The 57,120-nt window shown below is 71.1% G+C and carries 53 protein-coding genes (1 of these 53 only partly in view); 16 read left to right on the top strand and 37 right to left on the bottom strand.

Annotated features, from left to right (window positions below):
* Window positions 1-1,223: the 5' portion of a hypothetical protein gene (locus tag ACFW1A_RS00820; RefSeq protein WP_380401762.1), read on the bottom strand. Its footprint begins 970 nt before the window's first position; 1,223 of the gene's 2,193 nt are visible here — the first part of the coding sequence; it begins with the start codon at window positions 1,221-1,223; its stop codon lies beyond the left edge, outside the window.
* A gap of 5 nt (window positions 1,224-1,228) precedes the next feature.
* Window positions 1,229-1,813 (bottom strand): DNA-binding protein, encoded by a 585-nt coding sequence (locus ACFW1A_RS00815; protein ID WP_380401759.1) that lies wholly within the window; start codon window positions 1,811-1,813, stop codon window positions 1,229-1,231.
* Window positions 1,814-2,036: 223 nt separating this feature from the next.
* Here ACFW1A_RS00815 and ACFW1A_RS00810 point away from each other — a divergent pair, with 223 nt between their 5' ends.
* The gene (locus ACFW1A_RS00810; protein ID WP_380401756.1) at window positions 2,037-3,335 is read left to right on the top strand and encodes a helix-turn-helix domain-containing protein; all 1,299 of its coding nucleotides are present in this window, start codon (window positions 2,037-2,039) and stop codon (window positions 3,333-3,335) included.
* Between the two features lie 217 nt (window positions 3,336-3,552).
* Here the strand turns inward: ACFW1A_RS00810 and ACFW1A_RS00805 are convergent, their stop codons facing one another.
* The 4 genes from ACFW1A_RS00805 to ACFW1A_RS00790 form a co-directional block, all read right to left on the bottom strand.
* Window positions 3,553-4,506: a hypothetical protein gene (locus ACFW1A_RS00805; RefSeq protein WP_380401753.1), complete on the bottom strand. Its 954-nt coding sequence runs from the start codon at window positions 4,504-4,506 to the stop codon at window positions 3,553-3,555.
* 502 nt (window positions 4,507-5,008) lie between these two features.
* On the bottom strand, window positions 5,009-6,676 hold the full coding sequence (locus ACFW1A_RS00800) for a hypothetical protein (RefSeq protein WP_380401750.1): 1,668 nt from the start codon (window positions 6,674-6,676) through the stop codon (window positions 5,009-5,011).
* Window positions 6,677-7,093: 417 nt separating this feature from the next.
* The gene (locus ACFW1A_RS00795) at window positions 7,094-7,831 is read right to left on the bottom strand and encodes a hypothetical protein (RefSeq protein WP_380401748.1); all 738 of its coding nucleotides are present in this window, start codon (window positions 7,829-7,831) and stop codon (window positions 7,094-7,096) included.
* Window positions 7,832-7,912: 81 nt separating this feature from the next.
* Window positions 7,913-8,512: a hypothetical protein gene (locus ACFW1A_RS00790; protein ID WP_380401745.1), complete on the bottom strand. Its 600-nt coding sequence runs from the start codon at window positions 8,510-8,512 to the stop codon at window positions 7,913-7,915.
* A gap of 386 nt (window positions 8,513-8,898) precedes the next feature.
* Between ACFW1A_RS00790 and ACFW1A_RS00785 the strand changes: the two genes are divergently transcribed.
* Window positions 8,899-9,474 (top strand): GNAT family N-acetyltransferase, encoded by a 576-nt coding sequence (locus ACFW1A_RS00785; RefSeq protein ID WP_380401743.1) that lies wholly within the window; start codon window positions 8,899-8,901, stop codon window positions 9,472-9,474.
* 171 nt (window positions 9,475-9,645) lie between these two features.
* Here the strand turns inward: ACFW1A_RS00785 and ACFW1A_RS00780 are convergent, their stop codons facing one another.
* The 4 genes from ACFW1A_RS00780 to ACFW1A_RS00765 form a co-directional block, all read right to left on the bottom strand.
* Window positions 9,646-10,194, bottom strand: a complete 549-nt coding sequence (locus tag ACFW1A_RS00780) for a hypothetical protein (RefSeq protein WP_380401740.1) — start codon at window positions 10,192-10,194, stop codon at window positions 9,646-9,648.
* A 364-nt stretch (window positions 10,195-10,558) separates the two neighbouring features.
* Window positions 10,559-11,269, bottom strand: a complete 711-nt coding sequence (locus ACFW1A_RS00775; RefSeq protein ID WP_380401737.1) for a hypothetical protein — start codon at window positions 11,267-11,269, stop codon at window positions 10,559-10,561.
* 659 nt (window positions 11,270-11,928) lie between these two features.
* Window positions 11,929-12,519, bottom strand: coding sequence for a hypothetical protein (locus ACFW1A_RS00770; RefSeq protein WP_380401734.1), 591 nt, complete (start codon window positions 12,517-12,519; stop codon window positions 11,929-11,931).
* Window positions 12,516-12,785, bottom strand: a complete 270-nt coding sequence (locus ACFW1A_RS00765) for a hypothetical protein (RefSeq protein WP_380401731.1) — start codon at window positions 12,783-12,785, stop codon at window positions 12,516-12,518. The genes ACFW1A_RS00770 and ACFW1A_RS00765 overlap by 4 nt, the downstream gene beginning before the upstream one ends.
* Window positions 12,786-13,053: 268 nt before the next feature.
* Between ACFW1A_RS00765 and ACFW1A_RS00760 the strand changes: the two genes are divergently transcribed.
* The gene (locus tag ACFW1A_RS00760) at window positions 13,054-13,746 is read left to right on the top strand and encodes an SMI1/KNR4 family protein (RefSeq protein ID WP_380401728.1); all 693 of its coding nucleotides are present in this window, start codon (window positions 13,054-13,056) and stop codon (window positions 13,744-13,746) included.
* A gap of 223 nt (window positions 13,747-13,969) precedes the next feature.
* Here the strand turns inward: ACFW1A_RS00760 and ACFW1A_RS00755 are convergent, their stop codons facing one another.
* From ACFW1A_RS00755 to ACFW1A_RS00705, 11 genes are all read right to left on the bottom strand, one after another.
* Entirely contained in the window at window positions 13,970-16,090 is a 2,121-nt protein-coding gene (locus tag ACFW1A_RS00755) for a chromosome segregation protein ParM (RefSeq protein ID WP_380401724.1), read from the bottom strand.
* An 84-nt stretch (window positions 16,091-16,174) separates the two neighbouring features.
* Complete coding sequence (locus ACFW1A_RS00750; protein WP_380401721.1) at window positions 16,175-16,684, bottom strand: conjugal transfer protein TraB; 510 nt, start codon at window positions 16,682-16,684, stop codon at window positions 16,175-16,177.
* Window positions 16,685-16,715: 31 nt separating this feature from the next.
* Complete coding sequence (locus ACFW1A_RS00745; protein WP_380401718.1) at window positions 16,716-19,076, bottom strand: hypothetical protein; 2,361 nt, start codon at window positions 19,074-19,076, stop codon at window positions 16,716-16,718.
* A 133-nt stretch (window positions 19,077-19,209) separates the two neighbouring features.
* Window positions 19,210-19,515 carry a hypothetical protein gene (locus tag ACFW1A_RS00740; protein ID WP_380401716.1) on the bottom strand — a complete coding sequence of 102 codons (306 nt, stop codon included), beginning with the start codon at window positions 19,513-19,515 and terminating at the stop codon, window positions 19,210-19,212.
* Window positions 19,512-19,997, bottom strand: a complete 486-nt coding sequence (locus ACFW1A_RS00735; RefSeq protein WP_380401713.1) for a hypothetical protein — start codon at window positions 19,995-19,997, stop codon at window positions 19,512-19,514. The genes ACFW1A_RS00740 and ACFW1A_RS00735 overlap by 4 nt, the downstream gene beginning before the upstream one ends.
* 191 nt (window positions 19,998-20,188) lie before the next feature.
* The gene (locus ACFW1A_RS00730) at window positions 20,189-21,964 is read right to left on the bottom strand and encodes a DUF2637 domain-containing protein (protein WP_380401711.1); all 1,776 of its coding nucleotides are present in this window, start codon (window positions 21,962-21,964) and stop codon (window positions 20,189-20,191) included.
* Window positions 21,961-22,329, bottom strand: a complete 369-nt coding sequence (locus tag ACFW1A_RS00725) for a hypothetical protein (RefSeq protein WP_380401708.1) — start codon at window positions 22,327-22,329, stop codon at window positions 21,961-21,963. The genes ACFW1A_RS00730 and ACFW1A_RS00725 overlap by 4 nt, the downstream gene beginning before the upstream one ends.
* Before the next feature lie 117 nt (window positions 22,330-22,446).
* Complete coding sequence (locus ACFW1A_RS00720) at window positions 22,447-23,022, bottom strand: hypothetical protein (protein ID WP_380401705.1); 576 nt, start codon at window positions 23,020-23,022, stop codon at window positions 22,447-22,449.
* Between the two features lie 32 nt (window positions 23,023-23,054).
* Window positions 23,055-23,306: a WhiB family transcriptional regulator gene (locus tag ACFW1A_RS00715; RefSeq protein WP_380401702.1), complete on the bottom strand. Its 252-nt coding sequence runs from the start codon at window positions 23,304-23,306 to the stop codon at window positions 23,055-23,057.
* Window positions 23,307-23,375: 69 nt separating this feature from the next.
* Complete coding sequence (locus tag ACFW1A_RS00710; protein ID WP_380401699.1) at window positions 23,376-23,663, bottom strand: hypothetical protein; 288 nt, start codon at window positions 23,661-23,663, stop codon at window positions 23,376-23,378.
* Between the two features lie 1,104 nt (window positions 23,664-24,767).
* Window positions 24,768-25,157: a hypothetical protein gene (locus ACFW1A_RS00705; RefSeq protein WP_380401696.1), complete on the bottom strand. Its 390-nt coding sequence runs from the start codon at window positions 25,155-25,157 to the stop codon at window positions 24,768-24,770.
* A gap of 331 nt (window positions 25,158-25,488) precedes the next feature.
* Here ACFW1A_RS00705 and ACFW1A_RS00700 point away from each other — a divergent pair, with 331 nt between their 5' ends.
* The 7 genes from ACFW1A_RS00700 to ACFW1A_RS00670 all read left to right on the top strand — a co-directional run bounded on the left by ACFW1A_RS00700 (window position 25,489) and on the right by ACFW1A_RS00670 (window position 33,939).
* On the top strand, window positions 25,489-26,250 hold the full coding sequence (locus ACFW1A_RS00700) for a GntR family transcriptional regulator (protein WP_380401693.1): 762 nt from the start codon (window positions 25,489-25,491) through the stop codon (window positions 26,248-26,250).
* A 195-nt stretch (window positions 26,251-26,445) separates the two neighbouring features.
* Entirely contained in the window at window positions 26,446-27,600 is a 1,155-nt protein-coding gene (locus ACFW1A_RS00695) for an XRE family transcriptional regulator (protein ID WP_380401690.1), read from the top strand.
* The gene (locus ACFW1A_RS00690) at window positions 27,597-28,178 is read left to right on the top strand and encodes an isochorismatase family cysteine hydrolase (RefSeq protein ID WP_380401687.1); all 582 of its coding nucleotides are present in this window, start codon (window positions 27,597-27,599) and stop codon (window positions 28,176-28,178) included. The genes ACFW1A_RS00695 and ACFW1A_RS00690 overlap by 4 nt, the downstream gene beginning before the upstream one ends.
* On the top strand, window positions 28,175-29,059 hold the full coding sequence (locus ACFW1A_RS00685) for an NAD(P)-binding protein (RefSeq protein WP_380401684.1): 885 nt from the start codon (window positions 28,175-28,177) through the stop codon (window positions 29,057-29,059). Before ACFW1A_RS00690 ends, ACFW1A_RS00685 begins: the two co-directional genes overlap by 4 nt.
* A gap of 912 nt (window positions 29,060-29,971) precedes the next feature.
* Window positions 29,972-32,572: a hypothetical protein gene (locus ACFW1A_RS00680; RefSeq protein ID WP_380401681.1), complete on the top strand. Its 2,601-nt coding sequence runs from the start codon at window positions 29,972-29,974 to the stop codon at window positions 32,570-32,572.
* 142 nt (window positions 32,573-32,714) lie between these two features.
* On the top strand, window positions 32,715-33,278 hold the full coding sequence (locus ACFW1A_RS00675) for a hypothetical protein (RefSeq protein ID WP_380401678.1): 564 nt from the start codon (window positions 32,715-32,717) through the stop codon (window positions 33,276-33,278).
* A 37-nt stretch (window positions 33,279-33,315) separates the two neighbouring features.
* Window positions 33,316-33,939 (top strand): hypothetical protein, encoded by a 624-nt coding sequence (locus ACFW1A_RS00670; protein ID WP_380401675.1) that lies wholly within the window; start codon window positions 33,316-33,318, stop codon window positions 33,937-33,939.
* Window positions 33,940-33,970: 31 nt separating this feature from the next.
* Here the strand turns inward: ACFW1A_RS00670 and ACFW1A_RS00665 are convergent, their stop codons facing one another.
* Entirely contained in the window at window positions 33,971-34,417 is a 447-nt protein-coding gene (locus tag ACFW1A_RS00665) for a hypothetical protein (protein WP_380401672.1), read from the bottom strand.
* A 202-nt stretch (window positions 34,418-34,619) separates the two neighbouring features.
* Between ACFW1A_RS00665 and ACFW1A_RS00660 the strand changes: the two genes are divergently transcribed.
* From ACFW1A_RS00660 to ACFW1A_RS00635, 6 genes are all read left to right on the top strand, one after another.
* Window positions 34,620-34,874: a hypothetical protein gene (locus tag ACFW1A_RS00660; protein ID WP_380401669.1), complete on the top strand. Its 255-nt coding sequence runs from the start codon at window positions 34,620-34,622 to the stop codon at window positions 34,872-34,874.
* Window positions 34,871-35,134 (top strand): hypothetical protein, encoded by a 264-nt coding sequence (locus ACFW1A_RS00655; protein ID WP_380401667.1) that lies wholly within the window; start codon window positions 34,871-34,873, stop codon window positions 35,132-35,134. The genes ACFW1A_RS00660 and ACFW1A_RS00655 overlap by 4 nt, the downstream gene beginning before the upstream one ends.
* Before the next feature lie 1,483 nt (window positions 35,135-36,617).
* A complete protein-coding gene (locus ACFW1A_RS00650; protein WP_380401664.1) occupies window positions 36,618-37,919 on the top strand; it encodes a hypothetical protein in 1,302 nt (433 codons plus the stop codon).
* 279 nt (window positions 37,920-38,198) lie between these two features.
* Complete coding sequence (locus ACFW1A_RS00645; RefSeq protein ID WP_380401660.1) at window positions 38,199-39,134, top strand: ParA family protein; 936 nt, start codon at window positions 38,199-38,201, stop codon at window positions 39,132-39,134.
* A gap of 3 nt (window positions 39,135-39,137) precedes the next feature.
* On the top strand, window positions 39,138-40,160 hold the full coding sequence (locus tag ACFW1A_RS00640; RefSeq protein ID WP_380401657.1) for a hypothetical protein: 1,023 nt from the start codon (window positions 39,138-39,140) through the stop codon (window positions 40,158-40,160).
* A 420-nt stretch (window positions 40,161-40,580) separates the two neighbouring features.
* Window positions 40,581-42,104, top strand: a complete 1,524-nt coding sequence (locus ACFW1A_RS00635; protein WP_380401653.1) for a DUF2637 domain-containing protein — start codon at window positions 40,581-40,583, stop codon at window positions 42,102-42,104.
* Window positions 42,105-42,168: 64 nt separating this feature from the next.
* Here the strand turns inward: ACFW1A_RS00635 and ACFW1A_RS00630 are convergent, their stop codons facing one another.
* The 15 genes from ACFW1A_RS00630 to ACFW1A_RS00560 all read right to left on the bottom strand — a co-directional run bounded on the left by ACFW1A_RS00630 (window position 42,169) and on the right by ACFW1A_RS00560 (window position 56,382).
* Window positions 42,169-42,396 (bottom strand): hypothetical protein, encoded by a 228-nt coding sequence (locus tag ACFW1A_RS00630; RefSeq protein WP_380401650.1) that lies wholly within the window; start codon window positions 42,394-42,396, stop codon window positions 42,169-42,171.
* 121 nt (window positions 42,397-42,517) lie between these two features.
* On the bottom strand, window positions 42,518-43,828 hold the full coding sequence (locus tag ACFW1A_RS00625; RefSeq protein ID WP_380401647.1) for a hypothetical protein: 1,311 nt from the start codon (window positions 43,826-43,828) through the stop codon (window positions 42,518-42,520).
* Window positions 43,829-44,181: 353 nt separating this feature from the next.
* Window positions 44,182-44,976 (bottom strand): prepilin peptidase, encoded by a 795-nt coding sequence (locus tag ACFW1A_RS00620; RefSeq protein ID WP_380401644.1) that lies wholly within the window; start codon window positions 44,974-44,976, stop codon window positions 44,182-44,184.
* Between the two features lie 76 nt (window positions 44,977-45,052).
* Window positions 45,053-48,439, bottom strand: a complete 3,387-nt coding sequence (locus ACFW1A_RS00615; protein WP_380401640.1) for a LysM peptidoglycan-binding domain-containing protein — start codon at window positions 48,437-48,439, stop codon at window positions 45,053-45,055.
* A gap of 36 nt (window positions 48,440-48,475) precedes the next feature.
* Complete coding sequence (locus tag ACFW1A_RS00610) at window positions 48,476-49,462, bottom strand: hypothetical protein (protein ID WP_380401637.1); 987 nt, start codon at window positions 49,460-49,462, stop codon at window positions 48,476-48,478.
* Complete coding sequence (locus ACFW1A_RS00605; RefSeq protein ID WP_380401634.1) at window positions 49,459-50,139, bottom strand: hypothetical protein; 681 nt, start codon at window positions 50,137-50,139, stop codon at window positions 49,459-49,461. The genes ACFW1A_RS00610 and ACFW1A_RS00605 overlap by 4 nt, the downstream gene beginning before the upstream one ends.
* A gap of 41 nt (window positions 50,140-50,180) precedes the next feature.
* Window positions 50,181-50,621 carry a TadE/TadG family type IV pilus assembly protein gene (locus tag ACFW1A_RS00600; protein WP_380401631.1) on the bottom strand — a complete coding sequence of 147 codons (441 nt, stop codon included), beginning with the start codon at window positions 50,619-50,621 and terminating at the stop codon, window positions 50,181-50,183.
* Complete coding sequence (locus ACFW1A_RS00595) at window positions 50,618-51,037, bottom strand: TadE/TadG family type IV pilus assembly protein (RefSeq protein WP_380401628.1); 420 nt, start codon at window positions 51,035-51,037, stop codon at window positions 50,618-50,620. Before ACFW1A_RS00595 ends, ACFW1A_RS00600 begins: the two co-directional genes overlap by 4 nt.
* Window positions 51,027-51,398 carry a TadE/TadG family type IV pilus assembly protein gene (locus tag ACFW1A_RS00590; RefSeq protein ID WP_380401626.1) on the bottom strand — a complete coding sequence of 124 codons (372 nt, stop codon included), beginning with the start codon at window positions 51,396-51,398 and terminating at the stop codon, window positions 51,027-51,029. The genes ACFW1A_RS00595 and ACFW1A_RS00590 overlap by 11 nt, the downstream gene beginning before the upstream one ends.
* A 106-nt stretch (window positions 51,399-51,504) precedes the next feature.
* A complete protein-coding gene (locus ACFW1A_RS00585; protein WP_380401623.1) occupies window positions 51,505-51,786 on the bottom strand; it encodes a hypothetical protein in 282 nt (93 codons plus the stop codon).
* A 49-nt stretch (window positions 51,787-51,835) separates the two neighbouring features.
* Window positions 51,836-52,747, bottom strand: a complete 912-nt coding sequence (locus ACFW1A_RS00580) for a type II secretion system F family protein (protein ID WP_380401620.1) — start codon at window positions 52,745-52,747, stop codon at window positions 51,836-51,838.
* The gene (locus ACFW1A_RS00575) at window positions 52,744-53,613 is read right to left on the bottom strand and encodes a type II secretion system F family protein (RefSeq protein WP_380401617.1); all 870 of its coding nucleotides are present in this window, start codon (window positions 53,611-53,613) and stop codon (window positions 52,744-52,746) included. The genes ACFW1A_RS00580 and ACFW1A_RS00575 overlap by 4 nt, the downstream gene beginning before the upstream one ends.
* Window positions 53,610-54,908: a CpaF family protein gene (locus tag ACFW1A_RS00570; protein ID WP_380401614.1), complete on the bottom strand. Its 1,299-nt coding sequence runs from the start codon at window positions 54,906-54,908 to the stop codon at window positions 53,610-53,612. The genes ACFW1A_RS00575 and ACFW1A_RS00570 overlap by 4 nt, the downstream gene beginning before the upstream one ends.
* A gap of 8 nt (window positions 54,909-54,916) precedes the next feature.
* Window positions 54,917-55,735: a hypothetical protein gene (locus ACFW1A_RS00565; RefSeq protein ID WP_380401611.1), complete on the bottom strand. Its 819-nt coding sequence runs from the start codon at window positions 55,733-55,735 to the stop codon at window positions 54,917-54,919.
* An 11-nt stretch (window positions 55,736-55,746) separates the two neighbouring features.
* A complete protein-coding gene (locus ACFW1A_RS00560) occupies window positions 55,747-56,382 on the bottom strand; it encodes a hypothetical protein (protein WP_380401608.1) in 636 nt (211 codons plus the stop codon).
* Window positions 56,383-57,120 lie beyond the last annotated feature (738 nt).

Below are 57,120 nucleotides of genomic sequence, written 5' to 3'. Positions count from 1 at the left end.
ACGCGTGGCGGCACGATCAGCTCGGTGCGTCCCTGGCCGGCGGTTGCGTGCATCAGCGCACGCAGTTCCTCGCTCATCACCGGGTAGCCGCCGGCGAACTGGCCCGTCACCGGAATGGTCCGCTTCCACAGGTCACGGCCCATGGCCGACGGGACGGCCATCATCACCGTGTCGGACCACTGCCGCTGGAGCGCCTCGTACATGAGCATGAAGGCCTGACGGACCATGACGACGTCCGATCCCTCCGGGTCGAACCACTGCCCGACCGAGTGGATCTCCACCCTCTCCGCGCCGCGCTCGACGCCGGCCCGCGCGTACCGGCCTACGGGGTTGCGCTCGTGTACCAGGTGGCTGGCGAGCCGGTCCTGCCCCGCGCCGCGAGCGCTGTTGGCTTCCCACCGCGGACTCGGGGCGTTGAGCCATTCCGCGACGGCCTGCTTGAGGGTCGGGTAGCGCTCGGCGCCCAAGTGCCAGGGGTCACCTGCGGTGACGTAGACCCGCTGGGCGCCCGGGACGGCGGCGGTGACTGCGTCCAGGATCTCCCCCGGCGTTCGGCGGCCCAGCTCGACCCGCTGGACGGCGTCCACGGTAGCCAGGTCTCCGGTGCTCGCGTCCAGCCAGACCGTCACGTACCAGTTCTGCTCCCAGGTCGGCCGCCGGTTGGCCAGACCCTCGGTGAGAGCGGTGTACCGCGCGGCGGCCGGACCGTCCGGGATGGAAGGGAGAAACCGCTGCTGCTGGAAGCCGTCGGTGGGGGTCACCTGGGCGGCAGTCACCGGCGCCTGCGGCTCGGCCGGGGCCGGGATCTCCTCCACCCGGCTCCCGCCTGTCGCCGGCTCGGTCGCGGCAGGGACGGCTTCGGCAGCGCGGGATGCGATTGGCGCGGGCTCGAGGGCGGGCGCTGCAGCCGGGGCGGGCTCGGGGGTGGCAAGGGTGGGGGCCGGGGACGGATCGGTGGCCAGGGAAGCCCGGACTGTCTGCGGCGTCGGGTCGAGCACCGGGGCGAGGCGCACGACCTCGCCGACGGACATGCCAGCAGCCTTGGCGATGGCCTCCGCCTTCGCGTTCTCGTACGCCGCGGCACCGGTCACCTGCCGCCCCCGCTTGGCGGTGAGCTGGTCCAGTTCCTTCTGCGCGGCCGCGACCTTCTTCTCCGCGGTGGTGATGTCCGCACGCAGCTCGCGCAGGCTGGCGAGTTGGGTGTTGTACGTCTGGCGGTCCATCGGGCTCACTCCCCCTCATCGGCGGGCTGGTCGGTGGTGGTGCGGGTGGCGACGTAGGCGATCGGGCCGCTGGACTGGGAGTGCAGGCGGGCGCCGAGCAGCAGGTCGGCCAGGCGGCGGTCGTCGGTGCCGGCCGGGGCCGAGGCGATCTGGTTGGCCGGGTGGGTCAAGTCGGTCAGGTAGCCGGCCAGGCGGGCACCAGTGAAGCGGTAACGGGCCTGCGCCCCCGCTGCCCGGTCGGACGTCCACTCGTCCAGGCCGGTGAGGACGGCGACCACGAACCCGGCCACGGTGACCGGCAGCACCCTGGCGGCCGCCACTCGCGCCGGGTCGCAGCGCCACCAGCCGGACAGGGCTTCCAGCAGTTGCCGCTCGGTGAGGTCGGCGCGGAATCCGGACCATTCCCGATCCGGGTTCCCTGTGGCGGGCCCGGCGCTACTGGGTCGCAGGACCGGGATCTCCCGGTGAGGCAGGGTCAGGAGGTCGGCCGTCTCCCGCGCCTGCAGTATCTGGAGGGCGGGCAGTGGGAAGACGTATCGGCCCTCGGTCTTCGCACCGGGGATGACCCCGGTGGCCAGCAGCTTTCGCACGGTGGGTGCCGAGCATTCCAGGACCGAACCCGCCTGGACCGTCGTGACGTACACCCGGCACACTCCATGTCTTTTCGCCTAGCTGAAAGAACATGACCACTCTATGTGGTGCCGCCGTCACCTGTCTATGTCTTTTCTCAAATGGAGAAAGACATATGAGCTGCTGGCCGCCTACGAGAAAACGCTCCTGACGGACCCTCAGCCAGGCGTAGGATCCGGCGCCATGGCACTCACCAGCCGCACCGACGTGGTGGCGGCACTCAGCTCGGGCCGGCCCCAGGACCTGATCGGCACCACGGAAGCGGAATGGATCGACTTCAAGACCGCGCCCTACGACCTGAAGGAGCCGCGGGGCAAGGCCGAGCTGGCCAAGGACGTCGCCGCGTTCGCCAACCGGGCCGGCGGCCTGATCGTCTGCGGCATCAAGGCCGCCCAGCGGAGCGGTGAGCTCTACGAGACCGCCGCCCAGCTCACCCCCTTCGACCCGGGCCGCATCTCGGCGGACACCTACCTCAAGGCCCTGGCCAGCGAGGCCCGCCCCCTGCTGACCGTCCACCTGGCACTCTTCCCCCACCCCGACACCGGGGACGGGACCACTGGCTCCTACCTGGTCATCGACGTGGAACAGCTGCCCGAAGACCAGCGCTACGCACTGGTCCGGCGCACGATCGTCGACGGGAAGGTGAAGGACGGTTGGTGCGTGCCGATCCGCACCGGCGACCAGACCGACTTCATGTCCGCCGACGACGTCTACTCCCTCATCAACGGCGGCGTGCGCAGCCGGATGTACCCGGCCGCACCGACCGCTGCAGCCGTTCTCCCACCACTGGACCGAGCCGGGGCCCGGCAGGCGCTGGTCGAGCATCAGGGCTGGGACGGAGCACCGGTCCTGTTCTGGCAGAGCTCCCCCGACGTCCCACCGTCATTTCTGCCCACCCTGCACAGCGACGGCGGCATCCGCGGCGCCCTGGAGAAGCAGAAAGTGCTGCGCCACATGGGCTTCAACTTCTCCTTCGAGCACAACCGCGCGGTCCCGTTCGCCGGCGGACTGCTCCTGTCCGAGCCCCGCCGCGCCCTGGCGGTGGCCGCCGACGGAACGGTAACTGCAGCTGCTATCGCGAACCCGGACATGCTGTGCTGGGCCATGGCCCAGAACTACGGCGACGCCCACCGGATCAACGTCTTCGCCCTCACCGAGCTGACCTACGAGTACTTCCGACTCGTCGACCAGCACGTCGTCCCAGCCATCTCCGGCCGGTGGCGCCACCGCGTCGCCGCCACCGGGTTCGAGGGGCTACGCCTGGCCCCCGGCGCCAACCCGGTCTTCCCCCGAACAGGCTCTCCCCGCGAGGCCACCGCCGCGGAGTTCAACCTGGACTGGCTTGCCGGCGGCAGCCCGGAAGCGGACGCCTACCAAGCCCTTGCCCGGATCTACAGCGGGTTCGGGCTCAGCGGCGACGACAACCCCTACGTCCAGGACAAGCTGCTGGCCCCGGAGCTGCTGGAAGCCGCCTCCAGGTGACAGGGAGGCGTGTGCCGGTCGAGGTGCGGACCGGGATTCGCAGCCCGCGCGAGGGGTTCGGACCGTTCGACGCCACCAGCAGTTGCCGAGTCCGGTCCGCTGCTGGATGACACCTCGCGGGCGAATCAAGCCACCCGCATCGGCGGCACCGGCCCAACCGGGATCCCGGATGTTGTACAAGCCAATCGCTGGATCTCGAAGCCGGTCCAGACGCAGGTCAGAACTCGTACTCGTCTGCGGGGGTGATGAGGCCAAGCTCCTCGCTGTAGTGCAGGCCCCGGACGATGGGGTAGCCGTCCTGCCAGGTGTAGCCGAGGCGAAGAACGGTCTTCGGCGATGCCGGGATGAGGAAGTAGTCCGGCTTGGTCGGGTGCTTGCTGAACTCCTCGGCCATGGCCACGACGATGGAGTGGCCGGAGTCCGAGATCCAGGTGTGCCAGGGGGCCAGGTCGGCCGGAAGCTCGCCCGCATACGGCCGGGGGGTTCCTGCCGGGGCGGCGAGCCTGAGTGCCGCGGCGGCCAAGGCCCCTGGGGCATGCGCCGTGTTCGTGGCGTTGGCGGGCGACGCCTGGGCGAGCTGCGGGGTGCCGGCCGTGCTGTCACGCAGGGCCTCGAAGCGGGCGTCGGCGAGTAGGACGAGGTCTCGGGCCGACTGCTGGTAGTACCTGTTGATCTCGGCCGTCGCGGCGCTGGGGTCGTGCGGGTGCGCTCGCTGGCGGGCGACTGCGTCGCGTAGGGCGGTGGTGAACTCGGCCGGAGGTCCGATCAGGCGCATCGCCTGGATGATCCCGGTGTCGGCGTCGACGAGGGTGACGTACAGCGGGATGTTGCCCTCGGGCAGGTCGACCGGGACGGCCGCCGCCTGCCGGTGGTACTCCCAAGGGGCGTCCGACCACGAGAAACCGTGCTTGGGGTTGCTGTCGTAGGGGTCGGTGAACTTGTAGAGCAGCAGCGTGACACGGTCGCCGTTGACGATGGCGAACTCGGCGCTCCCCTTGCCGAAAGCCTTGACCTCGTGGTTGGCCGGCTTGCTGATGGCCAGAACGAACTCCGCGCCCTGGCGGGTCACCCGCAGTTCGGCGGCGCCGTCGGGCCACCTGGTGAGGTGGGGGCTGTAGAGCTGGCCGACAGCCAGCGCGCGCAGGGCCGGCTGCTGCGGGGATGTGCTCAACGGGAGATTCCTCTCGGGCAGGGAGGTGTTCTGGGCACGGAGGCCTTGGGCAGACCCCTGAGCCGGATTGTGTAGCGCCTCATCTGGCGGTAGGTCTGGTGGCAGCGTAAAGGCAATGTGTGACACAACGTCAGCGAAATGGTGCTTCTGGTAGCGGTGCTTACGGTGGTCGGTCAGTGTCGGCGGCCTGGCCGGGGCCGGTGTGGCCACCAGGCGGCGAACTCGACAGGCCAGTAGCGGGGCTGAGCCGCGCCCGGGTTGACCGGCCGGGGTGGCTCGGGCAGGGAAGCGTCCGTCTCGCGCGCCTGGGTGGCCTTGGCCAGCGCCCGAATCACGGTGGAGGCCTGGACGCCGTGGAGGCGAGCCAGTTCGCTACGCGTGAGCGGCCAGTCCGGTGTCTGCCCGGATTCCTTGCCGGGCGCGCTCGGGTCGGTCATTGGTTCCACTCCCAGGGGCGATAGGCCGGGCCGGCCGCCGCGCTGTGCGACCGGCCCGGAGTTGGTCAGGCGAAGCTGAGCATGACGTCGTCGTCGCGGTTGCACGAGTCGCACACTCGACCGGCGATGCCGGACGAGTCGTGGCGCTCGTGGCGAGCGCCGTACTGGCCGCAGTTGTCGCACCGAGGGCCGGAGGGACGCTCCCGGCGGGGCCCGGGCTCCCAGTGCAGCGTCTGGTAGCAGGCCTGCGCGGCGCGCTTCGTGGTGTACGGCTCGCTCGTCCCCTCATCGGGGTCGTAATCCTCGCCGTTGAAGCCGCTGCCGGTGAAGTAGATGCGCACCGACCAGCGGGTGGTGGTGGTGCCGTCCTCCAGCAGGTCGGCGTGCTCCTCCAGGGTTGCTCTGCGCCCCTGGCCGAGGCCCTTGTCGAACACTGCCGTGGTGGTCCGCGAGATCGTCTTGAGGCCGGCCACACGGTCCTGCTCTGCCTTCTCTGCGGCCAGCTTCTCCTCCAGGCGCTTCTGCCTACGGTCGGCGCGGCGCTGCTCGTCGGCCTTCTCCTTCTCCCGCTTCGCCTGCTCGGCAGCTTGGCGGGCCCGGTCCGCGGCCTCCTGCTCTTCAGCGGACGGGACGGGTGCAATCTCGCACATCCGCTGTCGAGGGAAGCTGAAGCGCTCGACGTGGTGGAGGACCACCCGCCGGCCCGAGCCGTCACGCCGCAGGACCCGCTCGGCCTGACCGACGACGACGCTCACCCCACACAGCTCGCACACCTCGCCGGTGGCGGCCGGCTCGGTGGGGCACTCCCGGTAGTGCTCGACCTTCAGGTCCTCTCCGTGGCCCACCAGGTGACCGTGTCCGACGGGCAGGTGTTCCCCGCACCAGCGACAGGCTCCGGCGATGTGGCTCGGGCGCTTGGCCTCGCGCACCACCTCGACCTGGTCCCGCGGGACTTCCTCGGCGGCCAGCAGCGCGAGGAGCTTGCGGCGAGTGGTCTCGCCGAACGCGGAAGCATCCTGCTGGAAGTGCCGCGTCCAGACAGGCTCGTCCCTGCCGATTCGGTAGACAGTGACCGTGGCATCCTTCTTCGCGTACCGCTCGCGGGTCCGCCAGTTTTCCGCCCAACCGGTGGTGGCCTTGTCGACCACGACGACCAACGCGCCGACGGGCAGGGCGACGATGTCGCCGGAGTTCAGCCACTCTCCCTGAACGGCTTTGCCGCGAGCCGCCGTCAGGTCCAGACCGGTCACGGTCTTTCGCCAGCAACCGGCCGGATGCAGGCCGGCCGGGACCTCCGGCACCGTGAAGCTGGCTCGGGCCCGGCGAACCAGCAGAGCTTGCCCCTCTCCGGTCGGCCTCTCGGCGAGCAAATCAGCGAGCATCCGGCGCGTGGCGGCACCGAACGCTGCAGCCTGGCTGCCGAAGGCCCTGCTGAAGACGGCGTCCTGCTCGCCCGCGCGGGAGACGGTCAGTGACACGGGCTTGGGCCCAGCGACGGAGGCCTTGTCGACCATGATGACCAGGCGGCCGACTGGGAGGGAGACGAGGTCTCCGGGGCGCAGCTCCTCGCCGAGCAGGCCACGGACGCCGCCATGTTGCTCGTCCAGGGCGGTGAGAGTCCGCCGCCACGAGCCGTCCGGCCGGTGGCCGTCCGGAACCGGCGGGACGGTGAACTCGGCGCGGCCGATGTTCTCGGGCTTGTGCGGGATGGGTCCTTCGACGGTGCCGGTCATGGGTTTGGCTCTCCAACTGGGTTGCAGCGGCGCCCCTTTGGCGCTGCTTGTGCCTCGACGTGACCAGCGTGGCACCCTTCACCCTTATGTGCAATCGAACATTGCAAATAAGGGTGAAAGAAGAGCCAGCCCGGGGAGAGCTGTCGAGGCACATCCACCGGACTGGCTTGCGCATCCTCCCACGGTCCCTGAGCCCACTCCCAACCACGATCGTGTTCTGAAGGCACGTGCACTTGCCGATGCGCTGGGCGAGAGCGATCAGCGTCCGCGACGGGTGGGGTCGGCATTGGGTTGCAGCGGTGACGGCCATCCAAGCCCGGGCAGGCACACGATGGCCGGCGGCTCTGGTTGTGGCCCAGGCGGTCGCCGTGGCGTAGAGCGTCCGGAGCCGCTGCGAAGGGGCGGGCGGATGTCGGGTCAGGTAGTTCGAGGACTGGTGATCCAGGCCCAGAGACGCGTCCACCGGCGGACGGGTCGGGGCGAGGGAAGTACGGTAGCTGCCTCTGCGGCCTGGCGCTCCTGCTCGGCGGCGGCCTGCCGCTCGGCCTCGGAGGCCAGGGCGTCCGCGGCAGCGAGCACCTGGTCGTGTTCGTTGGTCATGCCCCATGGCCAGTCCTCACGGCCGACCGGCAGCAGCCCTACCACGCGTTCCCACCCCCGGGCCTCGGTGATCGCCCGGGGCTCGTGCTCGTCCAGCATGTCCGCCTTCGAGTCGTAGCAATCGACCACGACGCCCGGCGCCAGCCCGACCACGACGGTGTACCGCTGCCTGTGCCGGTCGATCTCCACGCTCCACCAGGTCTTGCCGTGCCAGACCGCGAAGTGCTGGTCGGAGTGGGTGCCGTTGTACTCGCGCAGCCAGCCGGCGACGGTACTGCGGCTCCAGGCACGACCGGCCTGGGCGTTCGGGAAGGCGGTACACCGGCTGGCCTGGTCACCGAGCCAGGTCTCGCACAGGACACCGAGCACGCTGGTGCGGCCGAACCGTCCGACCTCGGTGGAGACGACCTGGGTGATCTCGCCGCGGTAGGACAGCTCGTACTCGACGGTGCCGGCGTTGATGGCGGAGGCGAACTCGGGGTTCTCGTGGAAGCGTCTGGTGACGGAACCCTGGGAGTGGAGCGGGCCGGTCCCGGCGGCGTCATGCGTGGTCATCGTGGCTGTCCTTCCTGAATGCAGTTAGGCGAAGGCGGAGTTCGACGGCTGATGCGGGCTGCCCTGGCGGGACCCTAGCGGTCAGCGGCCGGTACGGCGGGCAACTACGGCTGTGACGACGGCTGCCAGGACCCCGAGGGCCCGGTGCGCCGACTGGTCGAGCTCAAACAGGGCCGTGCCAGGTCCTGCCGGATCCGGCGTTTTGCCCGCGGAGCGGACTACGGTCGCCCTCTCCAGGTACCCGCCCTTGCCCAGGGCCTCTGCGGCGGCGATCAGGGGGCGGCGTCGGTCGATGAGGGTATGGGTGGCCAGAGTGACGGCGGTGCCGGCCAGCCAGGCCCGCGCCGGGACCCGGAAGCCCAGCGTTCGGGTGACAGCAACTGCGGCACCGAGCTGGACAGCGCTGTAAGTGAGGCTGTGGCGGACTGCGCACAGCCGGCCGAGGGTACTGCCCGTCACAGTTCGCACCCGCGAATCGGCGATGTCGGACTCGCTGGCGGGCGTACCGTCGAGCCGGACGCGGCTGGTGCCCTGCAGGCCCTTGAGCTCTGCATCCCGGCTGAGCTGGCACCACTGGTCCGCAAATCCATGAACGGCCTCGAAGGTGGTGGAGAGCAGCGCGCCGAGCGCTGCGGAGGACAGGGCATGGTTGGTGGCGCCGGATCGGGGCTGGGACGTCATGGGTTTCTCGTTCCTTGTTCCTCGTGGACGATGGCGGTTCCCGCGGTGGCCAGCCGTCCGGCCAGGAAGTCTCGGCCGCTGCGGGGCGGTTTGAGCGGTGCTGGCCTGATACCGGCGGTACTGCGTTCAGGTCTGATGGTGATTGTCGCGGCGTCCTGAGGCTGCCGAGCACTATGCAGCGGGCCTGTGGCCTCGGTCACACCGTACGGAAACGTCAAGGCGGTCCGGCCGGTTGGACCGGCTGGGACCGCCCTCGTCTGCTGCCCGCTGCCGGGAGACCCGAGTACCGTGTCGACGGTCCCCGTCACGTTGGCGGCGAAGTGCGGCAGGAGGACGGTGCATTGCAAGAGGTACCGACGACGCTGGGGGTGCCGGGAATACCCGGCATGACGCTGCGTCCGTTGACCGTGTGGGACGCCGGTGTGCTCCAGCCGATGCTCGACGACCCCGCGGTTCGGGCTGCGATGCGCTGGGACATTGATCAGAACCGGGATGCCGCGCGGTGGCTGACGAGCGTGATTCAGCAGCAAGAGCACCCTCACTACCGATTCGTATACACGTTCGGCGTGGTGCTCGACGACACGGACGTACTGGCCGGTGTCGTCATGGTCACCATTGCAAGGGAAGACGAACACGCGGTGCCGCCCGTCCTCCAGGCAGAGCTGTCGATCTTCCTTGCCCCTGAGCACCGTGGACACGGGCACGCAGGCCGGGCCCTGCGGCGGGTACGTGAGTGGTGCTTCGATGACCTGGCGGTGCTCGACCCATTCGGTGGCAGTGCCCCGATGGGAGAGGTCATTGCGGCCTGCCTGCCCACCAACGACGCGTCGCGGTCCATGCTCGGACGGCTGCTGGTGCCCCGCGGCACGGTCGAAGCCGCCTCCCGCAGGGGTGGTGGCACCGTGACCGCGCTGAAGTTTGGACTCACCCGTGCCGAACGCCGTGAGCACCCTGGACGGTGACTGCAGGACACCCCGACCGCTCCCCCGCCGTGCTGCAGGAACCTCCCCGAAGCGCGGCCCGGTGGGATGGCCACTGTGCGGAGCCGTCGGCGTTCCTCGCAGGAGAACGAGCACCGCTCGGTCGCGGTGGTCCCGCCGACGGACTGAGGGCGGAACCACCGCGGCGGCGGGTCAGCGGTCGCCGAACACGCCTCGGTGTGTGATGTCGAACGTCAGGGCGAGAATCGGGTACGTCAGGTGCTCGATGAGACTCTCCAGCAGCTCGTACCGCTGCTGGGCGGTCAGCTCCCGCACCCGAGCGGTTGCCGGTCCGAAGCCGTCCTTCTCCATCAGCGCGATCAGCTGGCCCGCGGCGTTTCCGTGCATCGCCGCGTCGAACAGGGCCGCCGTGCTGCCCGGGTTACGGAGCGACCCGCCGTGACGCCTGGCGGTGGCCTCCACCACGGCGGCGAGGTGCACGATGTGGATCGGTCCGTCGGTCGCGTCGTCGGCCACAGCGTGCGAGAGGCCCGACCGGTCGACGCCGGTGTCGTTCATGTCCAGTGCGGCGGCCAGGACCCGGGCGAGCGGGGCGGGGTCGACGTCGTAGACGAATGGGTTGCGGCGGTCCCTGGGGTGGTCGCCGAAGTCGGGGCTGTCGACCCACATCATTTCGGCGAGGACGCCGGGCAGTCCGGGGGTCTTCTTCTGGTGGGTCTCGAACTGCGGCTCGTGGGGCATGTGTGCTCCAACTCATGGTCTTGGGAACGCCCGTGTGCGGGCGCGCGGGGTCGGCCGGGTGGCCGGTGGCCGCTCCCGCCGACGGCGAGAGCGGCTACGGACGAACCGGGCGGGTACGGGTCGGTTGGGGTGCCGCCACCCTGACTGGGTGGTTACGGCCCGGACGCCACCGCATGCACGGGGCGCTGCCCGGCTGCCCGGGCGGGTGGAACAGGCTGCCCGGCGGCAGAGCAGACTTCAGCGCGCGTGGTGTGCCCACGACCGGGGGCGAGATCCTTGGCCGCCGGGGCTGTCGGATCGACGCCCTCGCCGCCAGGATGCCGGGGCCGGCGGTTGGCGCGTCCGGCCCCATGGTGACGGCTGGTCAGGACCCTTCGATGAAGCCGTCCAGCGGGGGGACCACCGTGAGAGGACGTGCGAGCCGGCGGGCGGGGGCCACCTCGATCCGCTGGACGGTGCGGCAGACGGTGATCTGGGGGCGCAGGGAGAGGGTCAGGCCGCGCAGGGCCGGGAGTGAGGCGGCGGCCAGGGCTGCGGCGGCGAGTGCGACGGCGACGGTGCGGCTGCCGTGCGGGCTGGCCTGCCACACTGCCGCCAGGGTGGCTGCCACCCAGCTGGTCCAGACGAGACGGGCGACCGCGGAGCGCAGGGCGCACGAGAGCAGGCCCGCCGCCAGCCCGCTGACCTGCCACACCTGGTAGACACTCGCGCCGGTGAGGTGCTGGCCCACGACGTGCTGGTCGAGGTAGCGGTGCACGGCGCCGGTGAGGGTGCCTGCCGTCGCGGTCCACCAGGCGCTGCCCACGCTGCCGGCGAGGATCTCCTTTGCGGCGGCGTAGAGGGCGATGGCAGCCCCCACGGCAGCCAGGGCGATCAGCGTCGGGGCCAGGAGCCGCACCCAGCGGGGCCCTTCGCGCCATCCGTGGTCCAGGGTGCGGATCAGGTCCTGGCAGCGGTGGTCGAGGAAGGAGCCGGGAGCGGTTGCCTCGGTCAGGCGGTCGAGGAGGGCGTCAGAGAGTGTCCGGCGCTTGGGGGGCTGAGCGGGCTCGATGGGGGGCTGGATGGGCGCGGTCATGGTCTGCTCCCGTGTGTCGGGCGCGGGGCGGCCCTGCGGGCCGCCCCGCAGGTGGAGGAGGGGGGTGGTTCAGGTCGTGCTGGCGGCCGCGGCGGGCACCACGTCGCCAGCGGCCGTCGGTGATCGGACGGCTGGCTGCGGGGCTCTGGGCCGGGGCGGGGCCGTCGGCGTAGTAGGGGTGCAGCAGCGGGACGCCCGTGCGCCAGCGGTCGAAGCGGTGCCAGGTCAAGCTGAGCGGGTGCCAGGTCTCGCTTTCGGGCAGGTAGGCGGCCTCCAGGCCGTACTCGCGGCCGCTGGCGAGGTGTCGGTCCACCGGGTGGTGCCGGGCAGCGCCTGTAGTGGGCCTTGGCGCCGGGCGAGGCGGTGATGGCGGAGTACGCCCAGAGGTAGCCGGCGTGGTGCGGCGGCGCCCGCCCCGCTGGGGCGCGGGGCGGGCGGGTGCGGCCCGGTGGCGAAGCCGGTCTGCCGGTCAGTGCAGGTGACGGATGAAGGGGTAGAGCAGGAAGGCCAAGAGGCAGACGAAGCCGAGCAGGTAGATGATTCGCACGGATGCTCCTTCCTCGACGGCGCACCGCAAGGTGCGCGGCCGACAGGTGTTCGGTGTTCGGCCCGGGCGTGTACCGGCCGAGCAGCGGGTGGGGTCTGAAGATGAGCGCGGGTCAGGAGACGTGGTTGTTGACCGAACCCTTGAAGAAGCCGCCCTTCTGCTCACCGATGTTCACCTCGACCCGGCGGTACAACAGGGCGTTGACGACCGGCTGGCCCGAGCCGTCCGTAGCGGCGGCGGGCTGGGTCTTGAGCTTGCGTGCCACACCCAGGGTGGACAGGGCGACGACGCCCAGCAGACCGGCGACGCAACCAACAAGCACCGCCGCGTCCTGCAACCACGGCCCGGCCAGGTGCAGGCCAGCGCAGACGAGGTACACGGCGCCGCCGGCAGCGAGCAGCGACAGCGAGGAGACGCCAGCGAGCGCCGCAAACTGCCAGGTACGCGGGTCGAGGCCCTGGACGGGCGGCGGCGGCACGGCCTCCAGCGGCCCGGGGTCCAGCGCGGCGTAGTACTGGGCCCGGGCCAGCGCGCCGGCGTCGGGGTCGGGCGCCGCCGGCTCGCGGGTGGGCACGGCCACAACCTGGCCGGTGTCGGGGTCGATGCCGGTGACGTAGCCGGGGGGCAGGATCAGACCCGGCCGTCCGACAGCGGGACCGGTGCCGGGCCGGCCTGGGGTCTGGGCATTCAGGTGCTGGTTCATCGGCGTCCTTCCAGGACCGCGGCGTGGTAGGCGCGGCCGAGTTCGGTGATGGTGACGGGGTCCTCGTTGCGGTCGCCGACGTCGATCAGCTCGTCGATGCTGAGCGCGTGGAAGGTGGCAGCGCGCACGAGGTAGCCGCTGCCGCGCAGGCACCAGCGGTCGCTCGGCCGCTGGTCGAAGTGAAGGCCCTGGCCGTGGTCGTATTCGGCGAGGACCGCCAGCAGGCGGCGGGCGCAGGGCCCGAGGGTGGTCTTCGGAAGGTTCACGGGCTGGTCCTCCGTTTCCGGGCGCGGGGTGACTCCAGGACGGTCGGTGCGGCCTGCAGGCGCAGGCCGTGGATGGGCGCAGGGGTGCAGCCGGGCAGGGAAGGGGTGCCGGCCGGGCTGCGGTCCGGTCCGGATCACCGGAGTTGGGGTTTCAGGCGGCCGCGGGGCGGCATCCTGGTGGCGGCCGTACAGTGCGGCCGCATCGACGAGGAGGCCGCGCGTCGGCCCTCGGACAAGCGGTGTCTCTGCCCCGCCGTAGGGTGCGGACATGACTGAGACCTTCGACATTCGCTCCCGGCTGTCCGGGGCGTTGCACGACCGTGCGGAGGCATGGCGGTTTGTCGCTGATTTCGCGGCCTACTGGCAGCAGCCGCTCCAGCCGGGCGACGGTTGGAGCGGTGCGGAGGTGGAGACAGCCGAGGAGCGTCTGGGCTTGGTCCTGCCGACAGTACTTCGTGAGGCATACCTGCTCTTCGGGCGTCGGACTGATCTCACCAGCAATCACGACAGGCTGCTCAAGCCTGACGAGCTGTATCTGGCCGATGGCGCGCTCGTGTACCGGGTGGAGAATCAGGGTGCCGCCTCCTGGGGCGTCCTGCTGGAGGAACTGGGCGATGACGACCCCGGCACCGTGATGCGTTCGGATCTCGCCGACAAGACGCAGGAGCGATGGGAGCCCTGGGAGTCGAGTCTGACGGCGGCCTGCGTCGAGATGGTCATGTCCGAGGCGGTCCTGTTCGGGGGCGGGTTCACCGACTTTCTGGACGTGGATGCCGAGGAGGCTGCGCTGGAACGGCTGTTCCAGGAGCTTCCGGGAGTGGGACGCGACATGCGCTGGTTCGCCAGCGCCGATGTCCTGATCCGCGAGCTCGACGGCTTCTGCCTGAATGTCCGGGCCCGTACAGAGGAGGCACTGGACCAGTTGCGGGACTCGGTACCCGGAGACTGGTTGGAGGGCTGATCAGGCAGCTTCTGGCATCACGTAGCCGCCAGCGCCTCTGCTCCGCCCGAGGATCCAGATCAGTGGTTCAGTACCGGCGGAGTGGGACTGCTGGAACTGCGGCGCGCTGAACGAAACCCCCGGGCACGACGACGAGTACGCGTACGACGACGAGTTCTGACCTCAGGCGGCCTGGCCTGCGGCCGGGTGGGGACCGGCTGATCGCGGTCCCCACCCGGTTCGGTCAGACCTCCAGCTTCGCGAGAGCCGCCAGGGCGTCCTGGGGGTTGGTCAGCTTGCTGCGCCCTGGCATCGCGGCCGACTTGGTGCCGGCCTTGGAGCTGCTCTTGCGGGGCTGCTTGGGGTCGTCGGCCCAGTCGTCCAGGTCGTCCTCGTCGGGCTCGTCGCCGAACTCCCCGGGCTGGGGCGGCAGGTCCCAGTCGAACCAGAGACCGAGGCCTTCGAGCTCGGCGATCTCGTGGGCGGTGAGGCCGAACACCTCCTCGGGGAACAGGTGGTCGATCGGCTCGCTGAAGTCCATGAAGAGGGTCCTCAGGATCTCCGGCTTGCGGCCCGGCACGGTCCACCCGACACCGCCGGTGTTCGAGTCCGAGGGAGGCTCGGCCTCGCCCTGCATGATCCGCTCGATCCGGCCCTCGGGCTCCGGGGAGAACGAGCGCGGCAGCGGCTCCGGGATGTCGTCGGGCGCCACTCCCAGCGCCTTGAACATCTCCTGGATCTTCTTCGGCGCGACCTTGAGCACCACCGGGATGCAGTTGTCCCGCAGGTTCTCCAGCAGCAGCTGCGCGAACCCGTCCTGCACGTAGACGGACTGGCCGGCCGGGCTCTCGCCGATCGCGTACTTGCGGCCCTTGACCGAGATCTCCTTGGCCAGTTCCATGATCTCGTCGCCGTACTCGCCGTCGGTGGCCGCGGACAGGTACTCGTCCCAGAAGGACGCGAGCGGCCGGTACGGGCAACCGCTGGCGTTCGGGGTCCAGTCGTGGACCCGGCCGTCGGCCCACGCCATCCGGCCGCGGATGTCCATCAGGGCGACCAGGGCCCGCATCGCCCGCACCATGTACAGCGGGCCGACCCCGTAGCGGTCGCAGTGCACGCCAAGCGCCGCCGTCTTCTGGTCCGGCGCCTCCGTCACCAGCCACACCACGGCGCCCCAGTTCGCGTTGGCCGCCACCGCCAGCGCCATCAGCTGGGTCTTGCCGCCGCCCGACGGAGCCACGTACAGCCCGTGGGCCATACCGCGGTCGGTGTGGACTCGGTTGCGCGCCGGCTGGCCGTTGCCCAGGAACCCGGCCGTCCACCAGCCGTTCTTATCCGGCGTCAGGAGCTCCCGGGTGGCCGGGTAGACCTTGGCGAGCGGGGAGACGTCCCACACCGTCACCAGGACCTGGCGGCCGTCGGTGTCGACGAACACCCGGCCCTCCTCGTAGGTGGTGCCCATGGCCCGGGCCAGGTCCGCCAGGTCCATCCGCGGCTCGCCGATCGAGTCCGGCAGCTGCGCCCGCCAGTAGGTCACGCCCTTCTGCTCGTTGCGGTTGTGGGCGACGTAGCGGGAGTCGCGGATGGCCGACTCGCCGATCCGGTCCTCCCACCACTCGGCGACGGAGGGCTTGGTACGGCGGCGGTGCCGCTCGTCGGGGATGATCTCGACCTCCTGCCAGCCGGGTCCGGCCTGACGGCCGGCCAGCTGGGTGGTCTCGATGAAGCGGATGTCGTCCTCGTGCACGCCGAACGCGGCCGCGACGTCGGCCTCGCGCAGGCCGGTGATCGGACGCCCCGGCTCGTTGGCCCGCACCAGCAGGGTGAAGTCGTGCTGGGTGGCGGGGTGCGGCTTGGCCAGGACGACGTGGGTCCGGGCCGGGTTGCCGGCCCGCTCCCACAGCTTCCGCACGCCCTTGGTGTAGTCGTCGGCGGTGTCGGCGACCGGCTGCGGAGCATCCTCCGGCACGGGGGTGAGCACCCTCGCCATCGGCGCCGGCGCGGCCCGCAGCGCCTTGCGCTTCTTGGGCCGGTAACGGCCGGTGGCCTTGGAGACCGGCACGCACGCCCAGCACACCACGCCCCAGGCGCCCGCCATCACCAAGTCCCAGGGCGAGCCGGGGATGTGGTGGGCCGCGTAGTCGACGCCGGCGGCCAGGGTCAGGGGCGCGAGACCGACCAGCCAGCGGCCCGCGTTGTCCTTCTCGGCGCACACGGCGGCGACGCTGCCGAGGACTCCGACAGCGCCGGCCGCAGCCACCGAGGTTCCGACCGCGGGGTGGTCGGGAAGGTTCGCGGCCGCGCCGAGGATGGGGGCCGCTGCCACGTACAGCGTTCGTTCGATGGTGACGGCGAGGCGAGCCACCGGGAGTCCTTTCGAGATGGACGAGGGCGGGGCCCGCGGCGTCGGCGGGCCCCGCCCTCGTCAAGGGGGGTGGGTGCGGGCTGGTTACCGCCGGAAGAAGCCCGGCTTGGGGGTGCGCCACCTGCGGCCCTTGCGGACGCGGTGCAGCGCGCGATAATGCCGGGCGTGGGCGCGCTTGACGGCGTGGGCCGACTTCTCGGCCTCCTGCGCCGCGCGGAGCATCGCCCGGACGGCCTTGGCCGCCTCGGTCTGAGCCGTCGACACCTCCTGGGTGTCCTCGACGAACTTCTCGTCGAGCTGGGCGTCGGCGATGTCCGCGGCCAGGCTGGTGGCGTCCTTGGCGGTGGCGCGCGCCCGCTTGTCCAGGCCCTCCAGGCGGTCGACGGCGGTGGCGAACGCCTTGACCACCAGATCCAGTTTGTGCTGGACGGCTTCGTAGTGGTGGTCACCGTCGCCCAGCACCGGGATCCGCCGCTTGCGGCGGACCGCGGACTTCTGGCGGGGCACCAGGGCGCCCCCGGACGGGGCCGCAGGTGCACCGCTGGCTCCGGAGCTGTCGGGAGCGGCCGGCAGGTTGCCCGTCTGCTCGGTCACGGGTTCCTCTCCTTATTTATTACGGGGTGGCTCAGTTGTGGTGGACGGCTGCGGACGCCTCCTCGACGCCGCCCTCGTCCATGGCCTCCAGGTCCTCGCTGTAGACCGCCGCGACCGACAGCGCTGTGTTCATGGCCACGTTCGCGGCGCGCTCCGAGGCTTGCGCCAGGACCTTCGACTGCTGGGCGGTCACCGCGGCGTAGTCCGCCAGGTCGGCCAGCAGGTTGGTCACCTTCCGGTCGATGTTGTGGGAGCCGCCCAGGTCAGCGCTCATGACCCGCAGCTCCGCCGCCAGCTTGATCAGGTGCTCGACGGCGTCCTTCACCATCCGAGCGTCCTCCGCGGAGTTGACCGCGATGTTCGCCATAGCTGTCAGGAACTCGTCGAAGGTGATGTTCGTACGGTGCTCGCGAGCGATCCCCCGCTGGGTGACCCCGTGCCGCCTCCTGCGCCGAACCGTCATAGGCGTGACCGGCTCCTCGGCCGCAGGCGCCGCCACGGAGGGCGACGGCAGGTCGTTCGACCCGGTGTCCACCACGATCTCCGCGTCCACGACCCCCTCGTCCGGGGCGATGTGGTCGTCGGCACCGGCGGCGGTCTGCGCCACCTGCCCGGCCATGTCCGCCAGGACCTCCTCGGTCCCCGACGATCCCCTGCCGGGCGGGGCCTGGCCAGCCCCGTCTGACAGGTCGTCGACATTTGCCGCCTCGGCGACAGGGTCCAGGTCCGGAGCTGGCATTGCCGGGTCGGCCGGACCGGGCCCGGCCTTGTCGTCGGCCTCCTCGTCCTCCTCCACGATTTCCGCGTCCGGGATGTCGTCCTCGTCCGCGGCCGCCGCGCCGCGCGGCGCCTTGTCCGGGTTGCCCGCGAACACCGTCTCCGGATCGGGGCCACCGGGTCCGTCGCCGGGCGGGTGGTCGTCCTTGTCGTACACGCCTCTGAGGAATCCGACCCAGCCGTTGCCGGTCGCCTCCCCCGGCGCGGGCGCCTCGTCAGCCGGAGCCTTGTCCTGCGGCGCGGCCGTGGCGGCAGCTTCAGGACTCGGGGCCGGCGGCGTGCCACCTTCAGCGCCGTCCTTCTCCGTCGGACCCTTGGTCAGATCGACCTTCAACGACGGGTCATCGACCTTCAACGACGGGTCGTCCGCCTTCACCGCGGCATCGTCGGCCTTCACCTGCGGGCCGTCCGGCTTCGCCGAAGCATCGGCGGGCTTCACCGCGGCCTGGTCGCCGCCGCCCCTGCCTTCAGCATGGTCCCGACGCCGCTTCAACTCCCCGGCGACGAGCCCGGCGAGCGTGCGCGGGGTGCCGCCGTCCCCACCGGCGGCCCGGCGGGCCTGGCGCTCGGCCTCCTTCTTGTCCCGGCGGGCGTTGACCCGCTCCCGGCTGTCGTCGATGTTCCGCTGCCGGTTCTGCCGGGCCTGGGACCGGTCGGCGGTGCGGTCGGCCAGGTCGGCCTCCTGCCGCCTGGACCGACGCGCCTGGCGGGCGCGGGTGCGCTCGGCCTGGCTGCTCACGGGCGCGCTGGAGCTCTGGCCTCCTGTGCTGCCGCCGCCTCCGCCCCGGCCGCCGCCAGAGCCGCTCTGGCGGCCGTTCCCGCCGCCGGGCGGGTTCGAAGACCTGCCGAACCAGTTGGAGCCGCCAGAGGAGCCCCCGGGGCCCCTCCTGGGGCCGTCGGGGTTCCGTCCGAGGTCGCCGTTGCGCTGCGATCCGCCGTTCTGTCGGTTCGTGTCCCGGCCGCCGCCGGGCGCCCGGCTGGACGGACCACCGCCCGAGCCGCCGCCCGGGGGCCGGCTCGTCGACCCGCCCCCTCCCCCGGGCCCGCCGGACCCGCCGGGGCCGCGCTGCGCCCCCTTGCCGAGTCCCTTGCCCGAGTCCGAGCCGCTGCCGATTGCGGCGCTCTTCCCCTGCGCGGACACCATCGCCTTTCGGGCGTCCACGTGGGCCTTCTGTAATTCGTTGTGCTGAGTGGCGAGCGACATCTGGCGTTCGGTCTGCGCGGTCAGGCGCGTCACCTTGTCAGCAACCTGGGCATTCCGGAAAGGCGCGTGCTCGTCCCTGGTCTCCCGGGCGCTGTCGACCCGGAATTGAATCCAGTCGGCGATCACCTCGGTGAGAGAACGCCGCTCGCGATATTCGCCGGAATCCTCGTATCCGCCGCCCTCGTCGTATTCGGCCTCCTCGGGTTCGGCGTTCTCGGCCTGGGTGGGAATTCCCTCGGACCGCAGAAAAGTGGCCGGGTCCGGGAAGTCGGGGACCGTCGGAAAGGCCGGCACGTCCTCGGCCTCCTGCTCCCGAACGGTGTCCGCGTAGCGCGGAATCGGCGGCAGGCCGCCCTGAGTGTTGCCGGAGCCCGGGAAGGTGATCACCCGCCCGTTGGGGTCGTCGGGCACTGCTTGCTCCCATCGAGGGGGTTGACAGAGAGTGGGGTCCTCGTGCACGCGTGCACGCGTGCACGGGTGCACGCGATACGCACGCGCGAGGCGCCCCGCCGGCGGCCGGCGGGGCTCTCGTGGTGACGGTTGGTCACGTCGGGGGGAACTGCTTGGTGACCGTGGCCGCGTAGTCCTGGAGGTCGTCCCAGGTCCGCGGCTCGCCCGCCGCCCGCCGCTGCAACGCGGTCAGGAACAGCCGGCACACCATCGCCCAGCCCAGCCAGACGTCGGAATTTTTGGCGGCTTCCTGCGCCACCCATTTGCGCGTGATCCGCAGCCAGTTCTCGGCGGTTCCTTTGTGGTCGCCGCGTTTCTCGACAGCCTGGGCCTCGCCCGCGACGTAGAAACTCTGCTGGTTCGCCTGGCGCCGTTCGACGGCGGTCTGCGGCCGGTTCAAGCCGACCGCCTTCCACCGTTACGCAGCTCGCTGAGGTCGTGAATCGACCGGGGTTCAGCGTAACTGGTTTTCGCGGGCGGGGGAACCTGCTGCGGCGAATTGTTGACGGGCGCGCTCTTCGGAATCCGCCTGTTCGCCTTTTCCAGGGCTTTCGCGGCCCGCTGTCCGGGGAGAGCCGCCACCTTCTGGTCGTGGGTGACGCGCCGGATTGCGGCCTTTTCCGTGGCCGCTACGGCGGCCTCCAGCGCACTGACGATCGCGTTCAGCTGCTTCTCCACCGGTCGTGCCCGCAGCCAGGGGTGGAAGAACCAGTCGCCCCCGACTTCGGTCGCTCGCAACTCGGTCTGCGTCTCGTGGGCGAGCAGCACGAGCGTGGACCGCAGCCCCACCAGGTGGGCCTGGATGTTGGCGAGGTAGCCGGCGAAGGCTTCAGGGCTGCGGGCCACGGCCCGCATGGACTCGCGGCTCTCGTTGGTGGTCATGGGGTCCTCCGGGGAAGGTGCGCGGGTCTCGGCTGGGCCGTGACCTGGGGTTTCTTGGGCGACCCGGGCTCCGGCCGGGCGGCCGGGTCGTGGGTGGTGCTCGGCGCCGCAGCGCCTTCGCCGGTCACCAGGGCGCCGTTCGCGTCCTGGTGGCCGGCGGAGAGGCCGGGATCCGGTCGTGCAGGGGCTTCTCAGGCCGCTGCGGGCCCGTCCTGTTCCGGGTCGGGGTAAGCGGCCCGGAACAGCTGGTACAGGGCACTGGAGGGCTCCTCCAGGTGCTCCTTGGCCAGGGCCCGGCGGGTGGAGGCCGTGCCGGCCGAGCATCCGAGCTGGCGGGCGATCAGGTCGACGGTGACCGTGGACTCGTCGTCGGCGGCCGCGAACAGGGCCATGATCCGCAGCACGTCGAAGTCGACCTGGCCCAGGCGGGCCCGGGCACCGGCCTCCGCCACCCGCGCACGGCCTTCAACGGCGCGCCGCTCGGTTTCAAGGGCCCGCTCGGTGTCCTGGGCCGTCTGGGCGCGCAGTGCGGCCGTCTCCGCCTCGATCCTGGCGGCGTCGCGCTCGTTCTGCCCGGCCGTGACGGCACCTTCAGCGGCAGCGTTGCGGGCTTCAACCGCCCTGAGACCGGCTTCAGCGGCGGCCTGCTCGTTCTTCTTGGCCGTCAGCAGCTCCTCCGAGTCGGCCAGCCGGCCCAGCTCCTTGAGGCGGACCGCGTGGGCGGCGGCTTCAAGCTCGAACTTCCGGCTCAGTTCGGCCGCCTCAGCCTCCAGGCTCTTGTTCGCCATCTCGGCCTTGAGCTGCTGGTTCTTACGCTCCAGGTCGGCCTCGAAGCGACGCTGGGCGGTCGCGTCGTTGATGGCGTCGATCTCGGCGGCTGCCTGGTCTTGAAGGCGCTGAAGCTCGGCTTGACGCTCCGCCACCTTCTTCTGAAGGTCGATCGTCTGGAGTTGAAGCTCGTTGTCGATCTCGGCCTTCGTCTGGACCTCGGCCAGCTGCAACCGGCCCTGCGCGCGCATCTCGTCGGTCTGCGCTTGAAGGCCCGCCTCGCGGATTTGAAGATCGGCCTGGATCTGTTGAATCTTGGCCTCTGCCCGTTGAAGGGCCATCCGGCCGGTCCGGGCCAGGGTCTTGAGCTCCTCCTCGAACGGGATCGCCAGGGACTCCTCGACGCTGAAGCCCGCCTTCGCCATCTTGAAGGGCAGCAGCTGCTCCGGCGTCGCCTTCTTCTCCCAGTCGGGCCCGTGCTCCTGGCGCAGCCGCTCCTCGTAGACCTGGAGCTCGTGGGCCATCGCCACCACGAGGGCGTACGGCTTGTTCCACAGCACCATCTCGCGCGAGCGGCGGGCGGTGTTGAAGGGCGACAGGAGCCACCGCTTGAACGGCGGCGCCCCGAGGTCGGCCGCCCCGTGGAGCAGCTTGTTGCGGCGGCCGATGTAGTGCCGGGCCGCCTCGACGGAGGCGATGTAGAGGAACGGGATGACGCCGTGCATCGCGGCCGCGAGCGGGTCCCTGGCGATCGGGCCGGACGCCGCCGCGTTGAAGGCGATGGTCGCCAGGGTCAGGCCCAGGGCGAACCAGCGCAGCAGCGGGAACCGCACCCTCTTGTGGACCAGGTAGAGGTCGATGGCCTGGAGGGCGACGATGCCGGCGTCGATGCCGATGGGGAAGGCGTAGGAGAAGAGCCCGAAGTGCTTGCGCAGGGCCAGGTCGCGCAGGGTGCCGTACGAGCCGGTGAAGCCGATGCCGGCGACGACCGAGCCCATGGCCACGGCGGCCCGGGCCAGGGAGGTCACGAGCCGGCCCGTGTGGGGCTGGGCGTCCTCGGCCTCCGGCTGGTCGCCGTCGGGGTCGTACAGGGGTTCGTCGAGCAGGTCGAGCGGGGGCTCGCCCGTCGGGATCGGCTGGGTGGGCAGGAGGCGGGGCAGGGTCTGGCCGTTCGCCTTCTCGATGGTGGGGACGGTCACGACGCCGTCGGCTCCTTCCGGGCGGAAGCGGTGGCGGGCACCCTGACGGGGGCTCGCTGGGAGGTGGTGGTGCTGTCGGTGCCGAGCAGCTGGTCCAGGTTGCGGAGCAGAACCGCCAGGCGGGCTTCGGCGGCGTCCGCCTCGACCTGGAGCGCCCGAGCCTCCTCGGCCCGGTCGGCTGAGGGCGTGCTGGGCAGGTAGATCGGCTCGAAGACGTCGTCCGGCTCGGCGGAGTCGGCCGGGCCGAGCCGGGCTTCAAGCTCGTAGACGTCGGGCTCGGGCTCGTGGCGCCGCATCAGGAGCCGTGCCGCCGCGGCGATCAGCAGCAGCACGGCCAGGAGAACGAGCGCGGTCGGTGCGGGCATCGCTGCCTCCGGGGGTCAGCGGCCGGGCTTTCCGGCTCCCCGTCACCGCCCGACGCCTCCCCCTTCGGGGAGGGCAGCGGCGGGCGGATCAGGCAACCGGCAGATCGGAGCAGCTGGTCAAGGCCGGATCGTGGGGGCGGCGCTCAGGATCTCGACCGCCGCGTTCACCGCCTTGGCCCAGGCCTCCAGGGAGTGGGTATCGCGGCTGGCGGTGCGGGCGCAGTAGGAGTTGGTGAGCTCCTCCAGGACCGCGGTGGCGGTCTGGTGAGCCTCGAACGGGTACCGGAAGTCCGCGTCGGTCAGCAGCGCCATGATCGTGCGGGTGCCGGCACCGATCGCCTTGGCCAGCTCGCGCTCCGCGTCATCGGTGATGAGCTCGGAGGCCGCGCTGCGCAGCGTCATCGCGGTCCGCAGCCGGATCGACTCGGCGAGCTCCAAGGCGAGCTCCGCGAGCTGGTGGCGGGCCTTGGCGTCCTTGGCCTCGCCGTTGAGGATCACGGTCTGGCCGACGGTGAGGCGTCGGCGGGTGCGCAGCTTGGCCTCGGCCTCGCACTGGGCGCTCTCGCGCTCGGTGCGGTTGGTGTGCCAGGCGACGCGGTTCTCAGCGTCGTCGAGCCACTGGCCGAGCCGGTTCAGGTCGGCCATCGGGTCATTGACGGCCATGTGGTCCTGGAGCCACTGGGGGACGGGCACGGGTGGGTTCCTCTCGGTTGGCGGGTGGTCGGTCAGGCGGTGCGGGCGCGGTTGCGGGCGGCCCGGCGCTTCATCGCCCGGCGCTCGTCCTCGCTCATCCCGCCCCAGACGCCGGCGTCCTGGCCGGTCTCCAGGGCCCACCGGAGGCACTGCTCCATGACGGGACAGCGCCTGCACACGGCCTTGGCCTCCTCGACCTGGAGCAGCGCCGGGCCGGTGTTCCCGATCGGGAAGAAAAGCTCCGGGTCCTCTTCTCGACACGTCGCGCGGTGTCGCCAATCCATGGCGAACTCCCCTCTCTGCATTGGTTGTTGGTCAGGATCGGGTGGGGGTCGAGCGGTCCGGCAGGCCGGTCAGGCCGCGATGCGCCGGTCGTCCTGGCGACGGACGGGCGGCCAGGGGTTGAGCGGGGTGGTCGGCGCCGGCAGCCGGGTCGGCTCCGGAAGGGGCGGCCAGGCCAGGGTGCCGTCGGGGTAGCGGCCCGAGCGGCAGACGTACCGCGGGCCGTTCTGGAACGGGCTGTGCTCGGGGACCAGCCTCTTCTCGGTGCTGGTCCGCTTCTCGGGGTCGGTGCCGCCGCTGCCCTTGTTCGTGCGGCGGCTGGGACGGATCTTGGGCTCGGGCGCTCGCTTGCGGGCCACGGGGCCTCCTGGTCGATCTAGGGGGAGGGGACCGGGTCGGTCCCGGAGCTCCCCATCACCACCGGAACCTGCGGGCCGCGCCGTTGAGCGCGGGCAGGTGCCGGTGGGTCAGGGCAGCGACGGGGCTGCACGGTTGCTGCGCCCGGCTGCCACGCGGTCGTGGCGGCTGGGCGCGCCCGCCGGGAGGGCGGGGCTGTCCGGCCTGTCGGGGCCGGCGACCGGGTGGGCATCAGAACCGCCTGCTCACCTACGACGGGGCGACAACGCGCGGTGCGGGTGGCACGCCGGAAGGGCGTGTTCTCCAGAGCCGGACCGCTGGCAGATGCGACGGAGCCGGGCTCCGCGCCGCCGACGGCATCCCCTGCCGTCTTGGGGGGCGATCTGTCACATCTCGCCCTCATGTTCGGAACCCGCTGTGCCCCCGCGCCCGAGGGCGCCGTGCCTGCCAGCACGAAGGGGGTCAGCTGCGGCGTGGCCTGCGTGGCTCTACTCCCCGAAGGGGGCAATCCGCGCCGGCTGTGGCCTCCGCTTTCGCGGCGGTTCCGCAATGCTCATGACACGCTGTTGAGTTCTCAAGGTCCAGGCGCTCACGGATTCAGCCCTTCCGGGGCTGCCTCCGAGCCTTGGATTCGCCTCACGGCGAGCCATCGAACAGCCACTTGGAGTGACTACGTGATGGCGGAGCAAGGTCCTAGCCAGGTCCCCAACCCCCGTGCCCGCCAGGACGGCGGCTCACGGAGGAAGGGCAGAAGCTAGAGCAACTGCTCAAGGAGGGTTCAGAACTGACGGATCTCGACCGGGGGCACCTTCACACCCCGGGCCCGAGCCGCCCGGTCGCCCTTCGAACGGGGCTTCGGCTCCCCAAGGGCATCGACGCGGTCACCCGCGACCTCCAGCCCACTGGCGGCACCGCGCTGGATCTTCCCGAAGGCGATCGGGCGCCGCCCGCTCACCGCGACCCCACCAACGCCGCGGCCGCCTCAGCCACCCGAGCCTGGTGAGCCAGGCAGGACTGGGTGAACTCCGACGCGGTCTGCGCGGGCGGCGGCGACGACTGCTGCTGGCCACCACCGGCCGGCTGCGCCTGGGGAGTGGGCTGCGCGCTCATGCCGCCACCTGCCCGTCGAGCTCGACCCGGACGCGCACGGCGAACCGGCCGGCCCGGTAGGCCTTGGTGATGGTGGCGAGGTCACCCGTGAGGCTGACGTCCTCGGTCTTCAGGGCCCAGGCGATGGACTCGGAGACGTCCATGGAGACGGCTCCCAGGTCCACGGTGCCGGTGGCCCCGACCGCGATCGCGGCGTCCAGGAACGTCACGATGTCGGCGAGGCCGGTCCCGGCGGCTGCCGTCGCGGACTGGTCGTCCACGCGGGTCGGGGCGGAGCCCCGGCTGGCGGCCAGCTCGGTGCGGATCGTCAGCACCGGCGCGACGGCCGAGGGGGTGTTGATGGGGTTGGTGTAGGCGGACAGGTCGCCCTGCGGCATGATGCTCACGGCGAGTAACTCCCTCATCTGTAGTGAGGTCGAGCGCCACCGGTGCGGCTGCGAACCGCACCAGCTGCGGGTCCAGGACTGCGAATCCTGGGCCCGCAGTGCCGTTTCCGGGGTGCGAATCCCGGTCCCGACACAGCGAACTGGTCTGCCACCAGCGGCGTTCAGGGTGCGAGCCCGTTCCGCTTGGCGACGTGACAACCATCGCATGACGGCAAGTCAGAGTCAAGAGTGTTCCGACACTCTCAGCGTTTTGAGCACGAGTTCCGAAGTGCAAAGGGATGTGGTTCACTGTTACGGCACACACGTGCCTATGTAGGAGGGAAGCCGGGAGATGGCGCCGAAGCGCTCGCAGGAACTCGCAGAGCAGATCAAGCGCGAGATCGACGACCGGCGCTACGCGGTTGGAGACCAGCTGCCCAACTACATGGAGCTGAAGGCGGAGGGCTGGACCTCTACCGGCACCGTGCGAGAGGCGTACCGCCTGCTTGAGAGCCAGGGGTACGTCCAGGTGATTCACGGCAGGGGGTGCTTCGTGCGGGACCGACGCGTCATCAGCATCCCGTTGAGCCGCTACTCGCGGGCTAGCGGTGCTGACGGGCTCGGCCCGTGGGAGGCCGCCACCCGAGCTCAGGGCCTTGAGGGCGAGATGGTCTTCGTCAGCGTTTCCACCTCGGAAGCGCCTGTGAGCATCGCGGAGAAGCTCGCGCTCTCCGAAGACGATCAGTACCGAGTGACGGTGCGAACCCGACACGCCAAGCTCGACGGCGAGATCCTCCAGATTCAGCAGGCCTGGTACCCCGCCGACGTAGCTCGCCGAAGCGGCCTGGATCAGGCGGGCAAGGTGGTGGGTGGCACGCTGCCCGCGCTGGCAGCGCAATACCCGATCGGCCCCGCCGATGAACGAGTCGGCTTCCGCCTCGCAACCGAGGCCGAAGTTGCCACCTTGAAGATCCCTGCCGGCGGCTGGGTGGCCAGGGCGGAGCGGTTGCTCGTCGACCAGTCCGGAAAGCCCTTGGAACTCCTCCAGATCTCGGCGGTCCCCGACCGGACCGACTTCGTCTACGACGGCCTCGACTACCAACGGCTGCTCTAAAGCCGAGCCGCCCACCCCACGCTTGACCATGCTGCCTCCCGAGTCGTCACGACCGAGCGGCCGCTGCGGATCAAGCATGGCGAGCAGTTCGGGCGCAGCGGGAGAAGCAACTGGCCCAGCGGTGGCCCAATACTGGCCCAACGGTGGCCCAATCACGGCACACTCATCGTTGCAACTCGGGGAGGGAGTGGAATGGTGGGCATCCGCATCGAGAACTGGACCGGGCGCGAGGCCAGCTGCCTTCAGCAGGCTCTACGGATGTCCGACCGGGAACTGGCCGCGCACCTCGGCGTCTCGCGGAACTCGGTGAGCAACTGGCGTACCGGAGGGGAGACATGGGTGTGCAGCTCTAGCACTGCGCAGCTGTTCGATCGGGCGACCCAGCTGATGAACCCCGCGGAGCTCAACGCCTTCAGAGAGCTCCTGGAGCAGGCTGGCGCCGACACTGAAGTGGTTGGACGGCCCGTCAAGTCCACTGGGCACATCTCGCTGACATCCCACCAGTTCATCCCTCTGTTCCTCGGTCCGCTGACGAGCGCCCTCTTCGGCTCTGGCTCTCCTGGTCCAGCTGGTCCGGCTGCCCTTGACAGGCGCTCGCTGAAGCTTCCTACCAGCGAGGGTCGGGACGGGAGCCTGCACATTTACGACTTCGGCATCGCCGTCCTCCACGTACGCCAGCAGCTGCGCCTGAAGTCCGTCACCGAACTAGCCCTGTGGCGCTACCCGGCCTACGGGCAGAACCGCGCCTGGGCCCAGCAGGTGGTGTCGACCCTCGCGGCCGGCCTGCTCGGATCCGCTTCCGGGGTGCCGCTGCCCGACTACGTGCTGTCGGTCTACGAACTCCACCAGCATCCGTGGGACGACGCAGTGCTCGATGCCGCACTCCAGCTCCTCGCTCAGCCGGGCGTACTGGTCGACCGCACCGACGAAGCCAACCCGCTCGCGCTCGGGGTCGAGGAGCAGCGCCTTAGCACGGGGTGGCTTGATCCTGATTCCATCGGATTCAGCGGCGGGATGTCGCGCGGGTTGGCCAGCTGGTCTGGTGTCGCCTACCACTCCCACCCGCACGAGCGCGCGCTGACCATCGACGACATCGTGGCGATGGAGCTCGACACCCAAGCTCTGTGGGCACTGTCCGCCCACCTGCTTCGCCGAGTCGAGGACGGCCTCGATCCGGAGATGCCGGACCCCTTCGGCTGGCGATGGCTGCGCGGGGCCCACACCAGACTGACGTCGGCCAGGCCGACGGAGACCGCACCGCACCGAGCGATGCGAGCTGCGGTCATCGGTACGAGCGACCTACCCGAACGGCTACACCAGGCCTGGACCGCTCTGAAGGAGGCAGCGTGAACACCGGGTCCGCAGCACTGCGGCTGGAGTCGACCGTCCTGGTCATCGTCGACGTGCAGGTTGGGTTCGTCAGGGATTCGAGCCAGCACGTGGTGCCGGCCATCGTGCACCTGGTGGAGGCCTGGCAGCGTCAGGGCGGCGCGACGATCGTCGCCACCTTCGACAACCCGGTGGGCTCCCAGTACGAGCGGATCAGCGGCTGGACGAAGCTGCGTTCCCCCGAGGAACAGGCGCTGGCTGCCGAGCTCGTTCCCCTCGCCCGATCGGCGACCCAGCAGATCGTGAAGACCACATCGAGCGTCTTCAAAGCTCCGGGCGCCCTGGAGCTCTTTCGGACGAAGGGGTGGACGGACGTCCTGCTCTGCGGGATCGACACCGACTCGTGCGTCTACGACACCGCCGCCGACGCCTACCAGCACGGCATCACCCCATGGATGGTGGTGGACGCCTGCGCCTCATCTGGAGGCCAGGAGTACCACGAGGCCGCCCTCCTGCTGGCCGCCCGCAACTTCGGCCGCCGCCTCCAGCTCAGCAGCAGCGACGTCCACCGCATGCTCTCCGAAGGAGCAGTCCAGTGAACCGCCTCGACGCCCAGCTGCTCATCGTCGGAGCCGGGCCAGCCGGCTGTCTGGCCGCCGCCACGGCGGCGAGCGTCGGCATGACCTCGCTGCTGATCGACCCGGCGCCCGCTCCCGGTGGCTCGCTTTGGAGGATCGGCAACCTCGCCAACTGGCCGGGCTTCACGGACGGACCGAGCTACGCCCAGGCGCTCGGGGCTCATCTGGCCGGGCTCGACGGGCACTGCTCGTACGTACAGGGAAAGGTGACCGGGATCGAGGCCGATGAGGACCACGTCCGTGCGACCCTCGCGGACGGCACCAGCCTGATCGGTGAGCTGCTGATCGCTGCCACCGGTGTGCACACCGCGCAGGCCACCGAGGTCTCGTGGATCACCTGCACTCAGGCGTTCCCCGCCATCACCGACGCGTCCCCCGCGGAACTCGGCACCCTTACCGTCGTCTTGGGCGGTGACAGGCCCCTGGGCACCTGGCTGCGGACGCATCCGAACGCTGACCAAAAACTGACGGTCTGTTATCCGGAGCGAGACACCTACAAAGTGGAGGAGGTGCGATCGGACCCGCGGGTCCAGCTCCTTCCGGTTCAAGCCGTCTCGGTCTCGGGCACAGGGCCTTACGAAGTGGACATCCTCCGAGTCGACGGCACCCGGGAAGCCGTAGAGGCCGACTCGGTGCTCACCAACATCGGGACGGTTCCGACTGCCCTACCCGGCCTGGCCGTTGGCGAGGACGGTTTCTGCCCGTCGGAAGGCCAGCACCCGCGCGTCGTCACGGCGGGTGATCTGAGCGCCAGGGACGGACAGCGGGTGTCCACCGCCGCCGGCGGAGGAGCGGACGCCGCGCTCACCCTGTATTACCGCTTTCGGCGGCAGGCAGTGTGATGAACGGTCAAGCCCGACACACGTGCGTTCGTAGTGCAATGCCGTGGCCGCTGAGGGCTTGCGTGGGTTTAGGATCAGGTGCGGACCGTTACTGGTTGGCGGGAGGTGGAAGCCCCGCCGGACGGTGAAGGTCCCAAAAAGTTAAGGCCCCGCTGCAACCGCGGCGGGTGGAAGATCCCGCCGGACTCGGTTGCCCGGGGCCGGTGAGCCAGGAGCGGTGTGATGGCTGCTCGACTGGCTCGGTAGCGGTACACCTATAGCTTGAGGAGGTGTGCGCTGTGGTTCAGCGTACCTGTTGGAAGGTCCGTCGGCGCAATAGCCGCCGGCCGATGTCGCGCGGCTCACTGCCGCGCCCGGCTGGTTCGGGCCCGTTCGGGTCTGATACTTCCCTGCTCGGCGGCCGTTTCCGCCTGGTGGGGGTCACCCGTTCGCGTATCGCCCGTGCTGAGGGCTTGATCCGTTCGGGTTCCGCCTCGCTCCGCGTCGTCAGGAGCAGGGTGTTCGCCGTGACCGCCTCGGGTGGTCGGCGTGTGGGGGTGGGGATGATCTAGCCCTTCGGGGGCGGCGCCCCTGTCCGCTCGTTCCTCCTGCCAGGGAGGCCTTGCGGTAGCGCCGCCCGGGTGCTCGACCGGTTAGCAGCCGGTGTCGCGCCCAGATCGTCCTCGTTGAGGGACCGCCCTGCCAGGGGCCAGTCGCCTCGTACTTCATCGGTTCTCCCAGAACCGCTCCAGCCCAGCGAGGGGCCTTTGCGTTCCCTCCTGAGCTCATCAAGGAAGGCACGGCCATGATGCAGCATCGTGCTGCCCAAATCCAGTCCGGCATGCCTGCATGCCGGCGAAACCGCCTGTTTTCGGCCGCTCCGGTCGTACGGGCGCGTCGCGTTGTGCTGTCGGTGGCCCCTCGGGGCGGCCGGTGAGCGCGAACGCGATCTTGTCGTCCCGTCCTCCTGCTGCCCGGCCGCGTCCGGCAGCCGGTCGACGGTGGCTTCGTGCTGTCCCGACCCAGCAGGAGGCGCCTGAGGCGCTGCTGCTGGGCGAGGGCATGCGCGTGCGGCTGGCCGGCGCGGTCCGGGCGCTGCTGGCGGACGAGTCGGTGGCCGGGCTGCCGGACGCGGCTCGGTTGGCTGCGGTGGTGCTGCTCGCGAAGGGGTGCGTGGAGCAGGGCCGGACCGTGATCTGGTCGGGTGAGCTGGCCCGGTGGCTCGGTGTCAGCGTGTCGATGGTGAGCCACAAGGTCCTTCCGCCGTTGCGCGCCCGGGGGGTCGTCACGACCCAGGTGGAGACCGACGATGACGGCCAGCCGGTGGCGCTGCGGATTGTGCTGGAGCCGGTGGGTCGGCTTCGTCGTGCCCGCGACCAGCGGCACCCGCTCGCGTTGACCCGCAAGGAGCTGTCGGTGCTGCTGCGCCTGTGCGAGGCGCTGTTCGGTCCCGGGTGGGCGCCGAAGGGGAAGGCGGAGATCCCGGCCGGCTTGCTGGCCCGGGAGGAGCGGCGCGGGCATGGGGCGGCGACTGACAGGCTCGCGTTGCTGCTGCTGGTGCTGTCGTGCCGGGAGAACGGCTGGGTCCGGCTGTGTGCCGGCTCGCTGAAGGCGCCGGAGGCGGGCCGGGGTGCGGCGACGCTGGCTCTGCTGCTGCGCGGTGGGACGGCGGAGGTCTCCCCGGTCGCTGCCGGGCGGGTGCTGACGCGTTTTCAGGACGGCGGCCTGGTCGAGGTGGAGCGGGATGACGACGGGGTGCCGACCGGCCGGGTTCGGCTGCTGCCGGTTGCCGAGCGGTACGCCGCGGTGCGGTCGGCGGGGAAGGCGCAGGCCTCCGGTGCGGTCGGCCGGTCGGGGAAGCGGGCGGTGCGGCTGGTTGGGCCGCGCGCTGCTGAGTCGTGCCCGGACGAGGAGGCCAACCGTTCGGGCTCTGCGGTGTCTTCGTCGGCCGTCGGAAGTGCCGAAGGGGATCTTGGTCGTCTCCCGGCGCCCGCTGATGGCCTTTCGGGGCTTCTACCTGCGGAAATGCCGGGCGGGGAGGGTGGTGCGGCGGTTTCGGAAGGTGCCGACTTCCACGCTCACCACACTCTTGTTGCTGATGTTGGTGGTTGTGCTGACGTAGTGGATGGCGATTCCGGCGCTTGCGCCGTTGGGGTGACCCACCGTCGGCCGGAGCGCGTGGGCGGGCGCGAGGACGCGGCGGATTCCGGCGTGCCCGCGCTGCGGCTCGTCGGGGCCGAGGAGGACCCGCTACGCGGGGACAAGCCCCAACACGACGTCCAGCACCACCAGCACCAGGAGCAGCGAGGGGGCCGGGCGGCGCGCGTTGTCGGCCTGCCTCGGGATGCTGCGGTGGCGCGTGCGCTGGTGCCGGTTCAGGACCTGTGGCAGCGACTGGAGGGAGCGTCGACCCGGGGTTTCCTCGTGAAGCGGGTCCGGCTCGCGCTGAACGCGGTGGCGTTGTGGGCGGGGCAGGATGATGCTCCCGAGGTGCTGGCCGAGCGGCTGGCCTTCCGCCGGGAGCGGCAGGTGGCCCAGGGGAACCCGTACGTCGGGGACCCGATCGCCTGGTTGCTGGAGCGTGGTCTGCCGCAGGAGCGGCAGTGCCGCCACCAGGCCTGCGACAACGGGGTGCGCCTGGACTCCGGTGAGCACTGCACTACCTGTGACCTGCGGATTCAGGATCGGCGCTCCTCCCGGCGCGCCGTCATCGGCCAGGTCGTTGGCCAGCTGCCGCAGGCGTCGTTCGAGGACCGCCAGGGCGCGATCGAGGCGGCGCTGCGCAGCCATGCCCTGGTGCGGGTCGAGGCGCAGGTCGATGCCGGTCGGCGCGAGGCGGAGGCTCAGGCTCGGTGGGAGGCGCAGCGTCCGGAGCGGGAGGTGAGGGCTGCGCTGGCGGAGGCGGAGCGGCTGGCGGTGCCGTGTGCGGACTGTGGCGCCGGGCAGGCGGCGGGGCTGTGCCGGGGGTGCGCCCGGGGCCGGGAGATCCGGCAGGGGGTGCACGAGTGCATCAGCGTGACCTTGGCCGGGTTCGCTGATCTGAGCAGCTACGGGAGCTTCCGGCAGGTGTGGGAGCGGACCCGGGTGGAGCTGCGCCAGGCCCGTCTGGAGGCCCGGAACGGGGCGGTGGACGAGCAGATCGGCGGGGCGTCGGAGCTGCTGGCGGTCCAGCACGCGCTGGGTAAGTACCGGGCGGCTGCGCTGCGGGTGTTCGCGTCCTCGGAGGCGGCCCAGGCGGAGGCCGAGGGCGCGTACCAGACGGTGATGCGCTCGCGGCACCGGTACTCCAGCGCGGAGGCGGCGCTGGAGGCTGCCGTGGAGGAGTCCGGTGCGGCTCAGCTGCGGGCCGCTGAGTGGCTGCTCAAGCGGCGGGTGGCGTCGGTGGAGGAGCTCCGGTCGCGGATCGCTGCCCGGGGTGGCAACGGCGGCCCGGGAGTTCGCACCGAGGCCGACCCCTACACCAATGGCGCGAACCGGGTGCGGGCTGCGGTGAACGCCCACTCGGCCGGCGCGTGCGCCGGTCAGGGAAGGTGACCGTGGCTGACGAAGACCTTCGAGGCGACCGGGCCACTGCCCCCGTACGCGGCCCGCGCCAGGGCACGGCCGACGCGTTGCCCGCACGCCGGCCACCGGCCGCCCGCCCGATGACCACCATGACCAGGCACGGGAGTTGACCATGAACATGAGGCACACCGCCGGCCCGGCGCAGGGCCAGCACCCCGGGGTCTGGGTCACCCAGGCCTACCCGCCGGTGCTGCTGACCGCCCTCCAGCGGCGCGGCGGAATCCCTGTCGCGGTGCGCGAGGTCGTTCTTGATCAGCTCCGGCACCGCACACCCGCCCAGCTCCGGGAACGGTTGGAACGGCGCTTCTTCGCGGCCTACGCCCACCTGCCCGCCGGTCACATCGCCGAACGGGCCGACGAGATCGCCTACGCCCTGCTCGTCGCGCCCGCCTGCCCGGAGCCCCGTTGCGAAGACGGCTGGCTGCTCGACGCCGACCACGGCTGCCCCCGCTGCCGGCAGCGCCGGGTCGAGACCGCCGCGACCGCGCCAGCCGGGCCGCCCGCCACCCGAGCGACCGTCACCGCGGCCGCCGCCGAATGCCGGCGCACCATCCTGAGCAGCCGCACCGCCGCGCACCAGCAGCAGTCCCGCCTCGACCAGCGCGGCCAGCAGCAGGTCACCCGCCCGTCCCGCGAGCGGCCGGACGCCACCGTCCGCCCGACCCAGACCCCGTGAGCGAGTCCCCGACCAGTCCAGTACCTGGAGGAGCACCGTGAACAGCGACAACACCCGCCCGGTCGGAGCGCACCGGGGCCAGAAGGCACTGGCCGCCGGCAGCACCGGGGAGAAGACCCGCAACGACGCAGAAGGCGACGACGCACAGGGCTGCCAGCACGGCCGGGATCAGCACACCATCCGCACCTGCTTGCCGTGCGCCGACATCCTGGAGGCCCGGGCCGCGCTCGCCGAGGCCGTCGAGTACCACCTGGCCGTCGCCGTCCTGGTCGGCTGGGACGACGTGCTGGCCGTGGTCGGCCACGTCCACCACCAGTTCAGCCAGATGCTGGCCACCGGCCGAGGGCGGTCGCGCCACCACCAGGAAGTCGTCCCAGTCGAGAAGGCGGCAGCCAAGGCGCTGCGCGACCTCGCCAGGATCCATGCCCAGCGGCACTTCGCCGAGCACACCGGCGTCGGCCTGCGCAGTCCGCTCGACCCGGACCAGCCGTTCCGACTCAGCGGGCGGCGCCTGGCCCGCGCGCTTCTTACGGAGCACCAGGCCCGCAGCCATGCCGCGGAGGCACTGCTCCAGCAGCGCCTGGCATACGTCCGGAGCCTGCGTACCGCGCTCGCCAAGTACGGCGTCGAAGCGATCGACGCGACACCGGCCGGAGTGTGACCGGTGGAGCCGGCGCAGCTGGGCCGGGGGGTCAGACGGTGGCGCCCGCCGCGACCGGACGGACGCGGTCGCCGGGACCTGAGCTCGTCCCGACCGCGGAGACGAACAGCCGCCAGCCGTCGGAACAGTCGACCGTCAGACCGAACACCACAGCGGGGGGCTCGGGCCGAGTGCTGTAGCGGCTGACCCGCAGGACTCCCTCCGCCGCCCGGAGGATGGTCGCCTGGAGGGCGAGCTCGATGTCGGCGACCTTGACCGGGGACGTCGTGAGGTCCGGGAACTCCGCCTGGTCGGGTTCCTTGCGCTCGATCGTGGGAGCGACTCCCGATGCCCCGGTCACCATCCAGTGCACGCTGGCCCCGCCGGCCAGGGCCACAGTCAGCCCGTAGGGGCGCTGTGGCCACACCTCGGCAGAGGCGATGCCCTGCGCCTCGGGCAGGCGGGCGACCAGGAGTTGCTGCAGCTTGGTGGGGGTCATGGTGAAACCGTACCGGTGTGCGAGCCGGCGCTGATGATGCCGGGCCGAGCGGTCGGTTGCGTGCTCGGCCACCTGGCCCGACCCGGCCGCCGGTGCAGGTCGGCGGCCGGTGAGGCTGCACCCTTTGCGTCTCCGGCGTGCGGCTGGACGGGTGTTTTTGGCGGCCCTACAGAACCGGGCCGCAACGCCTTACCATCGGTCCATGACCGTTGAGTTGACAGCCCGTCTTGACGACCGACTGGTCGACCACCTCCGAGGCGAGGCCGCCCGTGCGGGCGTGGACCTCGACACCCACCTGTCCCGGGTTGTCACGGCCGATTACCTCGCGGCCCACGGCACCCGCGAGGCTCAGATCGCCCGGGCCGCCGCCCTGACCGCAGCCGCCGTCCAGGCATGGGACCGGGACGGCCGGCCCGAAGAGGGCGGCTCCGACTTCGAGGACGTCTTCGGCCAGTGACCGATCAGCCCTACCGTGCCCGGCTCTCCGGCGAAGCCACCGCTCTGGTCCGCAGCGTCCTGACCGGCCATCAACGTAAGCAGCTCCAAAGCGCCTTGGAGCTGGCGATGGAGGATCCCTGGTCCTGGCCGGCGAGCGACCGTGAAGACCTGGATGACTCGATCCGGCAGATCGTCCTGCCCGACCTGATCGCCCACTACGTAATCCTCCCGGACCCGCCCGTCCCGCACCTGTGGGTCATCACCCTCACCGTCCTGTAGAACCTGGGCCCCAGCGGAGCAACTGCCAATCGTGCCTGCCACGCCAGGGCTGGTGCCCGAGCCGGAAACGCGGCGTCCGGCTCGAACCCGCCACCGGGGGGCGGGCTGGCACGCTCAGCGCGGCTCGATCACCGACGCCGTGACGACGGTGCAGTCCCCCCAAGAGAACCCAGTCGTGCGCGACGTGGTCGGGCTCCCGCTCCTGCGGGAACTGGAGGGAGCCGATCACCTTGGCGACCACCGCCGGCCACTTCAGCCGTCCCGCGTAGCTCTGCGGTCCAGGTGTTCCTGGGCTATGCGCCTGGCGTACTCGCGGTCGATCATGCCCGGCAGCATGCCGCGTTCCTTCGTGTGTGGCCAGTGATATTCGCGTCGGGTCACTTTGGTCATGAGGGCGGTCCCGCGAGGATGGGCATGCCGAGGTCGGTGACGCAGCGGCCGTCGCTGCGCGCGCGCGTCTCCCCCACGGCATGCGACGACTTGCTGGCAGCTCGTCGTATCCGCACTCGACCTGGGCAGGGATTGGTGCTCGTCACGGTGGCCGACCACGTCAACAGCTTTCGAGCGCTGCCTTGTGCGAGGCCCGACGGAAAGGCGCCGTCGCCGGACCGCTCAGGAACCAGCCGGCCAACAGCACGATAGGGGTCCCGAGAACCGCCGCGCCAAGCCAGGGGCCGCCATCTCCGACGACCGCCAACGTCAGCGTCTCAGCAAGGAACATGCCAGCTGCCGCAGCACCGGCGAGCATGCTCCGGTGCGCGTCGCGATCCCAGACCGTCGGCGGTGACAGAGCCAACGCAGTCCCCATGGCCGCACCTGGCAGCAACCCTGCAGCCGCTCCCAGAATGACGAGTGCCACGGCAGGCCCTAGCAAGGAGGCGCCAGCCCCTGACACCACGAAGGCAGCAACCAAAAGGGCCGGAACGGCGCCCGCCAACCCACCCAGCGCGACTCCAAGCGCCACAACTCTTGACCGTACTCCCACGCCTCCCCCTCATCTGAGAGCGAACCTACCTTGGCACCTTTCGGCGGCGTACGGAGGGGAACCAGCCCCCAGGCTCCCGGGGGGCGTAGGGCGGGCCGTGGCGCTCTGGCAGGCTGAGGGTGTGGATGACTTCGTTGGTACCCAGGAGCCGCGTCGCCGTTTGAAGGATCCGGCGGCGGCGGTCGCGGCGTTGGAGCGTGCCGTGCCAGGGCTCGCTGCGCTACGGCTTCCCGCACCGCTCAATCCGGCGCGATAGGTGACCTCGCCCCCTCCCCCGCCGCCTCACCCCGGGCCGGCCGCAACGAGGGCGTCGGTGCGTCCGGCCCGGCCGCCGTACCCGCAGCGCTCCCTCGCACCGCCGAGGAGAAGCGACGCTGGGGAGTCACCCAAATTTGGGTGACTCCCCAGCAGTCCGAGTCATCGTGGGTCACCTATTGGGCGCACGAGGATCGCTGGTCTCAGTACGAGCGGCAGGGGCTCCCCGACGACAGCCGGCTGATGCTGCCCAAGGCCGCCGCACTGCTGGACCTGGTCATGCCGCCGGTCGGCGACTACGACCTGCCGCCGGAGTGGGCGCAGGAGCTGTGGCTGGGCGGCTGGTACCCGCGCGACGTGACGGCCGAGTATTCCTTCGGCCCCCCGGTGGGCGAGCCTAGGGTCTGGTGGCGCCTCGAGGACCTGGACGACGCGCGGGCCCTCGCCCGGCACCTCCCGGCGTGCTGGAAGCACCGGGGCTGGCCTCTGGACCGGACCAGCCAGCACCTGGACTACGGACCGCCGGCCCGCCACCTCGCCCTCCTGGCCGACGAGCAGATCCCCGCCCGGGTGGCGGCGGCGCACCGGGAACTGGGCAAGGCCCTGGACCTCGACACGGTCCGGGCATCAGCCAGCCCGGTCATCCCGGACGATGCCACCCGGGTCCGCCTGACCAGGGCCAACGGGCGCCCGTACTACGCGCTCAACGCGCAGTCAGCTCGGGCCCAGCTGGCGACGCAGAACCCGCACGCGGCCCACACCCTGATCCACGAGGTGCAGTCCGACCGCGTCCCAGGCCTGACGCCGCTGCACGTCGACCCGGCACGCCACCTCGTGGTCTGGTCGGACGGCGTGGTCGTCACGCCGGCCGAGGTGTACCAGCCCGACGCCTCGCACATCGGCGGCGAGTGGGCCCGCGAGTACCAGCGGCTCTCGGAGACCGCCGAACTGGTCATGCAGTGCACCCGTGCCTCGAACGGGACGCAGCTCCAGCAGGAGCGGCCGTGGGAGAACTGGCTGGACGCGGTCGCCCTGGCCGTCGACACCCCGTCGAAGGCCTCGGACCGGGCCCACGGAGCCGAGCGCACGGTCACCCTGACTAGGTATGTGATCACCCTCCCCGACGGGCACGACGCCCAGCTGTGGAAGGTGGAAGTCCGCACCGTCGCACCCAACCAGGTCGACCCGACAGTGCACTTCACCCTGCACACATCCCGCGACGATGCCCAGACCGCGTTCGCGGTAGCGGACGACGGCCTGCCGCCCGTGATGACCCTCGCCGAGCTCGCTGAGTACCTCGGGGTGAGGAAGGACGCGCTGCGCCAGGCGCTGTACCGGGAACGCCGGAAGAGCCACGGCGGGTGGACGATCAACCAGGTCATGTCGGCGCAGGCGGAACCGGGCTGGGTCGGCACGGCCGGACCGCTGAGGGGGCCGAATCAACCGGACACCTCCACGCTGGCGCACCTGCACGACCCCAGGCCCACCGCAATCTGGTGGCACGGCCGCCCCGGGCACGGACCGGGGCGGGGACGTACCGCCTGACGAGCGCGCCGCCCGTGGCGCGCTCCCCTCAGGGCGCCGCACCCGGGGCCCGGGACCCATCGCGACAGCGGCCCCCAGTCTTCCCCAGCTGCCGTCAGCCCGCTGACCAGTCCGTGCCCTACCACGGCGCGGGCTCCCCAATTGGGGAGCCCGGGGGAACTCCCCAATTGGGGAGTCGACCGACCCGCAAGCGTCTCGATCCATGTCTGCTATGGGAGGATGCGAGCCAGCCGCACCAGGTATGGGGGTGCGGTTCCACCCGTCAGGAGGCCGTTGCCGGTGCTGAACACCGACGTGCAGGACATCGAACCGCACGAGAACGCCGAGATCGTCGTGACCGGTAAGGGCGGCGTCGGGAAGTCCACGGTGGCGGCGCACCTCGCCGGGCGCTCGGCAGCAGAAGGCGTTCCGACACTGCTGGTCTGCATCACGGGCCAGGAGGACGACGACTTCGGCATCACCAAGAACGGGCGCGGGGAACACCCGGAGGGTGAGTCCGTTCTGGATGGAGAGGGCCTGTACCGGGCGGTCCACGATCGCGGCCCGCTGCGCCCGATCCGTGGTGTCCGCCCCAACCTCGATGTGGTCCCTGGAGGCAATGCTGTCGGCCGCGTTCAGCAGCTCCTCACCCTGCGGCAGATGGAGGAGGGGCTCGGTGTCTACCAGTCCCTCGCCTACAGCCTGTCCCTGATCGGCCATCGCTATGGACGGATCATCCTCGATGGCGCGCCCGAGAACGATGCCCTGGAGCAGCTTGCTCTCGGCGCCGCCCGCCGCCTCTGGATCCCGACGCGATCCGACGAGTCGTCAATACTGGGCATCAAGCGCATCGCAAAGAACTTCCACATCGTCCGCAAGCGGGGGATCAACTCCCGCCTGGAGCTGGGTGGGGCCTTCCTCTACGGTTCCAACCCGAGTGCCACCAGCATTCACGCGATGGTGCGTGAAGAGGTCCTGGAGATTCTCGGTCCGAACGCTCGGATGCTGAGCACCGTTGTCGGATACCGGGAGAAGCCGGCCATGTTGGCCCGCAAGCGTGGGCTGCTGTTCGGCGAGCTTGCCGAGCTGTTGCCGACCAGCCCCAAGAGCTACGACGTCGCAGCCGGCCGGGCGAAGGATTCGGACGTGATCCCGGAGGCGAGCGTGAAGCTTGCGGGCGACATGATGGCTCTGACCACAGAGATTTTTGAAGCGATCACGAAGGCACAGGACTGATTGATGGGCGCATTCGACGACGATCAGGGCGACGGCAATGAGCCCTCCACCGGGCTGCTGCCGGACGTGGTGCTGCCGAACCAGACGGCCAGGCAGGTGGTGGTCAAGCCACTGCCGGGCACCGCGATCGATCTGATCCCTGCGCCGTATAAGCCGCTCGGCACGGGTGCGCTGAGCGCCAAGGAGGAAGCCGACCTGGAAGCCTGCGAAGCGGGAATCCAGAACCTCCAGAACGCCTTCTGGATCGCCGGCAAGTCGCTGGACACCATCAAGGAGGCCGAGCTCCACCGCGAGAAGCACTCCAACTTCGCGGACTACGTCCAGGACCGGTGGGACATCTCCGAGTCCCAGGCCCACCGGCTGGTCGACGCCTGGCGCTTGGGGGAACGGATTGCCAAGCTCGGCCTCAAGCCGCGCGAGTCGCAGGTGCGTGAGATCGTCCCGGTCTCCAAGACCAAGGGGATGGAGACTGCTGTCGCCCTCTACGACGCGGCCTCCCAGGAGTACGGAAGGGTGACCGCCAAGATCCTCAAAGACTTGGTCGAGGCGCTGCCCGACGGCCCGCTTCCCTCCCCTCAGGTGGGCAAGTTCGTCCGCGAGGTGAAGACCCGGCAGGACGTTCAGCCCGAGGTGCACGTGATCACCGCACGCGCGGCCGACTCCCCAATTGGGGAGTCGGCCAGCCGAGCCACGGAGCCTGCGCCGGACACCGCAGATGCCTCCGCAAGGACTGGCGGCACCGCCACCGCGACCCAGGGGCAGGCTCGCCCAGTCGCCGACGCGACCGCCGACTCGGCCACGGGCCGCGGGGCCTATGCCCCAGGACGCGATGCCGAAGGCACCGCCTCCTCGGTGAACACGGGCCTCGTGCTCATCCTCGACCTCCTCAAGAACGCCGAGGGCGAACTGGTCCGCATCCAGCCGCGGCTCCTGGAGGCCGACCCGAGCGAGACAGGGGGGCTGCTCGCCGAGATCGAAGGCCGCGCGACCCTCATCGCCCAAGCCGCTCAGCAGTTGAACATCTGACCGACCCACGCCGAAGGCCCGAATACTCTCGGGCCTTCGGCGTCCGGGCGGCCAACGGCCTTCGGCCCTGCCGATCCCCTACCTGCCGAAGCCCCAGGCGCTACCACCCTTCCCCCGACGGATCGCTGATCACCTGGCTCACCGTCGGCCCCTGAGCCAGTCCCGTCGCCAGCACGACGGCCCAACCCTGACGCCCGACTGGGCGGGCCCCTGCCGCTGACGGCCGGGAGCAGCACGCCGCATGCGTAGTCGAGTGATGGCACTAGGTATCCAAATGGCCCGCCCGGGCGGCTCCACACACCGCCAGGCGGGTATGTCCGTGCACCTCGTCCGCGACGCATGAAAAAGTGTCCCCTTGAGCACCAGAGCAAGAGGGGGAGTGTCGTGGCGCGACCGGTCCTGACCAGGATCCACTGGGCGTTGATCTCGATCGTGGCGGTGGGCGCCACGATCGTTGCCCTGATCGGCCTCGCCGGCTCCTACATGGCGGTCCGCCACGTTGCCGCCGGCGTGGGGATGGGCCGCTTCTCCTACGCCTTCCCGATCGGCGTGGACGCAGGCATCCTCGTGATCCTCGGCCTGGACCTCGTCCTCACCTGGCTGCGCATCCCTTTCCCGCTGCTGCGCCCCACCGCGTGGGGCCTGACGGTGGCGACCATCGCCTTCAACGCCGCGGCATCCTGGCCCGACCCCTTGGGGACCGGGATGCACGCGGTCATCCCGATCCTCTTCATCATCATCAGCGAAGCCACCAGGCACGCGATCGCCCAGCTCGCGCGACTGAGCTCCGACAAGACGATCGAGAAAATCCGGCTGATGCGCTGGCTGCTCGCCCCCCGGCAGACCTGGGCGATGTGGCGACGGATGCAGCTGTGGGAGATCCGCAGCGTGGACGAGGCGGTGCTGCTGGAGCAGGCCCGGCTCGCCTACCTCACTTTGCTGACGGACGCCCCGGTCGGCCCGAAGGGCAAGCTGCCGGCCGCAGCGCACCTGCCGCTGAAGCTGGCGGAGCTCGGCGTGCCGATCGAGGTGACCTACGCGGACGGCCTCGCCGCCGCCGGCGTCGCCAGCCGCCCGCTCGACCGGATCTTCGCCGCACGCGAGAAGGCTGCTGGCGGCCGGCCGCACCAGCAGGCGGAGATGCCTGCGGGCACGGCCCAGCACCTGCCGACGGTTGCTGCTCCGCGCAAGGAGCTGGCTCCCGCGGAGGACGAGATAGCGCCTGCTGCGATCGGCGAACCGGTGGAGCTGATGCGGGCTCAGCCCGAGGGCGAGGACGTTGCGGGGGCGCCGCACGGGCGGCCGGCCGCTTTGCGGGAGACGGCCCTCCAGTCGTATGCGGGTGCGGGACCGAGCGACCCGGCCTTTGCGGGTGTGGGCGGCAACGTCCCGCAAGGCCAGGTCCCCCCGCAAGCTGATCTTGTGTCTTCGCAGGTCAGCACCCTTGCGGAGGGCTTTGCGGGTGCGGCCACTGAGCCGGTGACTGCGGTGCGGGCCGAGCAGCGGCCGGGCCTTGCGGTTGCGGCCGGGCGGTCGGACGCCCTGGACTCCCGCACCTTGCTTGCGGGTGCGGGCGGCGCCGGCGAGCTGGTGCAGGAGGCCGCAGCGGTGCTTGCGGAGACCACCCGCCCCGAGATGCAGGCTGGCGCCCCGCCCGAGGCCGACCAGCCGACCAGCGACGTCGCGGACCAAGCGCTGGCTGCGGGCATCCCCCCGGTGTGGACCAACGGCTTCGCCGCGTGGGTCGCCGAGCACGGACGCTACCCCGAGCGGGAGGAACTCGCCCAGCACCTCTACCAGCCTCCCTTCAACCTCCGGGCCCGGGGCAAGAACGAGCCGGTGAGCCTGCGCAGTGTCGAGCGGTACTACAACGACTTGAAGGCCCTCTTCCCGCTCCAGGAGCAGGACCAGGAGCAGCTGCAGCTGGAGAGCGCCAGCGTCTGACACGCACTCAGCGGCGGCGGTCCGGCACCCTCGGGGTGCCGGACCGCCGCCGCTTCTCCCCCCGTCAGCGGCCGGCCACCTCGCTGCACCACCGCGCCAGATCCCTGCAGGCCGCACCGGACAGCGCAGGCACGAGCGCGGCGTCGGCCACGACCGTGAACCCCGCCAGCGGCACGAACCCGGCAGAGGGCTGCGATGCCATCATGGCGACCGCGAGGACCAGGCGCGCAGGGTCGACAACCTCGGCAGGCACTGCGGGCGCCCGGTCCAGGTGTCGGTCACGCTGCTCCACCAGTGCCGCGCTCGCTCGGCGCGGCTGAGCGCAGCATCGCGGATCGCCCGGCTGCCGGCTGGGTCTACGGGCGAACAGGTGGGCGCTGGCAGGGCCAGCGGGTCGCTGGTTCCGTCCGCTGCTACTGCGCAGGTGGCCGAACGTAGGCGTCGGTCGTTTCGGTGTCGATGCGGTCCCGAGCCTGGAGAACCAGGGCCCACAGCCCGTCCGCAGGGATCAGGGCTGCATCGGCTGTCTCGGTCGCTCCGCCCTGGCGCATCCGGCCCGGGGAGACGAAGGGCGGGATACCCAGACCGATGCGCATCTGCCGCAGCACAGCCTGCTCCACGTCGTAGGCGTCGGCCCCGGTGGCGAAGTACTCGGTGTGGGTGGTGTTCCAGCCGCCGCGGCGGTGGTCGGCCAGCCGGGTCGTGCCGATGTTGGTGATGCCGACCTTGACCGCGTTGAGCTCTGGGTGGTGCAGGACGTAGACGAGGGCGGGCAGTCCGTGGCTGGCACCGAAGGGGCGACAGCTGCGGCAGCCTCCCGCACCCTGAATCTTCTTGGTCACCACCAGCTCGCAGGACAGGCACTGCATGCGCCAACGGGCCTTAGTCCCGCCCGGGTAGGGCTCCAGCGGCCTGAAGCCCAGCGTGGTGATCCGTTCAACCGCTTCAGCGGCCTCGATCAGCGGGCTCCCCGAGCACTGCCGGCAGACCCCGCGCCCCACCCGGGCGAGGTGATGGATCGGGTACACCTCGCGGCCGCACGCGACGTGGCGGCAGCGCCAGCGCGCCAGCGTTCCAGGGCACGCCTCCAGCGGCTCCAGGCCGACTGCCCGCATCTCGGCCTCGGCCTGCACCGAGAAGTTGGCTCTCCGCGACGACCACTTCTTGATCTCCCCGCACGGCAGACACCCGACGCCTTTGCGGGCGCTCGAGTAGCGGGGCGAGCCGATCGCCCCGCACCGCAGGCACTGAGCACGCCAGGGCACCTGGCTACCGGGGTAGGGCTCCAACGGTTTGAAGCCGGCCGACCTCATGAACTCGGCGGCTTCCTCGTCGCTGAGCCGCACTGAGCCGTTGCACGCAGAGCAGCACACCTCGCCTGCCCGGATTTCGGAAAGCCGCGGGTAGCGGATCTGTCCGCACACCCCGTGGAGGGCCTTCCACCCGCGGTGGGCGCCGGGGTAGCTGGCAAGCGGTTCCCAATCGGCCGCCACCAGGTCGGCGATCGCGCGCTGTGCCTGCCCGGCCAGCAACCGGGCGCTCAGCGCCTCCTTCGAGCACGGCCCGCACCGGTCCTGGCCACGGTCCTGGACCTTCGCGAACGTCACCTCGACCTGGTTGCCGCACACTCCGCAGCGGCACGGCCACTGTTCCAGGGCCCCCGGGTAGGCAGTGGACGGTACCCACCCGTGCGCGCGCATCAGCGCCTCGGCCTTAAGCGCCATGCCAGCCTTCTGCCGTCTCCCCCGCTCGGCCGCAGCGCAGAACCGGCAGCCGCTGTACTCCTCCCCGCGAGCTGCGACCCCGGCCCGGACAGTGCTGAAGTGCGGGGCGACTTCGGCGCCGCAGGCCTTGCAGCGGCACCGCCATCCCCGCCTCGCTGCGCTGGCTGGCCGGGGCTCCAGCGGAATCAGCCCCGCAGCCAACATCACGGAGACGGCCGTCACCTCGTCCACCTGTCGGGGCACCCGAACCACCACCGTTCCCGGAGCGCGAAAGCACGAAGGCCCAGCCTGCCGGGAGGGACCGACAGTCCGGGCCGGATCGGGGAATCCCCCCGGGGCGGCTGGCCTGGTGATCAACCTGCGGCGGCGCTCACCACCAGCGCCCCGAGGACCAGGCCGGGGCCGAGCGCCACCTCGCGGTTCCCGGTCAGCAGGAGCCTGGCCCCGCCCATCGCGAACCCGATAGCGAACTGCGCCACGAGGCCCCAGTACAGAGTGGCTCCACTCTGCGATGCCAGGACGGCGGCCAGGCTCGGAGCCAGGAGGACGTCGCCCATGCCGAGCATGCCCAGACGTTCCATCAGCCACAGCACACCGCCGACCACTGCCGCGCCGAGGCAGGGAAGAACCAGCTCCGGCCACCCCGAGCCGGTGACGGCCAGCGCCCCGAGGTAGACGACGACCCCCGCGGCGGACAGGCCGGTGAGCAGGTGCGGCAGCCGCTGCTCCTTCAGGTCGATGAGCACCATCGCTGCGCCGAGCACCGCGAGCCACAGCTGCACCGCCAGCAGCCACCCGCTGGACCCTGCGGCGACGAACCCGGCCACGGCAGCAGCGGTCAGAAGCTCGGGCACCCAAGCCGCCGGCCCGATCGGCCCCCCGGCCGATCCGCCGATCACGATCCCCGCTGCGGCCGGCGCCGTCGCTGACACGAGGGCGTCGGTGCTGCACGTGCGGCACCGACGGCGCAGCACCAGGTCTGCATAGGCGCCCGCACCGGCACCGAGCACCGGGGAACCGCAGTGTGGGCAAGTGCGCCGCCATCCCTCGTAGACGGTGAAGGCGAACACAACGGGGCGCACGACGAACACCCCGGCCGCGAGCCCCAGGGCTGCGGCAAGGGCCAGGACGACAGGGGAGTAGGACACGGGACCTCTTCGATCTGCAGAAGCAACAGAGCCCGGCCGGTGCTCACCGGCCGGGCCCGCGGGTGGTGAGGGGCGCTCAGCGCATCCGGGCGGCGGGCTTGGCGGTGAGGCGGGCGATTAGCTGCTCCGTCTCGTCCTGGAGCATCCCGTCCCACCCCATGTCGACAGTCATCTGCCGGACCTGGTCGATGACCTCGCGCACCCCTGCCGGGTTGCCCGCCCGGTGCTCGATGCGCATCCAGCTCCGGTAGAGCAGCTCGGCGGCCGGCTCGACGTCCAGTCCAACGGTTACCGCCCGCCGGGCCGCGTCGATGTCGAGCACCTCGTCCTGGATGCGCAGCGTGGCCACCGCGTGGGCGACGTCCACGATCTGACCGACGAACGTCTGCACCAGCGGCGCCGCCCAGGTGTGGGCGCCGGCCCCGCCGAACGGGCGGCCGCGCACGAGACCGAGCGAGGCCTCCAGATCGAGGACCCCGGTCGCGCCGTGCGGGAGCCCGCGGGTCGCCAGGTAGTTGAAGGCGGCGTAGTCGCACGTCACCTCATGGCTCAGGGTGTACTGCTCGACGCCCTTCGGCTTGGGCCGCAGGTACGGCTCCCCAGCGGCGTCGGTCCCCAGCCGGCGCCGAAGGCGGGACATGTGGGTGTCCATCGTTGACTGGGTCCACGGCGACACCGGGTCCATGTTGTTGGCGATCGCCCCGTAGCTGCGGTCCGACTTGAACAGCAGCAGTGCCGCCAACAGCACCAGCTTCGGCTGGATCGGCGCGTCGCCGATCCCGGTGATACGCAGCGGGCCCAGTACCTGGACCTGCGGAGCGGACCCGTCGGCCGGTGCGGGCGCATCGCCTTCGCGGACCACGCTCACCCGCGGCGAGGCCTTGGGGAGACGGGCCGCGGCGGGCGCGTCCGGCGCTTCGTCCGAAGCGCCGCAGCCGGCGCCCGCCGCGGCGGCGGCCTGTGCCGGCAGGGCGTCCTCGACTGCCTCGGTGGCGGTCGGCTCGGTGGCCTTCGACGGTGCGGGCCCGACGGGGTCCTGGACCGTACCCGCGGCAGCGGGCACGCTCTTCTCCTGCATCTCCAACTCCGTCTCCTCCAGCTTGTCGGCGTCCACCGGCTGCGCCTTGGTGGGTGCGGCCAGCAGGGACAGGTGGCTGCGGGCAGCGGCGCCCTTCTGGACGGTGGAGGGGCCGAACACCTTGCGGTCGGGGTCGGGGACCTCTGCCCACGCACCTTCGGCCGGGGTGGCCGGCTGGGCGGCGATGGTCATGCCGGCGGTCAGCTGCCGGTACACCTCGTCCGTGACGCGCTGGAGCACGACCTGGGCGTCGAGCGACTCAAGCGACTGAAGTTCCGTCACCTGGTTCGCGTCGAGCACCTCGGCGTCCGGGAACAGCTCAGTCGCCCGGCCGGCCGCGGGCAGTACCGCCGCGACCCGGACCCCGGTGGGTACCTTGCCCATGACGTCGGCGAACTCGTACAGCTCCTCGGGCGAGGGCACCGTGGAGCACACCACCATCCACGGCTGCGGCTCCTCGCCGCCCTCGTGCACGGCCTGGTGCACCTCCACTATCACCCGGGCCAGGTCGGCGGTCGCGGTGGCCAGGCGCGGGGCGAACATGGTGCGGCACTGGGGGAGGAGCTGTTGCAGCTCCAGCCCGAAGCCCGCGGTGGTGATCTCGATGTGGTCGGCCCACAGCGCGGTGCCGGCCTCCATCGCGATCCCGCGCGCGACCTCGCGCACGTTCTGCTCGTCGCCGTCCAGGAGCAGCACCCGGGCATGGTGCAGGTCCGCCAGCAGCAGCGTGCCGTCCTCAGCGGTGCCGACGGTGGCCAGGCCCGGGTAGGGGGCGGGCACCGCCCGGGCATCGTCGGCACTGAGCAGGACGGCCCGGTCTCCGCGCAGACCCCACCATCCGCCGGGCCGGTCGGTGAACGGAGCCAGCGCCTCCGCGTCCGAGTCCTCGACCAGGATCTCCACCCGGTCCTGCTGGACGCGGGCGCCGATGATCTGGGGCAGGTGCTGCGGGTGCTGGTGGGCCAGGGTGCGCAGGGCGCGGTCCAGCAGGTCGACCAGCACGGGGGATGCGGTGCGGTCGAGGACCATCTCCGCCTGGCTGGTCTCCTGCGGCATGGCGATCTGCTCGCCGGGCCGCCGCTCACGCTGCTGGGCCCGGCGGCGGGCGGCGAGGACGGCCAGGGCGCCGGCACCCAGGAGCGCGGCGATCCCGCCGACGCCCTGCTGGACGGAGATCGGCGACTGGGAGGAGTCGCTGCTGGCGGGCTCGGTGGCCTCCGGAGCCTGCGGTGCGGCGGCGGCGGGCGCGGACGGGGCAGCGGGCGCGGGTGCGGTGGCTGCCGGGGCGGTGGTCGGTGCCGACTGGCTCGGAGCGGGCGAGGGCGTGCTCGGCGGCGCCGCCGCCGGGCTACTGGGCTTGGGGGCAGCATCTGCCGGCGCGGGTTGCGGGGTCGGCGTGGAAGCCGGGGCCGGCGCCGGTGTGGTGGCGGGTGGTGCCGGCGTCGCCGCGGCGGGGGCCGGGATCACGATGATGTCCCCGGGGAAGAGTTCGTCCGGGTTGGCCAGGTGCCGCCCGCCCGGCTGGACGACGTCCTTCGAAGCGTCCAGCAGCCGCGGGTAGGCGTCGGCGCTGCCCAACTCCTCCTCGGCGATCTTGGAGAGGGTGTCCCCCTCCTGCACGGTGACGGTGTGCCGGCTGCCGTCGACCACTGCACCGGGAAGGCCAGTGGCGTCGGCGGGCATCACCAACGTCCAGCCCGCGCGCACCAGCCCAGCCTCGGTCATCCGGCCGCCGTCGGGCTGGACGCGATTCTTGTTGAGCTCGAAGATCTCCTTGTACCGCTTGCCGTTGCCGAGATGGCGCTCGGCGATGTCCCACAGGGTTTCGTGGTGCGAGCTGGTCGAGGCCTGCACGGTATAGACCGGGCCCGAAGCGGTCGTGGTCGCCGCCGCGCTGGCGGCGGATGCCTGCGGAGCGGCCGAGGGGACGGCGGCGGCGACGGCGGCGACCCGGGCCTGGGCGGGGATCGGTGCGGCGCTGGCGGCCTGGCTGACCGTCAGTGCCCCGGCGCCGACGAGAAGCATGGTGGTGACCAGCTTGCGGGCCAGCGCCTGGCTGGTGCCGGTGGCCGGGAGGCGGATGTCGATGTCGATGCCCGACACCGCGGCCCGCAGCTCCACGGCCACGCAGAACGCGAACTGCGCCCACAGGATCCAGACGATGACTGACAGGATGTCGATCATCGTGTCGACGCCCACCGCCTGGGTGAGCATCGACATGTCCGGCATGGTCCTGGGCAGCGGCCACCCGACGAGACGCACCAGGCCGTAGGGGATGCCGGCCAGGATGGCGGCGAGCAGCACCCCAGCGAGCAACGCCCGCAGCACGTCCCCGAGGGTGCGCGAGCGCGCGCCGGTGGGCGCCTTGATCCGTGTGTTAGCCATCGGCCTTCCTTGATCGGTCCTGCTGTCTGGCCCGTCTTACCTGACGATCGTCTGGATCTCCCGGACGGTCACGTCCTGCGGGACGCCGCCGGTGATCCCGTCCGGCAGCGGGTTAGCCGGCTGTGCGTACGGATTGGTGGACGGAGTCCAGGTCACCCGCCAGGTCACCGCCGCGGTCAGCGGGTACGTACCGCCCCGGCTGGAACGCCGGTAGTCGATGTTGCAGGAGGATCCCGAGGAGTCGACCTGGTATCCGCTGCTGGTCTTGGCGAACTGGTAGGTGCAGCTGGACGGGTCGGCGTCGTTGGTCCCAGCGTCGACGCGCAGACTGACCGGCACCGCGAGCGTGGACGCCGCGATGCTCAGCCCCTCGAAGTTCAAGGCCGCTGTGACGGTCACCGGTTGCAGCGGCGAGTTGAATGTGACGTAGGTCGGGAGATTGACCGTCTGCGAGCCTGCGTCGGGCGACAGCTTCACGGCCGGCGGCGGCAGCTTGGTCGAGGCGTACGCCAACTTCGACAGCATCTCGGGGGTCACCGCGACCATCCCCGGCGGCGGGCTGTTCTTCGGCACCCAGACGATGCCCGGCGGCTGCTCGCAGGTCGCGCTGTTGTTGGGCAGGTCCCAGGCCTTCTTCGACTTCACCATCGCCCACCACAGCCCTTCCTGGCCGCGGTGGAAGTCCTGATCGGCCTTCAGCTTGTCGTACTGCGCCTTCGCCTCCTCACCCATCCCGCCGGTCAAGGAGGCCAGCAGCTGCTGGAACGCGGTGTCGAACTCGTCGGGCGTGTAGGCCGGCTCGTACCAGCACGGGGGAGGCGTCCAGTCGCTGCCGACCGACATCAGGTGCTGCGCACCGGCGGCGGAGCCGGTGTCACTGGAGGTGATGGTGACGTGGGATTCGATGCTGTTCGGGGTGGAGGAGCCGTTGCCGTTGCCCTGGCCCGCGTAGGCGGGGCCGCTCGCGCACACCAGCAGGACACCGGTGGCGAGGGCGGCGACAGCGCGGCGATCGGGCGTCATGGCTTGCACTCCTTGGCTCCGTGGGTCCAGTCCGCGGCGCTGACCTGCCAGTCTCCAGCGGCGTTGTGCTGGAGTGTCAGGGTCCACGCCACGTAGTCGTCGTCGCTGGGCGAGCCGGTGGCGACCGCGCCCGTGGTCAGGTCCTTGGGGAACGAGGCGCTCTGGTCCTCGCACAGCCTCGCGGAGGCGCTGGTCGGGTCCTTGAGCACCAGATTCGGCTTCAGGAAGTGGCTGGTGCCGGTGATCCGGTGGCCCGCGGCCTTGTAGTCGGTGATGCTCTTGGTGACCGCGCCGGCCGCCAGGCCGTACCAGTACCGGGCCAGGGCCGGCTTGTCGGTCGCCGCGGTGGCCAGGCCCTCCTCGTACGCGGTCATCGCGTACCCGAGGTCGCGCAGAGCGGCGCCCTTGGCCGGGTCGGCATCGGTGAACCCGTCGAGCTTCACGCTCACGTCCGCCGGGAACGCGAAGGTCGGCGCCGTCGCACCGGGCGACGTGCTCGGCGCTGCCGAGGGCGAGGAGGAGGTGGAGGTGGGCGCCGCGGTCTGGGCGCCGGTGATGTCGCCGGAAGCCTTCGAGCCGCTGGAGGAGCAGCCGGCCAGGACGGCGACGAGCAACGCGGCCGCCGCCGCGCCCGAGACGGTGCGCAGCGGCCGGTGGTGCGTGCGGGTGGTGGTCATCGTGTGGTCTCCCGTCCCCTTGTGGACCTGGTGGTCAGGGGTCATTGTTCCTGCACTGCTTGTGCGGTGGCGTCGCCCCACACCGTCGGGTGGCCGTCGCCTAGGTGCATCAGCAAGGGGTGGTAGGTCAGGCGGACCCGGACGCTGACGGTGTTCCCGGCTGCCGAGGTGCAGGTGGAGGCGTCGGCGTCGGCGCTGGTGAATCCGGACTGGAGGACGAAAGCCTGAACGTTGGCGGTGCAGTTCGCGGTGTCGACGACGACGCCGCCTCCGGCGCGCAGGGCGTCGGGGCTGATGTGGTTGGCCGCGTAGCGAGCCGCCTGCTCGGCGACGTCGGCGGCGCGTTCGCGCTGGTGGATCAGACGTCCGGTGTCGATGAAGAAGCCGCTCACGATCAGGGTCAGGATCGCAGCGAAGATCACCACGACAGCCCCCGATCCGCGGTCAGCGCGGCGGGCCCGGCGGCGGGTTGTGGTCGTCATGGCGCCACCCGGCGGTAGGTGTCGAGCGGCGCGGTGGACGTTCCGCTGACCTGCCTGGTCCAGCCGATCCCCAACGAGCGCAGGCCCGGGACGTCGCAGGACAGGGTGATGGTGAACATGCCGCCCGGCACGAAGTTGCCGCTGGGGGTGACGGTGACACCGCCCGCGCAGGTGCCGCCGATGTTGGCGTTGGCGGTGTCGCGGGCGGCTGCCACGGCGGAGCTCCAGTCCCGTTGCAGCGCGCCGGCCCGGGCGGCGTCCCGGGCGGTGCCGTCCAGAGTGGACTGGGCCTGGCTGATCTGGCCGAGCCCGACCAGCACCAGGATGAACAGCATCAGCAGCGGCGCGGCGATGACGACTTCGACGGCACTGAACCCGGCGTCTGGTCGGCGGCGCCTGACGGTGTCAGCCGGCATCGGGGATGAACCTCTCGATCGGGCCCACGGAGCGCGAGGTGACGTGCAGGTGGATCCAGGGCACCACGGAGACCACGTCGGCCGTCACGACGACCCCGACGTTCTCCCCCTGGGCGTAGGGCGTGATGGACGGGTTGCCCACCAGCGCGGGCCCCAGCTGCTGGATTCGCCCCGTGGTGGTGGTGCGCGCCGCGTCCGTCCAGCCCTGCGGGTCCGCGTCCGCGGTGGCACGGGCCTTGCGGGCTCCGGCCTGGGCGGCGGCCTCGGTGACCTGCTTGGCGAAGAAGTACATGCCGAACTGGACCAGGGTGAAGATGATGCCCGCCATCAGCGGCGCGAGCACGAGGGCCTGTACGGCCATGGATCCCCGGTCGCCCCGGCCACGGGCCCGGCGCGGGCCCGGTCGGTGCCGCATGAGTGGTTCCCCCTTCATCGCCCTGGTCCAGTTCAGCGGAGTGCAGCCGGTGCTACTTGCAGCCGGTCCCGGTCCCGTTCTGGGTGGAGTCGGACGTGGTGATGCAGTTGCTGACGTTGGTGGTCTTGGTGGTGAAGGCGCCCTTCACGCCGGCCCCGACCAGCCCGACGATGATGATCGCCAGGAGCGTCAGGCCCAGGTACTCGACCGCGGACATGCCGGCGTCGCGACGTCGGCCCTGACGGGTGGCCTGCGCGGCACCCAGACGCTTGGTCAGCGGCTGGAACATGCGGGTCGGGCGCTCGGTCTGCGGCTCGATGACAGGTGCGGACATTGCGATTCCCCTCGGGTTGGAGCAGTAGCAGAGAACTGGTGAGTGGTGGTCAGAAGGCAGTGAGCAACTGCATCGCGGGGTACCCGAGGAACACCAGGAACCCGGCGACCAGTGGCATCTGGGCGACCAACATGGACTGGCCGTTGTTGCCGGCGGTGCTCTCCATGCGGGCGATGTCGCGCCTGCGCAGCGTCTCGGCGCGGGCCTTGAGGGACTGGCGGATTTTCGCGCCGTCCTCGGCGACCAGCGAGAGCGTGGACGTCAGGTCGACCAGGTCGGGCAGGCCGATGGCCTCACCCAGGCGCCCCGGCGCCTGCCACTGGGGGATGCCCTGGAGGCGGGCCTCCACCAGGGCGTGGCGAATCCTCACCATCGGCGCACTGTTGGAGGACTCCGCGGCGGCCTTCATCGCCTCCGGCAGTCCGGCGCCGCCCGCCAGGTTGAGGTGCACGAGCGTCATGTAGACGCTCACGGCCCGCTGGTACTGGGCGCGGACCTTGGTGGCTTCCGTGGCCAGCTCCGCGTCGGGCAGGAAGAAGCACCCGACAATCGCCACCAGGGTCAACCACACCGGGGTCAACGCGCTGTTGGCGAACCCGGTCTCCCACAGCACCAGGGAGATCAGTGGGCCAACCAGCAGGCCGGCCGCCGCGAAGAGCACCTTCTGCGCGAGGAAGACATCGACGGGCTTGTCCAGCAGCGCCAGGTTGGTGCGCTGGGAGTGCAGCGTCCAGCCCTGCTTGGCGTAGAACGCGGCCACCTTGGGCCCGATCCGGCCGACGAACCTCTCCTGGGCCCCGGCCGCGGTGATCGCGGCCGCCGGGGCAGGAGCGCCGCCCGCGCGCAGGGCGTCTATCCGCGCGACCGCCTGGGCCGGACTGACCCGGCTCGGCAGCAGCGCCCGCACCAGGAGGAACAGACCCAGGCCGAAAGCGCCTCCGACCGCCATCGTCGCGATCACCGGGACACCTCCGAACGAAGGAGCAGACGCTCCGGCGGCTTGAGGACGGACAGCTTCCGCAGCCACACCAGCGCCAGGGTGAAGAACAACACCACGACCGTCAGCACCCCCTGGCCCTGCACACTGCGGTAGGGCTCGACGAACGTCGGGTTGAAGATGGCGGTGCCGAGGGGGATGGTCACGACGACCCACGTGACGATCTGTACGCTGCGCCGCGTGCCGGAGCGCTGGGCCAGGATGCGGCGGCGCATGTCGGCCTCGTCTCGGGCGGTCTGGGCGAGTTCGCTGAGGACGTCACGCAGACCCGGTCCGCGCTGCCTGGCGTTGTCCTTGAGCGCGATGATGATGACGTCCGCCGAGCCGTCGCCGAGGTCGTCGGCGAACTGGTCGAGCGCGGCCTGGAGCGGCGTTTTGGCCCGCAGCCGGTCGATCATCGTCAGCAGGTGCGGACGAAGAGCCGGGGCTGCAGCGCGGGAGCTGGCCTGGATGGCCTGCTCCAGACCGACAGCGCCGGCCAGCGTGTCGCGCAGGCTCTCCACCCACCCGGCCAGGCCCTCGATGTAGGCCAGGCCCTCCCGCTCGGCCTTGGCACCGCCGAACAGCTTGTCGCGGAACAGCACCACGAGGGCGACGGCGGCCGCGGCGACCACCCACTGAGTGGTGATCAGCACGAGCAGACCGGCGATCGCTGCCGCGCCACCTCGGCGCCGAGCGAAGTCGGCCAGCCGCTGCCCGGCGTTCGGGCCCGTCTTGGCGCGCCGGGGCCAGCCGACGAGCGAGGCGATCAGCAGCGCCACGCCGCCTCCGGCGACGAGGCCGGACAGCAGCGCCAGCAGGGTGTCGGGGGACAGGAGGATGTTGTTCACATCCACCCCCCGCTCGGCACGTAGCCGTGCAGTTCCAGATCCTTCAGGCAGCTGATCTGGGCGTCGGCCCGCAGCGTCCCGAAAGCGGCGTCGTAGGCGAACACCCGGGACGAGGATGCCTGTCCGACGTCGAAGCCGTTGACCTCGCGGATCTCGGTGACGCGGCGCAGCTCCTCGCCGGTCTGGTAGTCACGGACCTTGCTGATGAACACCACGAAGTTGATCGACTGGGCGACCAGCATGTGGCTCACCTCCATGGGCAACGGCTTCTCCGCGGCCGCCGCGTACAGGGCGATGCGGTTGAACACACCCTGAGCGGAGTCGGAGTGGATCGTCGACAGAGAGCCGTTGTTGCCCTGGGTCATGGCGCGCAGCATGTCGATGATCTCGTCGCCGAGCACCTCGCCCACGATCACACGGGACGGGTTCTGCCGCAGCGAACGGCGCACCAGACGGGAGAGGCTGATCTCGCCCTGGTTCTCGGAGTTGGGCTTGCGTGCCTCCCACACGACGATGTTGGGGTGCAGGTCCGGGAACGAGTCCAGGCCGAGCTCGCGCACGTCCTCGATCGTGATCAGGCGCTCGTACGCGGGGATCTCGTTCGCGATCGCGCGCAGCAGGGTCGTCTTCCCGGAGTCGGTCGCCCCGCAGATGATCAGGTTCTTCCTCGAAAGCACCGCTGCTCGCAGGAACTGCGCGCCTTCCTCGCTGATCGTGCCGTTCTCGACAAGGTAGTCCAGGAAGACCTTGCCCAGGCGAGGCTTGCGGATGCTCAGGCACGGGCGCTCGCCTGCGGACATGACGGCCGACAGCCGTTCGCCGCCGGGCAGGCGCAGGTCCAGCTCCCAGTTGACGCTGTCCCAAGCGCGGGAGCTCAGACCGGCGGTGGCGGCCAGCGTCTGTACCAGCTCGACCAGCTCGTCGTCGCTGGCGGTGACCGCCGGCACCTGCTTGACCTGACCACCGGGGTAGGTGATGAATACCCGGTCACCCTGGATGTCGATGTTCTCGATCTCCGGGTCCTCCAGCAGCGGCTGCAGGGGACCCGCCCCGTACAGCGCGGCGTGGACGGCCTCGGACAGCTCCGCCTCTTCGGCGGCCTCGGGCAGGGGCATCCCCCTGGCGGCCTCGGCCTGGAAGTGCGTGTTCAGTACGTCGTTGATCACCGAGCGGGCGTACTGCCGCTCGGTGTCCGGGTCCATCGGGAGCCGGCCGGCTTCCTCGTCGGCGCGGCGCCGCTGCGCCACCGCGACCCCGGCGTCGCGGCGCAGCTGGTGCACAAGTGCGTGGTCCATCAGATCTCCTAGACGGCGGCAGTTGCGCGGCCGGCGGTGCTGGCGTGCTGGCCGGAGCTCTCGCGCCCGAGTCCGTAGCGGCCGCCGATGTTGGTGACGACCAGTCGGGCAGAACGCAGCAGCTTGGACTTCGCCACCCGCCCGCCCTTTCGCCCGGCCAGCTGCGCGGCGCCGTCGGGGTCCTCCTCGATGCAGCCCAGCACCTCGGCTCCGACGCCGGCGCCCACCAGCAGCTGGCCCAGACCGGCGGCGGCCCGGTTCCACTCGCGCCTGGGTGCGACGAGCAGGATGCCGACCGGCGCCCCACCCGCACCCAGGCGGGCCACGACGGCGGCGGCCCGGTCGCGCACGGCCGCCAGATCCTCGGCATGGGTACGAGCCACCAGCAGCACCAGGGAAGCGCTGCTGAGCAGGTCCGCGTTGGACGACCTGGGGCCGATGCGCCCCACGTCCACGATGGCGTCGGTGTCGCCCATCGCCGCCAGCGCCCGGCCCAGGTTCAGCCACAGCCCCGACCACGCGGTGGCCTGCTCGGGACCTGACGGGCCCACCAGCACGTCCAGCCCGCCGTTGAGCTTCTGGGTGTGCTCCCACAACATGGGCACGGACATCGGGCGCCCGCCCCGTGTTGCGACCGCGAGCGACAGCAGGCCCTTCTCCGGGTTCAGCGCGGCGCCGTTGTCGCCCGCGTGACGGTAGACCAGATCGCCGCCGTTCTCGTCGGCCTCCACCAGCAGCGAGCCGCGCCCCCACACCGATGCCAGTCCCAGAGCGGCGGTGCTCGTACCCGGGGCGCCCTTGGCGGACCCCACCACGATCAATGCCATCTCGACGCCCCCTACTGCCCGTTGACGGGAAGCAGCACCAGAGCCACCTCGCCGTTCGCGGACGCCTGGGCGATCCCGCCCGCCTTGTCGGCAGGGACCAGGATGTTGAGGGTCATGGACGAGCTGGAGCCGTTGTCGTTCTGGAAAACCTGGCGGACCGTGGCACTGGGGGCGAGTTCCGTGCCGACGGGCGTCCCGCCGCTGGCACCGCCCGCAGCGGTGGTCTGGGCGGCGTTGCGGCCCACCCACATCACCCGGACGCGGTCACCCTCGCGCATCCCCGGCGGGAAGGTGCCCGCCTTCAGGGACAGCCCGACAACCGCCTGATCCGAGGCCACGCCGACCTTCTCGGTGAGCATCATGCCGGTCAGCAGGGTGCCCGCCGGGACCTCGGAGGCCGTGAAGTAGCGGCTCGTCAGGAGGCTGCGCTGCTCCCAGTGAACGAAGTTGACGGGGGTGTCCGCGGCGACCTTGATCTCTTCGATGTCCGCGGCGGTGATGTGCTGGCCGGGGGCCACCCGCTGGGTGACCTTCACGGCGGACACCCGCTGGCCGGCCTTCTGCTGGAGCACCGTGGCGCCCAGGCCGCCGGCGACCACCAGGAGGGCCGCCAGGACGGCGAGCCCGTAGCGCCGCTCCCGGACCACGACCGGCGTGCGCTCTGCGCCTGCGGGCGGCCGCGGGCCGGGAGCCGGGCGCTGCGCCGGCGGGTTCGGAGCCGCCGGCGACTGCTTGCTGGAATTCCCTTGAGTCACTTTCCTGCCCCAACGCGATCGTGCTGGCGAAATGCTGACGTGCCGTCAGCTCGTCAAATCCCGGGGCTGTTTGGCGAAATCCCCGGGGGAGCGGACCCTGTCCGCCAGGGCCGCTGAGCAGCCGGGCAATCCGGCTCATGCGTGCCTGCCGATGCCTAACGCGGCATGATCCCCCCCGTTACCTGGCCCCCGCGGCGGTCGTTCGTGAATGTCCAGGTCAGCCGGTGTGCAGGTATGACCGGACCACTCCGACGTCGTTGCGCCACAGAGCACCCGAGCAGTCACAATACGCAATTTCCAGCCATCTGCCCACACCGTTTTGGCCGAGCCGGGCCTGCCATTGGCATAGTCACAGGCTATTTACGGATGAATGTGAAGAAGGGAGTAAAACGGATAAACATGGCTGTTGTGTTCACGTTGCGGCCACCAGGCCCACCCGAATTCACCTCTTCGGCCTAGCCGGCGCAGCCCCCGGAAGCCCGGCCGGCCCGCCGCGGGTGGTGCTCCACAGCCCGCGGAGCACCACCCGGACGCTGTCAGATGATTCGCGAGGCCGGGCGCCCGAGTTGCTGTTCTGACCGCTCATCGGGCGGGCTCCCATCCGGTGGTGGTGCGGGTGAAGGCGACGGT

The organism is Kitasatospora sp. NPDC058965 (assembly GCF_042741245.1).
Lineage (GTDB): Bacteria > Actinomycetota > Actinomycetes > Streptomycetales > Streptomycetaceae > Kitasatospora.
This window is presented reverse-complemented; position numbering and strand designations above follow the sequence as displayed.

Coding starts and splice junctions, on each gene's coding strand:
- ACFW1A_RS00775 (WP_380401737.1), bottom strand. CDS start 11,269: ATGACCGCGCCCATCCAGCCCCCCATCGAGCCCGCTCAGCCCCCCAAG.
- ACFW1A_RS00675 (WP_380401678.1), top strand. CDS start 32,715: ATGAACATGAGGCACACCGCCGGCCCGGCGCAGGGCCAGCACCCCGGG.
- ACFW1A_RS00700 (WP_380401693.1), top strand. CDS start 25,489: ATGGCGCCGAAGCGCTCGCAGGAACTCGCAGAGCAGATCAAGCGCGAG.
- ACFW1A_RS00640 (WP_380401657.1), top strand. CDS start 39,138: ATGGGCGCATTCGACGACGATCAGGGCGACGGCAATGAGCCCTCCACC.
- ACFW1A_RS00610 (WP_380401637.1), bottom strand. CDS start 49,462: ATGACGCCCGATCGCCGCGCTGTCGCCGCCCTCGCCACCGGTGTCCTG.
- ACFW1A_RS00780 (WP_380401740.1), bottom strand. CDS start 10,194: ATGCCCCACGAGCCGCAGTTCGAGACCCACCAGAAGAAGACCCCCGGA.
- ACFW1A_RS00800 (WP_380401750.1), bottom strand. CDS start 6,676: ATGACCGGCACCGTCGAAGGACCCATCCCGCACAAGCCCGAGAACATC.
- ACFW1A_RS00650 (WP_380401664.1), top strand. CDS start 36,618: ATGCTGCCCAAGGCCGCCGCACTGCTGGACCTGGTCATGCCGCCGGTC.
- ACFW1A_RS00660 (WP_380401669.1), top strand. CDS start 34,620: ATGACCGTTGAGTTGACAGCCCGTCTTGACGACCGACTGGTCGACCAC.
- ACFW1A_RS00725 (WP_380401708.1), bottom strand. CDS start 22,329: ATGCCCGCACCGACCGCGCTCGTTCTCCTGGCCGTGCTGCTGCTGATC.
- ACFW1A_RS00625 (WP_380401647.1), bottom strand. CDS start 43,828: ATGGCGCTTAAGGCCGAGGCGCTGATGCGCGCGCACGGGTGGGTACCG.
- ACFW1A_RS00595 (WP_380401628.1), bottom strand. CDS start 51,037: ATGCCGGCTGACACCGTCAGGCGCCGCCGACCAGACGCCGGGTTCAGT.
- ACFW1A_RS00590 (WP_380401626.1), bottom strand. CDS start 51,398: ATGGCCGTACAGGCCCTCGTGCTCGCGCCGCTGATGGCGGGCATCATC.
- ACFW1A_RS00570 (WP_380401614.1), bottom strand. CDS start 54,908: ATGGACCACGCACTTGTGCACCAGCTGCGCCGCGACGCCGGGGTCGCG.
- ACFW1A_RS00605 (WP_380401634.1), bottom strand. CDS start 50,139: ATGACCACCACCCGCACGCACCACCGGCCGCTGCGCACCGTCTCGGGC.
- ACFW1A_RS00565 (WP_380401611.1), bottom strand. CDS start 55,735: ATGGCATTGATCGTGGTGGGGTCCGCCAAGGGCGCCCCGGGTACGAGC.
- ACFW1A_RS00585 (WP_380401623.1), bottom strand. CDS start 51,786: ATGTCCGCACCTGTCATCGAGCCGCAGACCGAGCGCCCGACCCGCATG.
- ACFW1A_RS00615 (WP_380401640.1), bottom strand. CDS start 48,439: ATGGCTAACACACGGATCAAGGCGCCCACCGGCGCGCGCTCGCGCACC.
- ACFW1A_RS00600 (WP_380401631.1), bottom strand. CDS start 50,621: ATGACGACCACAACCCGCCGCCGGGCCCGCCGCGCTGACCGCGGATCG.
- ACFW1A_RS00770 (WP_380401734.1), bottom strand. CDS start 12,519: ATGAACCAGCACCTGAATGCCCAGACCCCAGGCCGGCCCGGCACCGGT.
- ACFW1A_RS00785 (WP_380401743.1), top strand. CDS start 8,899: ATGACGCTGCGTCCGTTGACCGTGTGGGACGCCGGTGTGCTCCAGCCG.
- ACFW1A_RS00715 (WP_380401702.1), bottom strand. CDS start 23,306: ATGGATTGGCGACACCGCGCGACGTGTCGAGAAGAGGACCCGGAGCTT.
- ACFW1A_RS00665 (WP_380401672.1), bottom strand. CDS start 34,417: ATGACCCCCACCAAGCTGCAGCAACTCCTGGTCGCCCGCCTGCCCGAG.
- ACFW1A_RS00795 (WP_380401748.1), bottom strand. CDS start 7,831: ATGACCACGCATGACGCCGCCGGGACCGGCCCGCTCCACTCCCAGGGT.
- ACFW1A_RS00735 (WP_380401713.1), bottom strand. CDS start 19,997: ATGACCACCAACGAGAGCCGCGAGTCCATGCGGGCCGTGGCCCGCAGC.
- ACFW1A_RS00760 (WP_380401728.1), top strand. CDS start 13,054: ATGACTGAGACCTTCGACATTCGCTCCCGGCTGTCCGGGGCGTTGCAC.
- ACFW1A_RS00790 (WP_380401745.1), bottom strand. CDS start 8,512: ATGACGTCCCAGCCCCGATCCGGCGCCACCAACCATGCCCTGTCCTCC.
- ACFW1A_RS00810 (WP_380401756.1), top strand. CDS start 2,037: ATGGCACTCACCAGCCGCACCGACGTGGTGGCGGCACTCAGCTCGGGC.